Source organism: Vreelandella stevensii S18214 (assembly GCF_000275725.1).
Lineage (GTDB): Bacteria > Pseudomonadota > Gammaproteobacteria > Pseudomonadales > Halomonadaceae > Vreelandella > Vreelandella stevensii.
The window spans coordinates 57672-113563 of the sequence record NZ_AJTS01000051.1 but is presented as its reverse complement, the minus strand read 5'-3'; the positions used below and the strand labels follow the sequence as shown (position 1 = coordinate 113563).

The following is a 55892-nucleotide window of genomic DNA, read 5'->3' as shown; positions in this document are numbered from 1 at the left end:
AGCCCGCGTCGCCGTATACCCGCTTGTCATCCTCCCGGACCAGAGCGCCGGTCATGGTGACATCGGCGACGTTGGCCGACGTGGCGGCGACACTGTGGGTCAGTCCGGTGACCGCATCGACACCGATATGGGCCTTCATACCGAAGTAATACTGCTTGCCCTTCCGGGTCTGCTTCATCTCCGGATCGCGCTGCCTGGCCTTGTTCCTGGTGGAGGGGGCCGCCGCCACAATGGTGGCGTCGACGATGGTGCCCTCGCGCATGAACAGGCCCTGCTCGGCCAGGTGGGCGTTGATTTCCTCGAAGATCCGCTGGGTCAGGGCATGCTGCTCCAGCAGGTGACGGAAGCGCAGCAGCGTGGTCGCATCCGGCACACTCTCGATGGCCAGATCGATACCGATGAAGTCACGCATGGCCTGGCTGTCGTAGATGGCATCCTCCAGCGCTTCATCGGCCAGGGCATACCACTGCTGCAGAAAGTAAATGCGCAGCATGCGCTCCAGGCCAATGGGTGGTCGGCCTCGCTTGCCCGCTGAATTCGGGAAGTAGGACGGCGACAGTGCTGCGATCAGCCGTTGCCACGGCACCAGCTTCTCCATCCTGGCAAGAAACCGCTCGCGGCGGGTGACCTTCTTCTTGTTCTGGTGCTCAGCCTGGGCGAATGAGATCTGTTTCATCGGAGTGGCTCTGTCAGCGGGTGTTGGACGACAGGTCAGATTTTACCTCGTCGGTGGCTATGAGGCAGCTCCGACGGGATTTATGCAGCGTTTCCCTAAGCAAGTCAGGGTCTGTCCAGTCTAATAAAACACTTGCTTCTTTTCCTCTATCAGCTGTTTCTTGTACAAGCAGTTCATAGACGTCATTTCTCAGAAAAACTGCCGTTTTAATATCGAGATCTTTTTTTCCAAATACTCGTTCAATTTTTCTTGTCGCCTCAATCAAAGCGCGTATTATTAGTAGATCATTATGTTCCAAACCAGACGTAGGCCAGCCATTATCAATATTATCAAATAAAAGCCAAAGAGTTCCTTTGTGCTCCATATAGCGAAGTAACTCTTGACGCAGAGCCTTTACATCATGCTTATATATTAACTGCGTAAGATCTGATGAAGACAGGCTAACTTTTTCTCTCCCTGAATGCATCGACTCATACTCTGAATATATTTTCTCCATTAACTGCGACATACGTTCAGAAAAATCGCCATCTGAATCATAGTCCTCAACATTGTATATATTTGCTAAGGCTCTATACCCGTCGTAAAGAAGGTGATCATGAATATGCCTTTTTTTATCCTTTTCTAGTATTTTATAACAAATCTCAAGGAGCAACACATATTCCCAAAACGCGGTAATCGTATGCAAATAAGTCCCTTCCTCTAAAAACTTAAGAATCCTCTCTTTAAATTTTATCAGTTTGTAACCATCCGGCTTTAAATCTAAAACTATATTTTTGCTTCTATTTCTATCTCTCTCAATATCTCTTATTTGCAAAAAAATAGCTGATTTTCCAGACCCCTTTCTACCAATGACAAGATGAGCTTCACCACGTAAAGCTTTAAGGTATTGGTCAGTTTCCAAATAATATGCGTTCAAATCACGCATTTCATTTTCCGCTGATGAAGAGCCTAAATTTAAATTTTTCAAAAAAGACCTTTCAGGTAATTTTTGTTCCTCTGTTTTTTCTTGAAACGCTCTAGCAACGTCACTAGCAAAGTCAGCAATGTGCAAATTAACATCATCAGGATGATAAGTTACACTCACAAAATCCCTATAATCCAATGGTACAGGGTCATCACCACTTTGCAGTATGCGAAATGCTTTATTCATTCCTTCTGACAACCCTGCTATAAATGCTGCTCGCATGTTATGAATAACATTGCCAGCTGAGCTTTTGGATAAAAGAGGGACTATTATTCCGTAGGAAGAAGCGACTTGATTTATTGCATCATAAGCAGACAAGCGTGGCTGTTCGTTTGGATCAAAATTCCGGAAAATATAGCCAGATTTTTTAATCCGAGAAATTATACGACCAGACCAATCTGTTTTATGAGGTGTTTCTAACAAATAAACTGGTGCTTGACGATTGATTAACGATGAAATTTCTAAAGGCGATATTTTGGGAGCTTCCAAAATAAATCTTTTAAGGAAACGCTGCATAAATCCCGTCGGAGCTGCCTCATAGCCACCGACGAGGTAAAATCTGACCTGTCGTCCAACACCCGCTGACAGAGCCACTCCGATGAAACAGATCTCATTCGCCCAGGCTGAGCACCAGAACAAGAAGAAGGTCACCCGCCGCGAGCGGTTTCTTGCCAGGATGGAGAAGCTGGTGCCGTGGCAACGGCTGATCGCAGCACTGTCGCCGTCCTACTTCCCGAATTCAGCGGGCAAGCGAGGCCGACCACCCATTGGCCTGGAGCGCATGCTGCGCATTTACTTTCTGCAGCAGTGGTATGCCCTGGCCGATGAAGCGCTGGAGGATGCCATCTACGACAGCCAGGCCATGCGTGACTTCATCGGTATCGATCTGGCCATCGAGAGTGTGCCGGATGCGACCACGCTGCTGCGCTTCCGTCACCTGCTGGAGCAGCATGCCCTGACCCAGCGGATCTTCGAGGAAATCAACGCCCACCTGGCCGAGCAGGGCCTGTTCATGCGCGAGGGCACCATCGTCGACGCCACCATTGTGGCGGCGGCCCCCTCCACCAGGAACAAGGCCAGGCAGCGCGATCCGGAGATGAAGCAGACCCGGAAGGGCAAGCAGTATTACTTCGGTATGAAGGCCCATATCGGTGTCGATGCGGTCACCGGACTGACCCACAGTGTCGCCGCCACGTCGGCCAACGTCGCCGATGTCACCATGACCGGCGCTCTGGTCCGGGAGGATGACAAGCGGGTATACGGCGACGCGGGCTACACCGGCATGTGGAAGTACCTGGACGAAGAGAAGGATGCCCCGGACTCCCGCTGCTGTGTTGCCGCCAAGCGCGGCCCCATCAAGAAGATGGAAGACAGTCCCATGAAAGCGCTGCTGCTGGAATTCGAGAAGGCCAAGGCCAGCATCCGCGCCAAGGTCGAGCACCCGTTTCATGTCATCAAGAACCTCTTCGGCTACCGGAAGGTGCGCTACAAGGGGCTGGCCAGGAACCAGGCGCAGCTGTTCACCCTGTTCGCCCTCGGCAATTTGGTGCTGGCTGGACGATGCCAGGGCCATGCTGACGGGGCCAGTGTGTCTTGAATCTGGCCTGGCAGCTGGATAACCAGGCTGCCAGGGTAAAAAGGCTACCTTCCGTGGCCAGAAAGTGACCGTTGACGCGGTGAATATGCCGCCCTGAGTGCTTTAGCCGCTCAGAGACGAATTGATCAGCGGTTCCTTAAGCTCTTGAGAGTTTTGATACTCCCTAAAACCTAGAGTATCGAATATGCCCACTTTATCTGCCAACAACTCATCACTCTCTACGCTTTTATTTTTAGTTAACAACACTCTTTTTGACTTTCCAACTGCATAGCCTATTTCATAAGTAACATTAAAATTCAAATTAGTTATATCTGCAATAAGAAAATCGGCATCATCTATTGCTTTCAAAACTTTTGTGGAAATAAACTGCCCAATTACATCAAGTTGAGTCCACGTATTTACATGAACTTTCGACTGTGATCGATTATATTCATCAGCTGCCTTTTCTATGCATTGCCCTAACTCGGCTGGCTGCGATGGATACGCATAAAATCCATTCAACTCACTCATCTTGACACCCCTTTAGATTTACCAAGTTCTAAACATATGAATCTTATAACAGACATTAGCCGAACAACTTTATAGATTATAAGCTGCATCAACATTAGCACAAGATCTAAACTAGAAAACTATCCCACGCATATGATATATAAAATAAATGCATTCAGCTAGTAGTGTTGAAAATACTAGCCTGCAGCACAGTACTCCAATGGACGGAATCACCTATACTATACTTTAGCAACCCCGCTTCAGGCTCTAAGTGTTTTTTATAACTACACCTCAACTTTAGCAATCCACTGAGTATGCTCGCGAGAAAAAGCGTTTTCAGCATCTCTCACAAAATCAGAGAAAAGCTCATCTGTCTCAGGTTCGGCAATCTTTGTTCTAATAATCCCTATTTCATGGGCAGTTAATGCATATGCAGTGCCGATCTCTTGAAATCTCTTTAGTTGCATCCATGCAGTTACAGAGCCAGCAGCAACAACAAAAACTTCCGTTGGCCAAACCTCCCAATCAGGAAAAGCGATTCTACTTAAAACCAACGCCACAGCAACTGACTGAAGAACTACAAGGAGTACAAAATACTGGGTGCTCTTTGATTTATTGCATTTTGATTTGGTGGCATACCACTTGCGTTGTTCATCAATACGGCTAGAAAGATAAAGCTGCCGCCTTTCTTCAATGGTTTTTGCTCTTGTATCTCTCATGAAATCGGTTATTTGATCTCGGGCACAATCGTCTCCGCCCAGAAGGTCACCAATCTGGTTATTAGACGAGAGTATTCCTTCTAGCATCTTTCGCAGAACGTTATTTACCTCATTGACGGAACTTGCGTCCAAGAAGGGGTCAGCACGCATCATATAGCGCCATGTAGCCGTTTTAACAGACTCTGCAACAGCGCGGGCACTGTACCAAGATTTTTCATAGCGTTTTGAGGCAATTAAAACCGAGATTCCAAGAGCGGCCAGAAAAACGGCTGCATTGACAAGTGAGTACACTGCATGGGGAGCTGGGTTAACTGCAAGAGCAGCACCCGTTATCAAAGTAACCATGTGCCACTTAAAAGAGCGAAGGTATGCGGACTGTGCTTCTACAGAGGCCCTGTCTGCAGCTCGATAGAGCCCGGGGTAATCTTTATGCTCCACGGGGAAGCCTCCTATTTCGTAGCCAGTTCCTGCAGTTTAGCTTCACTCCATGCATGAACTGTTATGCCGTTGTCTGTAAGACAACGAGGAATGGCACCCTGAATACCATTAAGCCTAATCGCGTAAACTGGTTTGTCTCGGTCTAATGTCATCTGCACCTCATGTGGGACCCAGTAACTTTTCCACGTGTCAGAACCTACAAAGACGATAGTCCTAGATGTACCAGTTATACTTTTTGAAATGGCTTGCTTAATTACGCTTTCATTTTCTGTTTTCCAGCGCTTCAGTAGATCACGTACTCGAAAACTCAATGCACTATAATTTGGATTTACAGCACGGCCTTTGATCGTCAAAACCACCCCACGATCTTCTTCTTTAAAACTAAAAAAAACTACATTTGGCATTTACGATATCTCCGTTACTATGGTGAATTGTTGGTATAAAAGGGATAAAACTTCCTACTTTATGATTTGATAAACGTGCCAGCACGTTTATCCAGCAGATCTAGCCTACGAAATGCGATTATTGCAGGCAAAAAAATTAATTTTAACTAGACAGCATGTCCAACATTCGCGCTCACTGCATTTACCGGTAACCGCTTTGGATCGAAAGGCGTCATTCGCTTACTTCCTCATAAAACGCAACCCTACCCGCTATAGCCTCCCCCCCCTCAATCGGCTCCTCATAACTCCAAGCAATATCCCGCCGCTCACCCAGCGAAAAATACACCGCATGCCCTTTAAACGGGCAGTAAGTGGTCGTTTCCGAAGTGGTAAGTAAGTCCATACGCACGTCGTCACGTGGGAAGTAGTAGCGCGGCGGATAGCCGTGTTCGCGAAGTTCAAGCGTATTGCTAGAGTCGGCTAGCAGAATGCCGTCCACCTGCACTTGCATGCGCTTGTTGGTAGGGTGAAGCGTTATGCGGGCATTCTGCATCGTGTTGTCCCTGCGGCGTTATTCGCTCTAATACTTTGAGCCTAGCAGCAAACATGGGTTAAGCCTACCTCGAAAGCTTAGTTTTTAGTCGATAATGGATGCTTTGGAAGGATGGTGAGTCATCACTTCCACGCTAGCGCTTATGGCACCCTGGTGAATACGACACAGCACCAGGCAGGGCTGAGTGCCATTGGCGCTTACCGCTAGCTCACCTGCAGCGTTCCAGCCGCCGCTATTGCCGCAGGTTTGCCAGCCGCCTGTGGTGGAAATGTGGTTGGCGAGCAGTACCGGAAGTTGGTGGCGTTTTGCGATGGCGGCGAGCAGCTCGGCATCGTAGGCATAGCCGCCTGGGGAGATCAGCGCGCTGGCGAGGTAAACGTCCGCCTGCTGCGCGGCGGCGGTGGCGGCGTGGCTTGGGTGGGTGAAGTCGGCGCACACGGCCAGGGCGATGCGGGTGCCGCTGATGTCGATCAGGCCACTACCACAACCGGGGGTACAGTAAACCTCTTCCCCTTCGTGCAGGTGCTGTTTCAGGTAGAAAGTGTGTTCACCGTTGGGGAAGTAGATCACCGCTGCGATGTAGGGTTTGCCGTTGGGGTTGTGCAGTGGGCAGCCTGCGATCACCACTATGCTGGCGGCTACGGCAGCGGCAGTGAGGGCGGCAAAGATTGTATCGTCGCGGGGCATGGCCAGTTGGCTGAGTAGCGCCAGCTCGTAGCCGGTCAGCGAGAGTTCGGGAAAGGCCACCACGTTGGCCCCTAGCGCTGCGGCGCGTTCCACGTAGCCCAGGTGCGTTTGCAGGTTGTCGTCTACCGCTGCTTTGCTGATGGGCAGTTGGGCGAGTGCAATGGTGATGGCTTTGTTGTTCACTTTTTTCCCTTGGCTGGCTGGGTGCTGGAATGGTCGCGGGCTAAAGCCACCTCCCACAGGGCGGGTTCAACCCTGGGGGAGGTGGTCGCGGGCTGAAGCCGCCTCCCACGGGGCGGGTTCAACCCTGGGGGGGTTGGTCGCGGGCTGAAGCCACCTCCCACGGGGATGGCTCACCTCTGGGGGAGGTGGTCGCGGGCTGAAGCCGCCTCCCACGGGGCGGGTTCACCTTTTGGGGGAGTTGGTCGCGGGCTGAAGCCACCTCCCACAGGGCTGGTTCACCTATGGGGGAGGTGGTCGCGGGCTGAAGCGGCCTCCCACGGGGGGCTAGGTGAAGGTGGTTTGCTGGAAGCTTGCCCGCGCTGTTAGGGCCGCATGCCACGCGGCAAGCTGGGGGTGCGCTTCTTTCCAGCGTATTTCTGGCAGCCGGAAGGCGAGGTATTCCAGCGCGACGGCGATGGCGATGTCGCCCAGGTGGATCGATGCGGCCGTGGGGTTGCCGCTCAGCTCGCTATTCAGTTGCTCCAACAGCCGCTGCATGGCCCTTGCCCGGCGTTGGCCCAGCTCGCTTTGGTCGATCTCTTGGCCATAGTGCTTGCGGGCAATCACGGTGGTGAATGCGGCATCCATGAGGTTTTGGCCCAGGCCTGCCAGGTGCAGTACGTCACTCAACGGGGTGGGCAGCATGGGCGGGTTGGGCTTTCCATTGTCCAGGCTGTCCAGGTACATGGCAATCAGCATGGATTCGCTGAGCGTGGTGCCCTCCTCCGTTACCAGTGCGGGGATGCGCCCGGCGGGGTTGGCCTTCAGAAGGTCGGCATCGTCGGCCCAGGGGTCGCACCACTTGAGCGTCACGGCGTCCATCAGGCCTTTTTCCAGTAACACGATGCGCACCAGCCGCGCATAGGGGGATGTTGCGTTCAGGTAGAGTTCCATGGTGGCCTCCCTTTGTCTGAATAGTGCTTGTTAGGTTATTGGGCAGAAGGATGTGTGCGGCGGTGCTGAACGCCTCGGCTCATCAGTACCAGCAACAAGCCAAGGGCAAGCGCCATGCCGCTGATGATGAAGAGCGGCGTGTAGCTGCCCCACATGCCAAACAGCGCCGACATGGCATAGCCTGCCCCTGCCTGGGCGGCGGCGAAAGCGGCCGTGGCTCGCCCCCAGAGCTGCTTGTGGGCGGTGGGCCCGACCAGCTCGGCCAGGCGGCCAGAGGTAAGGGCCACGATGCCGGGAATCATCGCCCCCACCATGAACGAGGAAACCGACTGGCTGAGCAGGGCAAGCGAGAACACCGGGAGCATGACGGCAGCGGCCTTGGCCGTAAAGGCGATCATCAAGCCCCCTTGCCACCCCACGCGCTGGGCCAGCGCCCCCACCATGAACGGCCCGCACAGGGCACCCAGCCCGAAGATTCCCCATTGCAGGGAAGCGGCTTGATGGCCCAGGGCATGCTCCCTGGCGAGGTAGTCCACCCAGAACACGGTGTGGGGCACGAACCCCACCGCATCCAGCGCGTAAGCGCCGATGACCAGCACCACCACCCACTTTACCCCCGCATACCCAACGGGGCTATTACCCACCGGGTTTGCTACAGGGCTTGTCACAGGGCGTGAGGGCAAGCGCGCAACGCCCCAGTCGCACGACAGGCCAGCCGCCAAACAGAGCAGCCCCAGCGCACCCCAGGTGAGCGAGAGGCTTACCCCGAGCAGTGACGGCACCACGAGGGCGGAAAGCAGCGCTCCAAACCCGATACCGGTAAACACCAGGGCACCGACACGGGTTCGCCTTTCCGGGGGCGTGGCCGCCAGCGCCAGCGAGGGGCCCACGACCATCAAGATCCCCCCGCCTACCCCCGAGACCAGCCGCCAGAAGAAGAACCAGTGAAAACCACCCGCCCCGGCGCAAAGCAGGAAGCTGAGCCCGATACCCGCAAAGCTTGCCGCCAACACCCAGCGCGGCGCAAAACGCTCGCTCAGTGAGTGGGCGGCAAGCGCGCCGATAAAATACCCCAACAGGTTGGCCGCCCCCAGGTAAGCACCCTGGCTTGCGGTAAACCACCCTTGCTGAATGATCGCAGGCAATAGCGGCGTATAGGCGAAGCGAGCAATACCTATCGCCGCCAGGGTCGCCATGATGCCGGTCATTAACGCGGGCAGATCGTCGGTAGTGAGTGTTCGCTTCATCACGCCAGTTCCTGGTGGTGTCGCCTGGATGGGCAGTTGGGCAAGCGCCATGGTACTGAAGGCGGCCTGGCGGCTAGCATGGTCGCGGGCTAAAGCCACCTCCCGCAAGGCGGACTGACTCCCAGAGGCAAGGTCAGTTTCAGGCTAATAGTGATAGCGGCATGAAATGACCGTGATGGCATGTTGATCGACTGCGTAAACAAGCCGATTGGTGTCATCGATGCGTCGAGACCAAAAGCCCGCCAGATTTTCTTTTAAGGGCTCTGGCTTACCGATTCCCTCAAAGGGAGAGCGCTTTACATCGTTGATCAGCTTGTTGATGCGCTTGAGGGTTTTCTTATCCTGACCTTGCCAATAGACGTAGTCGTTCCAGGCCTCATCTGTCCAGCACAATAGCCGTTGGCTACTCATCCATTAACGCTCGTGCGCTTGTCTGGCCAGCACGGTATTGCGCTATTGAGCGGTAAAGATGCTCAGCATTACCAGGTGAACGAAGCAGGTGCACTGTTTCCATGAGGCTATTGTAATAATCCAGTGACATCACAACGGCATCTTCAGCATCCCTGCGCGTGATCACGGTGGTGTCTGCATCATTCACAACGCCATCCAGCACGGCTTTCAAGCCATTCCTCGCTTCTGTAAAAGACACGATTTTCATACACACCTCACTTGTACCATTCACGGTACAAGTTTAGCGACCGCACGCCAACCTGTACAGCTTAGAGCACATAATGCTTCATCAAGCCTTCTTCACAAACTGCGCGGTCACTATCATGTCGCCTGCGCCGTCTACCTTGCAGTCCAGCTGGTGGTCTTTGCCCTCTTTTAGCCGCTTGATGACGGCCTTGGTGCCGATCTTGAGCACCAGAGAGCTACCTTTCACCTTGAGATCCTTGATCAGCGTGACCTTGTCGCCTTCGGCCAGCGGCGTGCCGTGGGCATCGGCAACGTTCACGGCCTCTTCGGCGGCGGCTTCTTCAGGGTTCCATTCGTGGGCGCATTCGGGGCAGATGAACAGGCGTTGGTCCTGGTAGACGAATTCGGATTGGCAGCGGGGGCACGGTGGGCAAGACATGAGCAGTGGCTTCTTTGAGTTGGTGTAGGCCGCTTATGATACTGAGCCTGCGAACCTTTGGCGAATGCCAGGCGCGCTCAGCCTGGCAAAGCGGAGAGCGTGGAGAAACCGGTGCAAGCATAAGCAGTCAAAGTTGCTCAGGCTCCAGGCACCAGCCTTGTCGGGTTGCCTTGAGGCGGTCAGTCAGTGCCAATTCCTCCAGAAACGCATCGTCATGAGAGACCACCACCAAAGCGCCTTGATAGCTCCGTAACAGGGTTTCCAGCGCCTGGGCGGAGGGAAGGTCGAGGTGGTTGCTGGGCTCGTCGAGCAGCAGTAGTGATGGCGGCGAGTCGGCGTAGAGGATACAGGCCAGCGCGCCTTTCAGGCGCTCGCCGCCACTGAGATGCCCGCTGGGCTGGGTGATTTTCTGCGCATCCAGGCCCAACTGGGCCAGTCGCATGCGCAGTGTGCCTTCTGTTGTCGAGCGGTTCGTCTCCTGCAGCTGTTCAAGCAAGGTTTTATGCGGCTCAAGATTTGCCAGACGCTGGTCGAGGTAGGCACTTTCAGCTGTTACCTTGCAGGTTCCAGACACGGCTTCGATCTGACCTGCCAGCATGCGCAGCAGTGTCGATTTACCACAGCCGTTGGAGCCCACGATACCCAAACGCTGCCGCCCTTGCAGCAGCAGGCTGATATAACGCGTCGCGCCTGTAACGAAAGGTAGCTCGGCGTTTTCCAGAGTGACCAAGCGGCGCTGTGCGACTTGGGGGATGGGTAGCTCATGCAGGGTGATATGCGCCGCGCTTTCAACGTGCCTGGCGGCTTCTCTCACCTGCTGGTTGAGCTGTTCACGGCTGGCCGTGTATTGCTGGCGCAGCGCGCCCAGTGCGTTTTGGCTGCGCTCTTGCTGGCCATCCAGAATCACCCTGGCCTGATTGGCTTCCTTGCCCTGCCGATTTCCTCGGGCCTGGCGTTTTTCCTGGCGTTCACGCTGCTTGCGCATCGCCCTTTCTTGGCGTTGGCGCTCCAGCTTGTGCCTATTGAGTTGGTCAATGGCGCTTTGCTGCTCGTGTGCTTTCGCCTCGGCATAGAAGGTGTAGTTACCGCCATAACTACGCAGCCCTGTGGGGGCCAGTTCTACGATACGTTCCAGGGTATACAGCAGTTGCCGATCATGACTGACCACGATCAGCCCACGCGACCAGCGCTGCAGTTGTTCGATAAGCGCCTGGCGGCTGGGTCGGTCGAGATGATTGCTTGGCTCATCGAGTATCAAAAAGTCGGCATTGGAGAGCATGGCGCCCATTAAGGCAACCCGCATGGCCTCGCCACCGCTTAGTACGCTGGCCGGTGTGGTCGCTTCGAGATGATCCAGGCCGTTGCGCTCGAGTGCATGGCGAAATCGCTGGGGCATGTCCCACCGCTCTTCCACGGCCACGAAATCCTCCATGGCCGTACTACCCGCCTCGATGCGTGCCAGCGCCTCCAGGGTGGGCTGAATACCGGCCAGCGCAGCAACGGATGCCGTTTTCGGCACGGCCACTTGCTGGGCAAGATAGTGTACCCGACTGGGACGCTGGCAGACGCCAGTGGTCGGTTCTAACAGCCCTGCGAGGATGCGGGCCAATACCGTTTTACCCGCACCGTTGCGCCCCACCAGCCCAGTGGGTTGCGTATCGAACTGCTGGTGAAGGTCAGTGAAAAGCGGTCTGCCATCCGGCAAAACGTAGGAAACACCCTGCAGGGTGAGATGGGTAGTGGTCATGATGAATTCCAGCGATGCCAAGTACTCCCCCTATGTCAGGGGCTCACGGAGACTGGCCGTCATTGCAACGGCGGGCATCAATGGTTCATTGGACAACTACCTCTGTTTGGCGTGAAGAGAAACACCATCATACAAACAGTCACGGCGACACATCAATGGCCACATGACCAAAAGCGCCCCCGGCGGGGGGCGCTTTTGGTTCATGGGCTTAGAAAGATGCCCACTCTTCTTTGTTGTGGGGATTCCCGAGCACGTGCGTGGTCAACCGCTGGGTGGCCTTGGGCTGGCTGTCATGGCGTCGAGCGGTAGCAGGCAGCGCAGCCTGATGCTGCCCAGTGGTTGCTCCCTTGAAGAACGAGACCTCTTTCAATAATGCTTCGGCTTGCATTTGGAGAGAATGGCCTGCCGCACTGGACTCTTCCACCAGGCTTGCGTTCAGCTGGGTAACACTGTCCATTTGAGCGATGGCCGTGTTGACCTGATCGATCCCTTGAGACTGCTCGTGGCTGGCTGTCGCGATTTCACCCATCAACAAGGAGACACGCTGAACACCGCTGACAATGTCTTCCAGCGCTTTGCCCGCCTGATTGACGAGAGTAGACCCGTTGCCGACTAGATCGATGCTTTCTTCCACCAGTTGCTTGATCTCCTTCGCCGCGTTGGCACTGCGCCCCGCCAGGTTACGTACCTCGCCCGCTACCACCGCAAAGCCACGGCCCTGCTCGCCTGCACGAGCGGCTTCCACCGAGGCATTGAGCGCCAATAAGTTGGTCTGGAAAGCGATTTCATCGATCAAGCCAACGATACCGGCAATCTTGCGGCTCGATGCATTGATGCCTTCCATTGCATTCACCGCGTTACTGGCGATTTCACCCCCTGCATTGGCTTGTTGCGTCACTTCGTAAACGAGCTTTTCGGCTTCAGAGGCGTTGTCCGCGTTCTGCCGAACGGTAGAAGTGATTTCATCCATCGAGGCGGCGGTCTCTTCGATGCTGGCGGCCTGTTGCTGCGTTCGGCTGCTCAGATCTTCGGTGCCATGGGCAATCTCTTCAGCCGCCCCATTGACCGACTCGGCATTGTGCCGAACGGACATCACCACCTGGGAGACCTTCATCTCCATGGCCTTCAATGCCTTGAGCATGTCGCCAAATTCATCTTTACAGGTGATATTGATGTCGTTGTCCAGCTTGCCCTCCGCCATGGCGTTGGCCAGCGCTTGCGCCTTGCCCAGCGGTGTCATGATGCCTTTGATCAACCATATTGCCAGCAGAACGCTCACGAACACTGCCCCGGCAATCACGCCAATGACGATGTTGCGTGTCCATACGTATTCATGGGACGTTTGCTGGTGAGAGGCCGATGCTTGGGCACTATTGATATCGATTAGCGAATGAAGCGCATCGAGCACTTGCGGGTAGGCTGCCCGTAACGTCGTGGTGGCGATGCGGCGTGCCGCATCAAAATCATTGCCGACCATCGCTGCGTTGATTTCGTCGATCCCTGCACGCAGCACCGCCAGAGACGTGATGAATTCTTCGGCGATACCACGCTCTACGTCATCAGACACCCGCTGGGGGAAATAATCGTTCCAAGCGGCATCGATAATCGCATCGTTTTCGGCCACTTCTTGCTGTGTCGTCACGGCGGAGGCCGGGTTGCGGTCGCGTTGTTCTGCGGTGATTTTCACTCTCGTACTGAGCAGCGCTTCGTTCACCTTTCCCAAATCGACCAGCGTCAGCACGTTGGCTTCGAACGTGCGCGTAATGGCATCGTTCATCTTACTTAAATGATATAGCCCGAACACCCCCACGGCGATCAGCATTAGAACACAGGCCCCCAAACTCACAGCCAGCCGTCTTTTGACACTTTTTTTTAGGTATAGCATGGCGATTATTTCTCATCAGTTCCGCAGCGGTGCGCTTTGGCAAGTGAAAAGCAATGGCATCTATAAACGTGCAAAAAGCACGTTAGCAAGACGCCATTTCAGTTATCCATTGGTGGGGGCATCGGACGCTTACCGGAGTAGGCAATGTCTTACGAAGCTACGGGGCGATGTCTTACGCAACAGATAGCAAATATCTTACAAAACCCATGGCAAATCTCTTACAAAAATCATCGCTAAAAACGTAAAAAATCATCAACTCCATAAACGACAGACACTTGCAAAATATCTTAGATGAGAACCAATATCTTTACGTATCTTTACCCCCTTACTTTAAAACACTAAGCAATAAGCGCGCCTCACTGCTAGAACACTTTTTTAATTAGCTCGCTAGTGAGAAATGGAGTTGGCCATAAACGCTTGCGAGCCGAGAGCCCACTAAAAACGACGCTTCGACACTTCAGGGAACACTAACAGCATTTCTAATGAGCCATTTTACGCTCACAGAGACACGTGTCCGGTTTGTCACCTGCCATGCCAACCGCTTGGTGCGGTTTAACCAAGCCCCAGCGCCTCGATCACCGCCTTCACCTGCTGGCGTGCCTGCCCTTGCAGGGTATTCAGCGGCTGGGGCAGGCAGGGGGCGCTCACGCGGCCAGTGAGTTCGGCCATGGTCGCGGCCACCCGCAGGCTGCCGCCATGTTCATGGTAAAGCGCCCATAGCGCTGCCAGCGCGTTGGAGTGGGCCAGGGTCTGTTCGGTGTCTCCCTCCTGGGCGGCGCGGGTCAGCGCCAGCGCGTGTTCCGGGTAGAGCCCACCGAACACCGAGTACCATGCCTCGCAGCCGGCCAGCAGGCCCGTGGCGGCGGCGGGGTCGCCGCTGATGCCGATGGTCACGTCCTCGGGAATCAGCGCCCGCAGCCGCGCCACCCGGGCACTGGCTTCGTGCAGATCGTTGGGCACCGGTGGAATCTTGATGGAGCGCACCAGGGGCAACTCGGCAATGCGCCCGTGCAGCTCATCGCTGAAGGTGAAGTGGGTGGTGCCGGGGTTGTCGTACACGCACAGCGGCACGCTGATGGCGCGGCTGACGGTACTGAACAGGTTGTACACGTCGTCATCGGTGAGCTTCTGGTAAGACACCGGCGCCAGCAACAGGCCGCTTGCCCCGGCCTGCTGGGCATGTTCGGCGTTGGCCAGTACATCCCGGGTGCGCAGCGCGCCAATGCCCACCACCACCGGCACCTCAGCAGCGTTTTCCACGCTCAGCCTGGCCACGCGGGCCCGCTCCTCCACGCTCAAATAAGCGTAGCTGCCGGTAGAGCCCAGCACGCCGATGGAATCCACCTTCGCGTGGGCCAGCCGGGCCACTAGCTGGATGAACTCCTGCTCGTTGATGCCCTGCTCGTTCATGGGGGTCAGCGGAAACGCACTCAGGCCGGTAAACATGGGGTGTCCTTTTTTTGAGCGCTGCCTGGGCAGCCAAGGGGGGCTGGTCAGGGCGTTACAGGCCGCCCGCCAGATCCAATAAAGTGCCGGTGGCAAAGGATGACTTGTCACTGGCCAGCCAGACAATGGCTTCTGCCACTTCGGAGGGCTGGCCACCCCGTTGCAGGGGGATGCGAGACTTCAAGCGGTCTACGCGGGCAGGCTCACCGCCGAGTGCGTGCATCTCGGTGTAGATGAGGCCGGGACGCACTGCATTCACGCGGATGCCTTCGGCCGCGACTTCCAGCGCCAACCCCCGAGTCAAGGTATCCACGGCTCCTTTCGAGGCGGCGTAATCCACGTACTCGTTGGGCGAGCCGCTTTTGGCGGCCATGGAGGAAACATTGACGATACTGCCGCCCGCGCCGCCCTGGCGGGTAGACATGCGCTGCACGGCCTCCTTGCAGCAGAGAAAGCAGCTCATGACGTTCTTTTGCAGCACGTTGCCAAAACGCTCCGGCGAGATATCCACCAGCCGCGCCTGGGTGTTGAGAATGGCGGCGTTGTTGACCAGCACCGTCAACGTGCCGAGTTCCTGATCGACCTGGCGAAACAGGTTCGCCACCTCATCGGCTTTCGACACATCCGCCTTCACGGCCAGGCAGCGCACTCCCAGGGCGAGGATGTCACTGCGCACACGCTCGGCGGCCGCGTCGTTTTCGACATAGTTGAGGCAGACATCGTAGCCATGCCGGGCGAACAACCGAGCCGTCTCGGCACCAATGCCTCGACTCCCGCCGGTAATCACCACCACGTTGGGGTTTGCCATGCGCCCTCCTCGTTTGCCAGCGTTTTGCGAATGCCGCCCACTGTGTACCGTCTAGTGAATATACACCGACACCGCCGTTGAGCAATTATGTACAAGCCACGCTGGCGCCCGCGTCATATCCTGAAACGGGTCAGGGTAAGCTCGCCATGGGCCGAATGTGATCAAGGAGGTTGGCATGGGCAGCAGCCAGTTCGAGTTTTTCAAAAATCATCATGTGCCGTCACTGACCGTCTTGAAAGCGGCCATCGAGGATTTTAGCTATGACCGTCATGCCCACGAGGAGTACGCCTTTGGGGTGACGCTGGCGGGGCGACAGGATTTCTTCAGCGGCGGGCAGTTTCATCGTAGCCCACCGGGCAACGTGATTCTGTTCAACCCAGAAGAGGTTCATGACGGCCACGCTGGCGGTGAGCAGGCTTTGGGCTACGTGATGGTATACGTGCATCCCAACCAAGTGTTGCCGCTGTTCGAGGAGCTGCTTGGCCGCCCACAAACGTCACCGTTTCGTTCCCGGAGTACGCTCATTCACGACCCGCTGCTGCGCCAGGCGATACAGGAAGTCGCACGCCTGACCACGCATCAAGCGGGCAGCTGCATCGACCAGGAAAACGCGCTGTATCGCGTGATCGAGCGCATGGTTCAGCTTGGCGGGCACATGGTGACTGGCCAACGCACCAACCGCCCAGACACGCTGTTGGGCCACGCCAAAACGTATATTCATGAGCATCTTGAGGCAGATATCTCGCTGGACGACATCAGCCAAGCCGCGCATTTGTCGAAGTACCACTTTTTGAGGCTATTTCGCCAACAGTTCGGCATGACCCCTCATCAATACGTGATCAATTGCCGCGTGAACGCCGCCCGCTCCGCGCTCGACCAGGGCGCGCCACTCACCGAGATAGCGCTGCGTTTCGGCTTTGCGGATTTGAGCCACTTCAACCGCCGTTTCAAACGCATCTATGGCATGACCCCTTTCCAGTACCAACGCGACATCACGCGTTAAGCATCACGTCCACCTAGAGGTTTTCTCATGTTAGCAATCGTCGCCTATGCCCTGGGCGTCATGTACACGCCTGGGCCTGTGAATCTGTTGGGGTTGAATGTCGGTATCAACGGGCAGGGTAAAACCTCGCTGGGGTTTTGCCTGGGCGTGGGGCTGGCCATGCTGCTGTACTTGCTGGTGTTGGGGTGGGCGGGAGCCGCCTGGATATCTCAAGACTCCCTGGTGCTGCTCAGCGCGCTCGGCTGCGCTTATATCCTGTATCTGGCCTACAAGGTGGCCCGCGCCAATGCCACCCTGGATACCCACGCCCCGGCACCACGCATGCTCAGTTTTCGTGATGGCCTGATGATGCAGTTACTCAACCCTAAAGCCATGGTCGCGACACTGCCCATCGCGACGCTGCAGTTTCCTGCCGAGGGTATTCAGGGCATGAGCCTGTTTATCTGGGCACTGGGGCTGGCCGCACTGGCGGCAGGTGCCCCCGGCAGCTATGTGGTGATAGGCAGCCTGCTTGGCCAGCGTGTCAGGCAGCCCAGGCTGATCAAAGGGTTCAACTGGGTCATGGCGGGGCTACTGGTAGCCGTAGCGGTATCGATTGGCCATGAACACGTTTGGCTCGTGGTTACTGCCCGAAGCTGATCCCCAAACGCAGGGCTTGCAGGCCATCCAGCTGTACCGTCACCTCATCGGACCACAGCGGGTGGCCTTGCACGCGCACGTTGACCGCCGCCTGGGAGCCACGATACCCCACGGTGACGGCGATATTGGCGCTGTTGCTGACCGGCGCCAGCAGGCCATACTCGACGTTATCCACGCTGACCGAGGTCAGGCCACGGGATGCCAGCTGCTGCTCGACCTCCCGCTCGATCACCACGCCGTAATAGAAATAGATACCTGCATAGCCCAACCCCAGCAGCACCAGCAACGAAAAGAACTTGCCCATGGTTTTCCTCTGTTTGAATACACGTGACGTTATCCCGCCACCCTCAAACGTGGATGATGCCTGTTTTCTAAAGACACCGACAAGTGAAGAATGGAGCTTCCGTACCCACCGTTTCGTACCCTATTTTTTAGATGAGCCCCTTGAAAATAGGCCATTGCCTATATAGATTAAAAGCTATACTAGGGAGGGGCTATGTGGGCGATAGAACAAACGGCAATTTTTGAAGAGTGGTTTTTCTCACTCGACGATGCTGACCGTGAGAATGTACTGGCCTCGGTTCTACTACTTCAGGAACGAGGCCCCATGCTATCTCGCCCTCATGCGGATACGGTCAAAGGCTCGCAATTTACCAACATGAAAGAGTTACGGATTCAGAGCCGTGGTCGCCCCCTCAGAGCTTTTTTTGCTTTTGACCCTACTCGCGCAGGCATCATTTTATGTGCTGGTGACAAAGGCGGGAATGACAAGCGGTTTTACGACGAAATGATACCAGTAGCGGACCGTGAATATGCGGCGCATCTGGAAACGCTGAAGTGAGGTGAGCATCATGGCAAGAAAATTAGAAGACTTGCTGGCGCAGGAAAAACCGGAAGTAGTAGCAGCGGCCAAGGCGAAAGCAGGTGATATGTTGCTGGACATTAGGCTTGCCGAAATTCGCCAGCTGGCAGAAAAAACCCAGGCAGACCTCGCCGGTGCCATGGGGGTTACACAACCCACGATTGCAGGCCTTGAGAAAGTAGGCCAGGACATGCGCCTTAGCTCTCTAAAACGCTACGTCGAGGCGCTGGGAGGCCGTGTCCGAGTGGATATTGAGCTACCCGACGGCAGCCATCACGGATTCCCCGTCTGACTTTCTCTCCTCAAGCCTTCATAACGCTATAAAAACAGAGCGGGCCATGGCCCGCTCTGTGGTGTGATGGTGCATCCCATCAGGCTGGCAAACCCGCGCGCTCCTGCTGGGGTTCTCGACACCCTCTCACACTGGCCGACAGCGCTTTCACCAGCCCGTGTACCTGGGCGATGGCTTCTTCGCCGCTGCTGGCGTGTTCGATGCAATCTACCAGGGCAGAGCCTACTACCACGGCGTCGCTGAAGCGGCCAATGGTGGCGGCCTGTTCGGCGGTGCGAATGCCGAAGCCCACGGCAATGGGTAGCGGCGTGTGTTCGCGCAGCTGGTTCACGGCACCTTCCAGCCGCTCGGGTGTGGGGGCACTGCCGCCGGTCACGCCCGCCACGGAAACGTAGTAGATGAACCCGGAAGCGTTGGCCAGCACCTTGGGTAGCCGCTTGGCATCGGTGGTGGGCGTGGCCAGACGAATGAAATCGATGCCGTGCTGGGCGGCGGGCTGGCACAGCTCTTCGTCGTGCTCGGGGGGCAGGTCCACCACGATCAGTCCGTCTACCCCTGCCTGGGCTGCGTCACTGAGAAAACGCTCGACGCCGTAGCAGTAAATCGGGTTGTAGTAGCCCATCAGCACGATGGGCGTGGTGCTGTTCTGCTCCCGGAACTGGCGCACCATTGCCAGCGTTTTGGCCTGGGTCTGGCCTTTTTCCAGGGCGCGCAGGGCAGCCTTTTGAATGGCGGGGCCATCGGCCATGGGGTCACTGAACGGCATGCCGAGTTCGATGATATCCACACCGGCATCCGGCAGCCCGTGCAGCAGGCGGCGGGAGGTCTCGGGGTCCGGGTCGCCCGCAGTGAGGTAGCTGACCAGCGCTGGGCGGTTTTGCTGTTTGAGCGCGGCAAAGCAGCTGTCGAGCCGAGAAGTACGTTGCAAGGTAGGTTGCATGGGAGTCTCCTGTATCGCGCTCATGAGTGTTTCATGCCGAAGCGGTCGCCCAGATGCTGGGCCACGCTGTTCATGTCCTTGTCACCACGTCCGCTGAGGTTGACCACCATCAGGTGCTCGCGGGGCAGTGTTGGCGCACGTTTGGCAACTTCTGCCAGGGCGTGGGCGGTTTCCAGGGCGGGGATGATGCCCTCCTGGCGGCAGCAGATCTGGAACGCTTCCAGCGCTTCGTCATCAGTGGCAGAGACGTACTCGACCCGCCCCTGCTCGTGCAGCCAGGCGTGTTCGGGGCCAATGCCGGGGTAATCGAGCCCTGCGGAAATGGAGTGGGCGTCGGTAATCTGGCCATCTTCGTTTTGCAGCAGGTAGGTAAGGTTACCGTGCAATACGCCGGGGGTGCCGCCGTTGAGGCTGGCAGCGTGCAGGCCGCTCTTGACGCCTTTACCGCCCGCTTCCACACCGACCATGTGCACGCTGTCATCGTTGATGAACGGATAGAACAAGCCCATGGCGTTGGAGCCGCCGCCGACACAGGCAATCAGTGAATCCGGCAGGCGGCCCTGCTTTTCGAGCATCTGGGCGCGGGTTTCATGGCCAATCACCGCCTGAAAATCGCGCACCATGGCCGGGTACGGGTGCGGGCCTGCCACGGTGCCGATGATGTAGAAAGTGTCGTCTACGTTGGTGACCCAGTCGCGCAGCGCTTCGTTCATGGCATCCTTGAGCGTGCCGGTGCCGGAAGTGACTGGCACGATCTCCGCGCCCAGCAGCTTCATGCGGAACACGTTGGGCTGCTGGCGCTCGATGTCGGTGGCGCCCATGTAAATCACGCAGGGCAACCCAAAGCGGGCCGCTACGGTGGCGGTGGCCACGCCGTGCATGCCTGCGCCGGTTTCCGCGATGATGCGCTTTTTGCCCATCTGCTTGGCCAGCAGTACCTGGCCAATGCAGTTGTTGATCTTGTGCGCGCCGGTGTGATTCAGCTCTTCACGCTTGAGGTAAATGCTGGCACCGCCGAAGTGCTCGGTGAGGCGCTCGGCAAAGTAGAGCGGATTGGGGCGCCCCACGTAGTCGCCTTGAAAATAGGCGAGCTGGCGCTGGAATTCGGGGTCGTTTTTGGCCGTGGTGTACTCATCCTGAAGCTCGAGAATCAGCGGCATCAGGGTTTCGGCCACAAAGCGGCCACCAAAGCTGCCAAACATGCCGTTGGCATCGGGTAGGCTTAACGGTTGGTTCATCTCGACCTCTGCGATTTGGGGCGTTTTTGCAATATGTCGACGTTAGCGCAGGCAGGTCGGAAGAAAAATCGATAAGATGGCAAGCACCTGTGAGTTTTTCACAACTGTTCCAGGAGACCCCATGCAACACAGCCTGCCCCCGCTGAGCGCTTTGCGCGCCTTTGAAGCCACTGCTCGGCTGGGCAGCGTCACCGCGGCCGCTGACGAGCTGAGCGTGACCCACGGCGCGGTAAGCCGCCAGCTCAAGAGTCTGGATGAGCATTTTGGCGTGGCGCTGTTCACGAAAGCCGGGCGCGGGCTGGTGCTGACCCACCACGGTGAGCAGTTGCAAAGCGGGGTTGGAGAGGCCTTCGCCAAACTCAGGGATAGTTGCACTTTGCTCAAGCATGAGGTGGAAGAGGCGCCCTTTACGCTGGCCTGCCCCGGCAGCCTGCTGGCCCGCTGGCTGATCCCCCGCCTGGACCGCTTGAACCAGGCGCTGCCCGAACTGAAGCTGCAAGTGGTGGTGAGCGATGCCGAACAACCGGGCAAGCCCGAGACCAGCGCCACGCTGGCCTTCTTCGAACCACCCTGGCCCGAGGAAGGCGAACGCATTCCTCTGATAGCCGAGGAAATTTGCGCCGTGGCCAGCCCCCGGCTGGCCGAGGCCTGCAACGTGGAAGCCCCCTCATCGTTGTTTGGCAGCAAGCTGCTCTATACCGCATCCCGCCCCCAGGCGTGGCCGCAGTGGGCTGCCGCCCAAGGCCTGGAACCCGCCGCATTGAAAGCAGCCCTGCAGCAGGGCCAAGGGTTTGCACACCTCTACTACCTGATGGAAGCCGCCGTGGCAGGGCTCGGGGTCGCCATTGCCCCCAGGCTACTGGTGGAAGACGACCTGAGAAGCGGTCGGCTGGTCGCCCCCTGGGGCTATATCGAAACCCCGGCCAGGCTCTGCCTGTGGCTACCCAAACACACCAACGCCCGCCGCAGCGAAGCCCTGGCGAGCTGGTTGCGCAGAGAATTGGGAGCTTAAAGCCCAACCCGGTGTGGATACACCACGAAGGCAAGCTTGTTGCCGTCGGGGTCGCGGACGTAAGCCGCGTAGAAGCCGTCGCCATACTGAGGGCGAAAACCTGGTTCGCCCTCGTCGCTGCCGCCGCTCTGCAGGGCCAGCTGATGCAGCGTATCCACTTCCTTGATGTCGCTGAACTGGAAGGCGGTCATGGTGCCATTGCCTACCGTGGCAGGATGACCATCAAACGGCAGGCCCACGAAAAACTGGGGCACTTCGACATCATCCGGGTCGCCGAAGGAAACACAGCTGTCATCCTGCCAGCAGATATCCAGCCCCATGGCATTGAACAGCGGCGTGTAGAACTGCAGGGCACGCTCCAGATCCTGGGTTCCCACCATTGTGTAAGCCAGCATGCGCTATCTCCTCATCGCGCGGCGCAGCGCCGCGGAGTTGCCTTTCTCGTGCTTATTGTCTCGTACTTATTGTGGCTCGCTTGGCGTCACTCTGACCAGTTTGCCCTGGGGGCTGTCGGTCAGCAGGTAGACCGCGCCCTCGGGGCCTACTCGCACGTCACGAATGCGCGCGTCCAGCTCACCAAACAGCCCCTCTACGTCTTCGGCGCTGCCGTCTTCCTGCCAGCGTACCCGACGCACTTCACGATTGACCAATGCCCCCACCAGCAGGTCGCCCTGCCACTCGGGAAACAGCTCGCCCCGATAGACGGCCATGCCCGAAGGGGCGATAGAAGGCGTCCACTCCAGCGCCGGGGGCTGCATGCCGGGGTATTCAGTAAACGGCGAGACCCTGGCCCAGGTGTAATCCAGCCCGCCGGTGGCAATCGGCCAGCCGTAGTTGTTGCCGGGTTGGATGAGGTTGAGCTCATCTCCGCCTCGCGGGCCATGCTCGTGGGCAATCAGCTGCTGGCGCTGAGCGTCGTAGACCAGCCCCTGCACGTTGCGATGGCCAATGCTGTAGAGCTCGGGCAGTGCATCGGCCCGGGCCAGGAAGGGGTTGTCGTCGGGCACGCTGCCATCGGCGTTCAGGCGCACGATGCTGCCGATATGGCTGCTCACCCGTTGGGCATCTTCACGGTTATCGAAACCATCGCCCAGAGTGAGGATCAGCGTGTCATCCGGCAGCCATGCCAGGCGGCCCCCATAGTGGGCATCGCCACGCTTGGCGGGGTGAACCCGAAAAATCTCTTCCACCTGTTCCAAACGCCCATCGCCCAGGGTGGCTCGAGCCAGGCAGGTATGGTTGGCACTGGCCGTACCACAGACGTAGCTGAGGTAGAGCTGTTGATTGGTCTCGAACCGGGGAGAAAGCAGCACATCGAACAGCCCCGACTGCCCAGAGGCAAACACCTCCGGCACGCCCTCCAAGTCGGCCAGCGTCTGGCCGCTGTCATCCAGCAGCAATAGGCGTCCTGGGCGCTCGGTCACTAAAAAGCGGCCATCGGGCAAGAATGCCAGCGACCAAGGGTGCTCCAGCGCATCGGCCAGGGTGTCGATCTGATAAGCCGTTTGGGCTTCGGCAGCGGGCTGAATCACAGGCAGCATAAAAGTAGACAGCACGATGGCCAAAGGTGCGTTGCTACGCCGTCTGTTCGACGCGGAGCATGTCAACACGGCCAGCAGCCAGCCTGCCACGGCGGCCGTTGCCAGCATGGCGGCCAGCCCACCGGCACTACGAGTGGCAGCCACCAGTGTGGGCATGGGCGCAAACGTGTTGGTCAACCGGAAGGTTAGCCATAGCCCAGCCACGGCCGCCAGCGCAAAAGCCAGGCGGCGAAGGCTGGCAGGCCACCGCCGAGCCAGCCAGCCCGCCACGGCCTGGGAGATGAGAAACCCCACCAGAAAGAGCCCTGCGTATACAGGCGCAAAGTGAAGCAAGTCCTGAGCCGTGGTCGATAGACGCGTACCCAGCGGAATGGCCACGCCCAGCGCCTGCAGCTCAGCCAGGTTCAGTTGGGTTTGTACGACACTGCCCAGCGCCACGCCCACGATCGTCGCCAGCAGCACGCGTAGCGCCAGCGCTCCCCGGCCCTTTTTGCCCCAGCCCTGCTTAGACCCCATGATGCCCCCTTCACGTTTTGAATGGCTTTTCAAATCAGCATACATCAGTTGCCGTAGGCTTCGCTGAGTGTGTTGCATCACCGGGCGTTACGATAGGCAAGCCTCTGTCAGCGAGTGCGTGCGTTTTCGATAGAGAGACGTTATGGTTTTGATAAATGTTGCCTATAGATGGAGTTACCATGTCGCGCTATTTGGGTACGGCTACCGCACTGACGGCACTCATGGCCGTTGCTTCTGTGGGAATCGCCAGCGAGTCTCCACTCGCTCAGCAGTTGAACGCGCTGGAAAACTTTCAGGTCATCGCACATCGCGGGGCCAGTGGCCATGCCCCCGAAAGCACGCTGCCCGCCTACGAGCTGGCCCACGAGTGGGGGGTGGACTATCTGGAGCTGGACGCTCAGCTCACCGCCGATGGCGAAGTGGTCATTTTTCATGACAACACCCTGGAACGTACCAGTAACGGTGAAGGGCATATCCATGAGCACACGCTGGCCGAACTGAAGGCGCTGGATACCGGCAGCTGGTTCAACGAAGCAAACCCCGAGCAAGCGTCGGAAGACTTTGTCGGTTTACCCATGCTGACGCTGGAGGAGCTGTTCGATCACTTCGGGTATACCACCCGCTATTACATCGAAACCAAGTCGCCCCACTTGAACCCGGGCCTGGAAGCCGCACTGGTGGAGCGCCTGGAAGCCTACGATATGGTCGAGGAAGGGCGTGTTCTGGTGCAGTCGTTTGCTCAGGAAAGCCTGCTGAAAATAGAGGCGCTCAACCCTGAGATCCCGCTGGTGCAACTGTTGTGGTACTCCCCCAGCGAGGGCGAAGGCACTCCCCTGGTCGAGTGGAACGACACCACACCAGCCCCCGCCCAGATGCGTGCCAGCGACTTTCAGCGCATCGCCGAATACGCGGTCGGTATCGGCACCAACGCACGCCATGATGGGCAGGATGTCATCGATGCTGACTTTATCGAGCTGGCCCAGCAGAACGGCCTGCCGGTGCACGTTTACACCGTTAACGAGCCTTCGGAGATGGAGCGCCTGATGGGGCTGGGCGTCGATGGGCTGTTTTCGGATTACCCGGATCGTGTACAGGCACTCATCGTTGAATAGGCATGCTTTTCCAGCGTTCATCACGATTACCCGGCCACACTTTAGCGTGCTATCTTGCTGATATAAAAAAGCGTTGTCAGGTCATCGTTTTTACATGGTAGGGAGGGGTCCCTCATTCTTACACACATGGCGCCTACTCTTGGTGCATTGGCTTAGCGTGAGGCCGCGTAACCACTGGCGCGCCTATGGGCTGCTGGCGCTATGCTGGCTGCTGCTCATGCCTGCCACGGCCAAGGCCGAGCCCGCAGAGTCGCTCGCGGTCATCGTACTGGTGGCCCATCCCGACATCGAGCACTCGGCCCTGCCCCGCGACGCTCTGCGTGCCATGTTTGCCATGCGCCAACGCACCTGGCCCAACGGCCAGGCCATGCAGGTCTTTGTGTTACCCAATCGCGATACTGTCCATGCGCGCTTTGCCAAGGAGATGCTGGCCGTCTACCCGCATCAATTGCAGCTGGCCTGGGACAGGATGGTGTTTTCTGGCATGGGGCAAGCTCCCCACCGTGTACGCGACCAGGTGGATATGCGCGAGCAAGTTGCCCGCACTCCCGGCGCGCTGGGCTACCTTGAACGGGAGTACCTGGATGAAAGCGTCCGTGTCATCTCCATGGAGTAAGCGCCTGGCGCAACGCTGCGCCCTGGCGGGCTTGCTGACCTGGCTGCCCGTGGCAGGCATGGCCCATGACCCCCCCGCCGATACCCTTCAGGTGCACGGGTTTCTCAGCCAGGCACTGGTCATTACCGACCATAACGACTTCTTTGGCAACAGTAGCGACAAGGGCAGCCTGGAGTATACCGAGCTGGGGTTGAACGCCTCGTTTCGCCCGCACCGCCGGGTACTGGTGGCAGGCCAACTGCTCAGCCGCCGCGCAGGAGGCGATACCAGCGATGCGGCCCCCACTCTCGACTATGGCGTGGTGGACTACCAGATGCTGGCCAACCCCGCGCGCACGTTGGGGGTGCAAGTAGGCCGTTTCAAGAACCCGTTTGGACTCTACAACCAGACGCGCGATGTCGCCTTTACGCGCCCGAGCATTCTGCTGCCTCAATCCATCTACTTCGATCGCACCCGCGCGCTGGGGCTGGCGGCGGACGGCATTAGCCTGTATGCCGAGGAGCATACCTCTGCGGGTACATGGCGCTTGAGAGGCGGTTTGGGTCGCCCACAAACGGGGTCAGCATTGTCCGACCAGCTGTTTGGCGGTACTGCTCAGCGGGTCTCAGCATCAGCGCCCTCGGCTATTGCGCAACTGCTGTTCGAAGATCACAGCGGCCAGTGGGTAGCGGCGCTGAGCGCGGCCTCGGTCAATCTGGAAGCGACGCTGATGGGCCAGGAAGCCGACTTCAAGTTTCAGCCCTGGATAGCCTCTGTGCAGTACAACCAGGAGCACTGGAGCCTGACCGCCGAATACGCACTGCGCCAGCAGTCCCTAAGCGGTGATCACCTGCCACGCACCTTCGATATCACGGGTGAAAGCTGGTACGTACAGTATCAGCGGCGCTTCTCTCCCGACTGGAGCGGCCTGATTCGCTTCGACCGGCTGGTCAATAATACCGACGACCGCTCGGGGCATGCCTATGAACGGGCCAGGTTTGGGCCTGCGCACTCGCAGTTTGCCGATGACATGACCCTCGGCGTGCAGTGGACGCCTACCTCCCAGCTCATGCTGTCCGGGGAGTATCACTATGTGGATGGCACCGGCTGGCTCCCTCGACAGGACAACCCCGATGCCAGCCTGACTCGCAAGCATTGGAACATGCTGCTGTTTCAACTTTCACTGCGCTTCTAAACCCTGCCACCGGGATCTGTCTCGATGCACCAGTCCAGCCACTCCGTCAAGCGTCGTTCGAGCCTTGCCTGGCGCGTCATTGCGCCCAGCAGCTTGCTGCTACTGGTGCTGGTGGCGCTGTTTGTCTGGCTGGGCCATCACCATCTGACCCAGCAGCTCGAACAGAGCCGCCAGGGGCACCACGAGCGTCAACAGCGAGAAATCCGCCTGGCCATGCAGCGCTCTGCCGATAACCTGCGCCAGTTGGCAGGCTTGACAGCAAACGCCCCCGACCTGGGCAATGCCTTGGCTCAGAACGATGATGAAGGCCTACGCACGGTGCTGGCAGCCCAGTGGCCTTCGCTGCAGTTGGAAGCCGGGGTAGATGGCGTGTTCGTCTTCGATCGTCAGGGGCAGCAGCGCGGGCAGTCCGGGATGGGCGCTCCCGATATGGAGCTGCCCATTCGCGGCTGGGTGGACGATCTGCTGACGCGGGAAGTGCCCATCAAAACGCTGCGCTGTACCACCAGCTGCCAGCAATATGCAGCGGTCCCCATTCTGGTGGAGGGTGACAGCATTGGCATGGTCATGCTGTCTCGCTCACTCGCCGACGTGACCCGTGAAGCCAAGGAGGTCTCGGGTAGCGAAGTCGCGCTGATGGTCACGGGGCAGGTCGAAAGCGACGCCAACGATCCATCGCGATACCTGCCAGGCTGGAACGGCCACTTGGTCGCCATCACCAACCGGGAGCCGACCTTGTCACTGTTGGAGCAGGCCTCACTGGCCACGCCTATCTATCAGTTGGCAGACACACCCTTCAGTATGGAGTATGCCGGGCGACACCTGGAGCTGAGCGCGGTTTACATGGAAGACGACGCCGATTGGCGTAGCACCAGCTATTTTCTGCTGGTGTCCGACATCACGACGCAAACCGCTGCCATCCAACGGGCCACCAACACGCTATTGGCACTGGGCGTTGCGGGCTGGCTGGCGGCGGAGCTGCTGCTGTTGGCGATTCTGCTCGGCCCCATGGCGCGGCTGCGCCGGGTGGCAGCCCTGTTACCGGCGCTGTCGGACGGGCAGTTTCAGCGTGTGCGCGCTCATTTGCCCCAGACCACGCCCAGGCGTTCCAACGAGATCGACATTCTGGAAAGTGCCACACGCACCTTGACCGATCAGCTGGAGCGCCTGGAGTCGTCGGTACATGATCACAGCGACCAGCTGGCCGAGCGTATCGAGGAGCTGGCCAGCGAGCGCGATTTCGTCAATAGTCTGCTGGATACGGCCCAGGTGTTCATCGTCGTGCAAACGGCTGCCGGGCGCATTCAGCGGGTCAATGAGTATACCCGCAGCCGTTTAGGGCTGTGTGACCGGGATCTGGAAGGCCGCCATTTTTATGACATCTTCGACAGCACGGCGCACACGCCACAAGGGGATCACACTCATCGGGAAGCGCCCACGGGACAGTTGACCAGCCATCAGCAGGAAGAGAAAACGCTGCATACCCAGGACAAGCGCTACGCCACCGTGGCCTGGTACCATGCGCCGCTCACCAGTAGCCACCAGAAGCAGGTGGCGCGTATCTCGGTAGGTCTGGACATCACCGAGCGCAAAGCCGCCGAGGAGCGTTTGACCTGGTTGGCCGAGCACGACCCACTCACCGAGCTGTACAACCGCCGCTACTTCCAGGATGCGGTTCAGCACGCCCTGCTGTGCCAGAGCGAAGGCGCCATCGTGCTGCTCGACCTCAACCAGTTCAAGGAAGTCAACGAGCTGAGCGGGCACCCCGTAGGCGACCAGCTATTGCGCGAAGTCGCCGACACTCTGTTCCTCAATCTCGGGCAGCGAGGCACGATTGCCAGGCTGGGCGGCGATGAATTCGCCCTGTTACTGGAGGGAGTGAACAGCGAGCAGGCCATCAGCGTTGCCGACTATATCAACCAGTTGCTGAGCCGCATTGGCTTTCAGGCTGCCGGCCGGAAGCATCATATTTCCGCCAGCATGGGCATCGCGCTGTTCCCGGCCCACGGGCAAACCTCCGCCGACCTGCTGGCCAGTGCCGACATGGCCATGTACAAGGCCAAGGAGAGCAGCCACCAGGACTGGTATCTGCTGTCCCAAGCCGAAAATGCCAAGGATGAGCTACAGGATCGCGTGTATTGGGTGGAACAGCTGCACAACGCGCTGGAGCACGAGCAGTTCGAACTAATGGCTCAGCCCATCGTGCGTCTCAAGGATCACGACATCAAACATTACGAAGTGCTGATCCGCATGCGTCAACCCGATGGCAGCCTGATAGCGCCTCAGCACTTCATACCGGTTGCCGAGCAGAGCGGCCTGGTCGTCGCTTTGGATCGCTGGGTCATCAAGCACAGCCTACAGGCGCTGGGCAAGCTGCAGGAGCGCGGCGTTTCACTGGCCGTGAACCTGTCGGGCCAGTCGCTTCACGACCTGGGGTTGAAGCAGTACCTCACCGACGAGCTGCGCAGCAGCGGTGCCGACCCGCATCACCTGATTCTCGAAGTCACGGAAACGGCAGCGATCACCGACTTTTCCACCGCCCGTAACGTCCTGCAAACGTTCAGAGATCTGGGCTGCCGCACCGCACTGGACGATTTTGGCATCGGCTTCAGCAGTTTCCATTATCTTGGCCAACTGCCGGTGGATTACATCAAGATCGATGGCTCCTTCATCCGTAGCCTGTTGATCAATCCCGACAGCCACACCATCGTCAAGGCGATTGCTGACATTGCCAAGGGGTTCGGCAAACAGACCATCGCCGAGTTTGTCGATCAGGCAGCGTTGTCGCCTATTCTGGAAGAGTACGGCATTACCTATGGTCAAGGGTTCTATTTGGGTAAACCCATTCCCTTAACACAGCTCCTGAAAGGATAAACGACGGTGATCATACCCATCGCCCCCTCCGTCACCACCCCTGATACACTCGTCGAAAATATCTTTACACCGGCCTTTTTTGATACTCACTTTTCTCTGCTGATTGCCCAGACGCCCACCGAAAAGCGGCGCGCCTTTACCTTGCGCCACGCGGTCTTCATCGAAGAGCTGCGTTACGATCTTGGCAATAGCAGCGCGCTCAATATCGAACACGATGACCATGACCAACAGTCGCTGCTGTGCCTGCTCCACCATAAGGCGACAGGGCTGGATGTAGGATGTCTGAGGGTCGTGCTGTTCGACGAGCAAAACGCTCATGGGCTGCATAGCCTGCCACTGGAAGCCTACTACGGAGCGCACCTGTTCTTGCCGAACACGCACCCGCGCCATTTTGCTTCCCATCAGGTATGCGAAGTATCGCGCCTGGCCGTTCACCCCACCGTGCGTCGCAAGCAAAGCGAAGTACAAAGCCCCTACGAGAGCATCAAGGAGAGCCCCGCTCTGCTTAGCCTGAGCCTGTTTCTTGCCGCCACGGCACTGGTGGGTCTTAGTCAGCGCCATCATGTGTTCGCCATGCTGGAGCCACGCTTCAGTCGCTTGCTGAAGGCTTCCGGTCTCCAGTTTCACCAGGTGGGCGGCGTCATCGACTACTGTGGCAGTCGCGCGGCCTACTACATCGATCAGCGCGTGGCCGAGGAGCGGCTACCCAAGCGCCTCACGCCTCTCTATCAGTTCATCAAGGGCCAACTGGCCAGCCAGTTGGCGAAGAGCCCGTTGCTGCAAGATGGCGGGACATCACGCCAGCTGTGAGCCTCGCTCCTCCTGGCCGGTAAACGCCTGCGGCGCGACGCTCGCGAACTTTTCGGCAAAAAACAGCAGGGTTTCAGGATGGCGAAAGCGCTGCTCGAACGTCTCCTGCCCCTTAGGGGTGCGGCGGGTAACGCTGGCATGATAGGCATTGCCCACTTTGGAGACGCAGACACTGTTCTCATGGCCGGGCTCACGGTGATACGCCGTGACGTTGGATTGCTGCTCCAGCAGCTGGGCCAGCTTCATCGCAGCGGCTCGCTCTTCTTCACTGGCCCACAGCGGCTGGTCTCGATTGCCGTAGTGATAGAGCATCACGGCCAGGATGAGGGCAAAAATGCTGCTGATGAGCATCCAGGTCAACGCTACCCCCGCCACCGGCACACTCAGTACGATCCCCATCTGCACCAGGCTTCCTACGGCAAACACCAGCGCCAGCGGCCGCCACATGCGCTGATTCATGACGCCCCGGTTGAGCATGTACCCCCACAGCCCCACGACGCCCAACACCCCAAAGGAGAGGTGCACCAGCGCCAGCGGTGTCCCACCCCCGAAGAAAATGGCCACGATGCCCATGACAGGCAGCAGGCTGTAAAGGCCGGCGAACAGAAGGTAGGCACGCTGTAGGGACATGAGGGGCTCCTTATTTCATGGTAAAGCCACGCTTCACTAGAAAGTCACGCATATGGGGGCGCAGCTTGTTGTCGAACAGAGGGGTGAGGTTGTGCGACCAGTCGCTATTTTTATTGCCGCTACTGCGTGATTGGTAGTAGGCCCGCATGGTGTCATCGAAGGCCACGACCTGATCACTGTCTTCAGTGTAGTAGTCCTCTTTCAGAATCGCCTCAACGGGCAGCCTGGGTTTGACCTCCGGCTGATGGTCCGGGTAACCCAGGCACATGCCAAATACCGGGTAGACATGGGGCGGCAGTTTGAGCAGCTCGCTGACGGCCTCGGGGTTGTTGCGAATCCCGCCGATGTAGCAGATACCCAGCCCTTCGGACTCGGCCGCCACGGCCACGTTTTGGGCCATCAGGGCCGTGTCCACGGTGGCCACCAGCAGTTGCTCGGTCATGCCGCGCTCTACGTTGGCGCCGGTGCGCGCCGAGGCTTCGGTAGGACGCTTCATGTCGGCGCAGAACACCAGAAACACCGCACTGCTGGCCACATAGCCCTGGCCACCGGACAGTTCGGCCAGCTGCTCCCGGTTGGCCGCATCTTTCACGTGAATCACGCTGTAAGCCTGCACATGGCTGGAGGTCGCCGCCGCCTGCCCGGCCTTGATCAGCTCCAGGAGCAGCCCACGAGGGATCTCCTGATCGGTGAATTTACGAATGGAACGGTGGGACTGCAAGAGCTTGATAACGTCGTTCATGGTGCCTCACTGATCACGAAATGGTAGGGGGCGTGCTTCATTGGAAGACTTGAATCGTAACGCATTCTTGCCTGCTTGCGGCAACCCGCGAGGCTCGCTGGCAGGCAAATGCAGCTTCACCAGGCCACATGGGTTAAACAACCCTCTGTCACTCGCCAAGCCCTGCTCACTCTTCTAAGGTTAATTCAGTATCGTCGCCACACAGGCAATACCCGACACATCACCACAGGAAAAGAAATGGACGCTACCTATCGAAAAGGACCGACCGTCTGGGCCATGCTCGCCCTGGCAGGCGTACTCCTGCTACTGAGCCTGCCCATGATCGTGGGAGGGGGATATCTGGTTCTGCTCGGGGGCTCGTGGTATTTCCTGCTGGCGGGCCTTGCCATCCTGAGCGCCGCCGTACTGATATGGCGCCGCTCCCCCACGGGCGTTTGGCTCTACGCCGCGACGGTGCTGGCGACCCTGGCCTGGTCGCTATGGGAAATCGACCAGAAAGGCTGGCTGCCGATTTGGCAGGTGGACTTACTGGCGCGCATGGGGGTGCTGTGGGGTTTGCTGGTGGTAGCACTGCTGCTGTTGCCCGCGCTGTACCGACACCGCGGCCACCGGCCTGGCTGGGGGGCACGCCTGCCGGGAGTGATCGCCCTGGCGCTGCCGGGCCTGGCACTTCTGTGGCTGTTGCAGGATCGTCATGTGGATATCGACTCCCCGGCGCAGGCACGCCTGGCTGAAGGCGCCTCCCCGCCTGCCATGACCGAACAGACCTCCATGGACTGGCCGGCCTATGGCGGCGATGCTTCGGCTCGGCGGTTTTCCGAGGCAAGCCAGATCACGCCAGACAACGCGGCACGGCTCAGCGAGGCCTGGACCTTCAATACCGGCGATACTCCCCATAGTGACGCGACACCTTATGCCTTTCAGAATACACCGCTGAAAGTGGGCAACAGCGTCTATGTTTGTACCCAGAGCAACCAGGTGTTTGCACTGGACCCCGGTAACGGCGAACAACAGTGGCATTTCGACCCACAGGTCGACCGCGATGCGCTGGAGCATGTCTTTTCTGCCGCCTGCCGCTCGCTGGCATACCATGAAACCGACGACCCCACGACCCAGTGCCCGCGCCGTCTGCTGATGGGCACCATGGATGGACGCCTGATGGCCCTGAATGCCGATGATGGCTCTCAGTGCACCGATTTCGGCCAGCAGGGAACCGTGGACCTGTATGAGTTCATGGACCCGCAGGCACCGGGCTATCTCTCCAATACGTCGGGCCCTACCGTGGTCAACGACAGTGTGATCGTAGGGCATCAGGTGACCGACAATCAGCGCCGGGACGGCCCTTCCGGCGCCGTTAGGTCCTACCATGCCCTGACGGGCGAGTGGCAGTGGACCTGGGACGCGGTCTGGACGACTCCCGATCAACAGCCCGAACCCGGTGAAGTGTACCCGCGCGGCACCCCCAACGTGTGGGCGGCCATCACCGCGGATGAAGCCCTGGGGCTGGTCTACCTGCCCACCGGCAACCCTACCAATGACCAATATGGCGGCGACCGCTCGCCCGAGGAGGATGCCTTCACTGCATCGCTGGTCGCCGTGGAAGCCGACTCCGGCGACGTCGCCTGGAAATTCACCACCGTGATACATGATTTATGGGATTACGACCTGGGGGCGCAACCAGCGCTGATCGACTTCCCCACCGAGGAAGGCCCCAGAGCCGCCGTGGTACAAGCCACCAAATATGGGCAGGTGTTCGTCTTCGACCGTGAAACCGGTGAACCCCTGCGTAGCATCGAGGAGCGCGCCGTGCCCCAGGGAGCCATCGAAGGAGATTGGACCTCGCCGGTACAGCCTTTTTCACCAGACATGCCCAACTTTGGCTCACTGCCAGGGCAGGAAGTCGAACGCTTGACCGGGGCGCATACCTGGGGCACGACGCCCCTGGACCACCTCTACTGCCGCATCGAGTTTCAGCGCATGCGCTACGAGGGCATGTTTACCCCTCCCACCCTGGAGGAGGGCGGCATGCTGCAGTTTCCTGGCATCCTGGGCGGCATCAACTGGGGCAGCGCCTCATTCGACCCCACGCGCCAACTAATGATCGTGAACAACAACCGCATGCCCTCGCAGGTGGTGCTCTACCCCCGTGAAGAAGCCGATACCATGGATAACATTGCCCCCATTGGTGCTCAGGATGCCAGCTACATCGACCAGCAGGCCCAGCCCATGCTGGGCGCACCGGTGGCGGCGGAGCGCGGTGCCTGGCTCTCTCCACTGGACATGCCGTGTACGGCGCCACCCTGGGGCTTTCTGAGCGCCACCGACCTGAACAGCGGCGAGATCGTCTGGTCACGCCCGCTGGGCACCAGCATGGACCAGGGGCCGCTGGGCATTCCCTCGCGCCTCAAGATGACGGTGGGTGCCCCCACTAGCGGGGGCCCGTTGGCCACCCAAGGGGGCATGACCTTCATTGGGGCCGCCATGGACGATTACCTGCGCGGCTTCGACAGCGCGACCGGCGAGCTGATATGGGAACAGCGCCTGCCTGCAGGCGGGCAGGCCAACCCCATGACCTACGTGCACCAGGGACGCCAGTATGTGGTGATCGCCGCAGGCGGCTCTTTCCAATCGGAAACCACGCTGGGCGATAGCGTCATGGCCTTCGCCCTGCCCGAATGATGGGCAGGGTTAGCGTGAAAAATGTACGCACTGCCTGGGGCTTATCCAGCGGATGGCTATACTGCAAGAAGCGTTATTCTAATAGAGTGTTTCACTCTGAATAATCGTACCACTGAATAACGAAGACAGGATGCCGCCATGACAAACGCCTCACATACACCGCCTGGGCAAGCATGGAATGCTAGCCAGTACGCGGAAAACGCACCTTTCGTACCCAAGCTGGGCCACGAGGTGCTCAAACTGCTCTCTCCTCAGCCGGGTGAGCGCATTCTGGACCTGGGCTGCGGTGATGGCGTATTGAGCGAGCGCATCATGCAGCTGGGCGCGACCGTGCTGGGCGTCGATGCGTCGGCGGAAATGGTCGAAGCAGCGCAGCAGCGCGGCGTAACGGCCAGGGTAGTCGATGGTCACCAGCTGCCTTTCGACCACGAGTTCGATGCGGTTTTCAGCAATGCCGCCCTGCACTGGATGCTCGACCCTCAGGCCGTGCTGGCCGGCGTCAAGCGGGCCCTCAAGCCCGGGGGGCGCTTTGTGGCCGAGTTTGGTGGACACGGTAACGTGGCGGCTATTTGCACCGCGCTGATTGCCTCGCTGCAGTTCCGTGGGATCAGCTCCAAAGGGCGTCACCCCTGGTATTTCCCGACGGCAGAGGATTACGCCAACCTGCTGCAAACCGTGGGGTTTCGAATCGACAACATCGAACTCATCCCGCGCCCTACGCCACTGCCCAAAGGCATGGCCAACTGGCTGGACACCTTTGCCAGTCCGTTCTTCCACGGCCTGGATGATGATCTGAAAGATGCCGTGTTCGATCATACCGTCAACCTGCTGGCGCATAGCCTGAGCGATGGTCGCGGCAACTGGACCGCCGACTACGTGCGCCTACGCGTGGTGGCCCACGCCTGAAAGAAAACGCCCCCTGAGCACGTCGTGCGCTCAGGGGGCGTCCTGTAACCTTCCTTGGACCTTCCTTTTTAGAACTCGTCCCACTCGTCCTGCTGTGTCTGGGTAGACTTGGCTTTGGGCATCGGGGCGGGTACTTGTCGCCCAAGAGCGGGCGCTATCTCCTGCGGCGCAGGCGACAATTGCTCGCCAGCAGCCAGCCGGAAGGTGGAGATCAGTTCTGCCAGACCGCTGGCCTGGCCCTCCAGGGCCGTGGCCGCCGCGCTGGTTTCCTGCACAAGCGCCGCGTTCTGCTGGGTCACCGAATCCATTTCGGTCAACGCCGCATTGATCTGCTCGATCCCTCCTCTCTGTTCACGGGTTGCCGTGGAAATTTCACCCACCAGCGTGGTGACCTGACGAATGGCGTCCACCGTCTGATGGATGGTTTGCCCGCTGCGCTCGGCCTGACTGGCACCGCTGGTGATTTGCGTCGTGGTTTGCTCGATGAGGCCGCGAATCTCCTTGGCCGACTCGGCACTGCGGGTAGCGAGAGAACGCACCTCGCTGGCCACCACGGCAAAGCCGCGCCCCTGCTCACCGGCTCGGGCCGCTTCCACGGAGGCATTGAGCGCCAGGATATTGGTCTGGAAGGCAATCGAGTCGATCACGCCAATGATGTCGTTCACCCTGTCGGCACTGGCGGCAATCTCGCGCATCAGCTGCACGGTCCGCTCGACCTCCTCACCGCTGCGTTCGGCCGATTGCGAGGCTGCCACGGAGAGCTGGTCGGCCTGCTGGGCGATATCCGCATTGGCGCCCACCGTGGTCGCCATCTGCTCCATGCTGGAAGCCGTTTGCTGAAGCGCGGCGGCCTGCTGCTCGGTACGCGAGGAGAGGTCCTGACTGCCGGAGGAAATCTCGCTGGCCCCGCTATAGACGTGCTCACTGCTGCTGCGCAACGAGAGGACCAGCGTCCTGAGCTTTTCCTGCATGGCGGCCAGCCCCATGAACAGCTGGCCAATCTCATTACGGCCGCGGTCTTCGATACGCTCGGTCAGGTCGCCGTCGGCAATGCGCGCAAAGTGGTCCAGCGCCTGGCGCAGCGGCGTCACCACCCCGCGCACCATGGCAATACGAATGACCAGCGCCGCCAATAGTGAAAACAGCAGTAGACCAATGGCGATGGCACCGACCCAGGTCGCGACTCGCTCAACCTGTTGCATCACCTGCTGACCACGAGATTCGGTATAGGCCACAAAACCGCTCATCGCCGTATCCAGACGCGCGCTATGCTCGCCCAGCTCCGCCTGGCGGCGCTGGATCTGGAAAGGCGGCGCATTCAACAAGGGCTCCAAGCCCTCCACCACAAAGGCTTGATAAGCCTCGGCCACCGCATCTCGGTAGCGGGAAAGCTCACTTTCCGGGGCCACCCCCACAGAGGAGAACTCCTCGAAGTACTGTTGCGCGATCTGCGTGGCCTCCACTGCCTGCCCCTGGCTTTCCTGACCTCTTTCAGGATTGCCCATGGTACTGAAGCTGGCAGCGCGGTCGAGAAAGGTCTGCGCCCGTAACGCGTTGACCTGCATTCGGTTGGCCAGATTGACCAGCCTGACATTGGTATTGTTGATTTCGGCAAGTGCCTGGCCGCTGTTGGTATTGGCGTAAAAACCCAGCCCACTGATCAGGCCAATCATCACCACCAGCACCGCGAGGGCAGCCGTCAGGCTCCATTTTATCGAGAGATGCTTCATGAGTGAGTTCCCTTGTGCTTATTTGTTATGGCGCTGCTCAAGCGCAGAGTAAAACAATCCACGTGAAAAAACGGCACCTCTACGACTTATGTAATCAACCATTTTCATCTATGCGATAAACAAAAAAGCCCACTCCAACAGGAGCGGGCTGTATCCAGAGAAGGCCACTTAAGCGGGTGTGTTTTTCAACGTGGCCATATCGATCACGAAGCGGTAACGCACGTCACCTTTTTCCATGCGCTCGAAACCTTCGTTGATGTCGTTAATATCCAGCATTTCGATATCACAGGTGATGTTCTGGTCGGCACACAGCTGCAAAAGCTCTTCCGTTTCGGCAATCCCGCCGATCAGTGAACCAGCCACCACGCGGCGTTTGAAGACCAGATTGAACGCTTCGATGGTCGGCTCGATGGGCTCCAGCAGCCCGACGATGATATGCGTCCCGTTGTACTTGAGCGCGGCCAGATAGGGGTTGAGGTCATGCTGTACCGGCACGGTATCCAGCATGAAGTCGTAGGTTTCTGCCACGGCCTCCATTTGCGCCGGGTCGCTGGACACCACCACGTGGTCAGCACCGTTTCGCTTGGCTTCCTCTACCTTGGCGTCGGAACGGGTAAATACCGTGACTTCTGCGCCCAGCGCCTTGGCCAGCTTCACGCCCATATGGCCCAGGCCACCCATGCCAATCACCCCGATCTTGTGCCCTTTACCTACCCCGAAATGCTTCAGCGGTGAGTAGGTAGTGATACCGGCGCACAGGATAGGCGCAGCCGAGGCCAGATCGATACCGTCAGGCATCTTGAGCACGAAATGCTCGCTCACCACGATGGCATCGGAATAGCCGCCTTGGGTCAGGGTGCCGTCCTGACGATCGGGGCTACCGTAGGTCATGGTGAAGCCTTCCAGGCAGTATTGCTCTACGCCCTCCTGGCAGGCCGAACAGGTACGGCAGGAATCGACCATACAGCCCACTCCTACCAGATCGCCTACCTGGAAGCGGCTGACGTCGCTGCCCACGGCGGTCACGCGGCCGACGATCTCGTGGCCGGGCACGACGGGGTATTGGCTCATGCCCCAGTCGTTACGCGCAAAGTGCAGGTCGCTGTGGCATACGCCACAGTAAAGAATCTCGATGGCAACGTCGTCGGCACGCGGCGAACGACGCTCGAAGGTAAACGGCGCGAGGGGTTTGTCGGCGGAAAACGCGGCGTACGATTTTGCCTGGCTCATGGAAACTCCTTGGTAAGGCATCCCGCCCATGCGAGAGAAGTCTCCATTATTGGCCGTACCGCCGCGGTTAGCGATGAACGAAGCTCCGATTTTTTTGCCTATTTCTCCATAAAGGCGTAATAAAATAACAAAAACGCGCGCAAAAAAGTCACAATTGTCCTAAACAAACTGATGACAGTCTCGCCTATGGAGCCCCCATGGCCACCAACACCGCTGCGGGCAACGCCCTCGCTCAGTGCCTTTTTCCCTTGATTCGACGGGAAGGAATGAACGCCTCGGCTCTGCCACGGGTCAGCCTGCTGTACCTGAAACGGCATCAGCCGCGCACCCCGCTCATGTACGAACCGGGGCTGACGATCATTGCCCAAGGGCGAAAGATCGGTTACCTGGGTGACCGCGAGATTCACTACAACCCTGGACACTATCTCGTTCAGACCCTGCCGCTGCCTTTCGAGTGCGAAACACACGGCTCCGAAGAGGCGCCGCTGCTGGGTATTTCGGTCTCTCTGGACCCCGCGCTGCTCAACGAGCTGGTCACCGCCATGGGCGAACAAGGGCCGCTCGTAAAAACCCCCAGACCCATGGCCTCGGTGGCCATGAACGAAGGCATGCAGGCTGCGGTTCTGCGGCTTGCTCACACCCTGCACGACGAAGTGGAGTGCCGCATCATGGGGGCAGCGCGTATACGTGATGTGGTGTTCGAAGCGCTCAAGGGGGAGCAGGGGCAAGCGCTACGCGCGCTGGTCAGCGGCCATGGCCACTATGCGAGAATCGTGCAGGTGCTTTCCCACCTGCATGCTCATTTTGCCGATCCGTTTTCGGTGGAACAGCTGGCCCAGCAGGCCAACATGAGCGTCTCGACCTTTCATCAGCACTTCAAGCAGATCACCCGGGCTTCCCCAGCGCAGTACGTGAAGCGGCTGCGGCTATTGAAGGCTCAGCAGCTATTGCGGCAGGACCGCCATAACGTCAACCAGACCGCCCTGGCCGTCGGCTACCGCAGCGTGCCTCAGTTCAGCCGCGACTATAAGCGTTACTTTGGCGAGCCACCGCTACAGCATCGCCGACAGGAGCAGGCCATGGGCGCCTGACAAGCGCCCTGTCGGCGACCCAAGTGCGCTTATTTGGCAAAAATCGGGCTCTTGTCCTTGAACGCCTTGAACTCCAGCGCATTGCCGCAGGGGTCGAGCAGGAACATGGTGGCCTGTTCACCCACTTCTCCCTTGAAGCGGATATAGGGCTCGATCACGAAATCGGTATCGCGGGCTTTCAGGCGCTCGGCCAGCGTTTCCCACTCATCCCACTCCAGGATGACACCAAAATGCGGTACCGGCACATTGTGGCCATCCACCGGGTTGGTATGCGCGCTTTCCTGCCCAGGCGTCTTGGGATGCTCGTGAATCACCAGCTGGTGGCCAAAGAAGTTGAAATCCACCCAGTGGTCACTGGAGCGCCCCTCTTCCAGACCAAAGACATCGTTGTAGAAAGCGCGTGCCAGCGGCACATCGTAAACGGGGATTGCCAGGTGGAAAGGGGAAAGGCTCATGAGAAGCTCCTGTTATCGGGTATGCCGCGATGTGCTGCGTTTAGGGTTGGTTCAGCCATCCTAAAAGCCGCCATGCAAAAATAAAATCAATTGTTTTTTGATAAACTCACAAAAAATATTGATGAGTTACCGATCATGATTCGTGAGCTTAAAACGCTTGTCGCCGTGGCCCAGCACGGCACTTTTGCCGCTGCCGGACAGCAGACCGGGCTGACCCAGGCGGCCGTCAGCGCCCAGATGAAGCGCCTGGAAGCGGAGCTGGGGGTCACACTGTTCGAGCGCAGCGGTCGCAATGCCGTCCTCACCTCGCAGGGCCAGGCCACCCTGCAGCAAGCCCGCGCCCTGCTGGCGCTGTACCGAACGCTGGGAGCAGCAGGCACCGACCAGGCACCCGGCACGCTCATCACGCTAGGCGCCATTGCCTCGTATCAACGTACGCTGCTGCCGGACGTGCTGGCACATTTTCACCGTCACTTTCCCCACTGCCGCAGCCGGGTGGTCCCTGGGCTGTCACTGGGGCTGATGAGCCAAGTGGACGCAGGAGAGCTCGACATGGCCGTGATCATTCGGCCGCCTTTCTCGCTGCATAGCGACCTGCGCTGGCAGCCACTGGCCCATGAACCCTTTCGCCTGTTGGTACCGCAGGGCTGGTCAGGGAGCGATTGGCGAGCATTGCTGGAGCGTCATCCGTTCGTGCGTTACGACCGGACATCCTTTGGGGGGCGGCAGGTCGAGCGCTTCTTGCGCGATCAGCACTGCCAGGTGCGCGATGTGTGTGAAGTCGATGAGCTGGATGCCATCGTTCGGCTGGTGGCCAACGGCGTGGGCGTGGCGCTGGTGCCAGAGCCTCGTGCCCTCGACCACTGGCCCAGCGGCATCAGGGCAGTCAGCCTCGATGAGCACACCTTTCACCGGGACATCGGAGTGGTGTATCGCGGCGATAGCCCAGGCCACGAGGCCGCCCGCGCCCTGACCGTGTTACTGATGGAATACGCACCCCAGGGCTGAATAAAACGCACAACGCCAGCCCGAAGGCTGGCGTTGTATCGACCAACGACAGGCGTTGTACTTACGCCTGCGTTACCTCTTCTTCCTGCTCGCTGTCCTGAGCTTCCGCTTCGTCAGCGGGCTCGGCTTCCTGCTCCGCCTCGTCAGCGGCCTCTTCGACGTCACTGGCCTCGACGGCATCACCCGCCTGCAGGTTCATGGGCTCGTCAAGCTGCAGGGTTTGTGCCGTATAGGCACGCACGTCACGCAGCAGCTCCGGATTTTCCGCCAGTTTCTGGCCGTAGGACGGCACGATAGCGGTCAGGGTAGACTGCCACTCCTCGCTAGCTACCTGTTCGGGGAACACACGCCCCAGCAGGTTCAGCATGATCGACGGAGCGGTGGAAGCGCCAGGCGAGGCACCCAGCAGCGCCGACATGCTGCCATCGGCAGAGCTGATGATTTCGGTACCAAACTGCAGCACACCGCCCTGCTCTTCATCGTCACGAATGATCTGCACGCGTTGGCCCGCTGTCCACAGCGACCAGTCATCGGGGTTGGCTTCCGGGTAGAAGTCCTGCAGGGCTTCGAAACGATCTTCTTCCGACATCATCACCTGGCTGACCAGATAGCGCACGAGATCAAAGTTATCGACCCCGACCTGCATCATCGGCCAGGTGTTGTTCAGCGTCATGGAGCCGAACAGGTCGGTCCAGGAGCCCTCTTTCAGGAACTTGCTGGAGAACGTGGCAAACGGGCCAAAGAACAGCGCGGGTTCACCGTCCAGATAGCGGATGTCCAGGTGAGGCACCGACATGGGCGGTGAGCCTTCACCGGCCTTGCCATACACTTTCACCAAGTGCTGAGACACAACGTCCGGGTTGGTGGTGTAGAGGAACTGGCCGCCCACCGGGAAGCCGCCGTAGCCCTCTACTTCAGGAATGCCGGTTTCCTGCAGCAGCGGCAGCGCCGCACCGCCCGCACCGATGAAGACGAAACGCGCATCGACGGTGAACTCATCACCGCTGGCCAAATCGGCGATACGAACCTGCCAGGTATCGTCGTCATTGCGCTCGAAGCCGCGCACTTCGCTGTTCAGACCCAGCGTGAAGTTGTCGCCCTGGGCCAGAGACTCGATCATCTGGCGCGTTTGTGCACCGTAGTTCACCTCGGTGCCCATCTGCATGCGCGTTGCTGCCACCGGGGTGCCGTCGTTCTCGCGACCGGCCATGACCAGCGGCATCCACTCGGCCAGCTCCTGCCAATCTTCGGAGTATTCCATCCCGGCGTAGAGTGGGTTCTGTACCATGGTGGCGTGACGCTCGCGCAGGAACGCCACGTCGTCTTCACCCCATACCAGGCTCAAATGGGGAGAGGTGTTGATGAACGAGCCTGGCTCGCCGAGCATGCCACGGTCCACCTGGTGCGCCCAGAACTGGCGAGACACCTCGAACTGTTCGGTCACGTTGACCGCACGCTCGATGGCCACGCTGCCGTCAGGTTGCTCGGGGGTATAGTTCATTTCGCAGAAAGCCGAGTGCCCGGTACCGGCGTTGTTCCAGCCGTTGGAGCTTTCAGCGGCGACTTCGTCCAGCCGTTCGTAGAGGTGTATGCTCCACTCCGGCTCCAGCTCCTGGAGATAGGTGCCCAGCGTGGCGCTCATGATGCCGCCACCAATCAGCAGGACATCGACCGGTTCATCGGCCGACACGGGCATTGCTGCAAGCGCCAGCAGCGGCGAGCAGAGTAAAAGACTTAAACGTTTTTGCATGTCATGTCCCTGACGATACAGAAATGACGTGCCGGAGCAGTGAGCGCCCAGCGTCGAGGGGGGGTATATTGTCGACGAAAGTCTAACAAAAAACCGCGGGCGCGGAAACATAAAAGAACGCTTAAATGAGAATGAAAGGAATTAACGTATGAAACCCGAAGACCTCGAAAAGCTGGTCTCACGCAAAATGCCCTTTGGTAAGTACGAAGGATGGCTGATAGCTGATTTACCGGGCCCCTACCTCAACTGGTTTGCCCGGGAGGGCTTTCCCACCGGGGAGATTGGCCACTTGCTGCACTTGATGCATGAAATCGACCATAACGGCCTGAGTGGCCTGCTCGACCCGCTGCGCAAGGCGTGAGTCAACGGCGATTCATGACCTCCTCGCGCTCAGCCAGGTAGTGCTGTGCATGGGCCGTGGGGTCCTGCGGAAAGCGTCCCAGCGCCACGGCTTTTTCGAAAAATCCACGGGCCGGACGATCCTCGCCACGCCGACTGATGACCAACGCCGCGACCAGAGGCCGCCCTGCCGCCACGTCCTCCTCCATGAGCCATTCAAGCGCATTGGCCACTTGCGCAATGGTGCCCGGCGGGGTGAGCCCCAGGGCAGCCGCCACTTGCTGGTAGGTCATGGGCAGGGCCTGCCGAGGCGCTTGCTCGAGCAGCGCGCGCACTCGGCAGGCGAGCAAAGCCGTTGCCTGCATGGCGGTCACCTCCGATGGAGAGTGTCTGGTTGAGTGCATGTCAGCGTCCCTCATGGCGGCATCCTGGATCAGGCGGGAAAAGTGGCCACGCTACCACATCGCTGGCTATGCATGGGAAACCAGTGCTCCAGTGAAAGCCTCCTGGAGGCCTTGGGCGAACATCTGAGCCATACGTTATAGCAACGCATCGATGGGCCGCTTACCATCCAGCAGGGTGATGTCGCGGTCAATGATCGAGGGAGTCTGCACGACCCTCAGCAGGGCATGGGCCACATTGGCACGCGAGATGCGATTATCACCGGCTTCTTCGACACTACTGGCAAACTTGTGACTGGGAGCATCATCGGTGAGCCGCCCCGGCTTGAGAATCACGTAGGAGATATTGCTACGGCGCAGGTGCGCATCGGCAGCGAACTTGGCCGCCATGTAGGGGCGCATGTTCTGCGGGGCTTCCAGAGGTTTTTCAGCGCGCAGCGCACTGACCATGATATAGCGTGACAGTCCGCGCTGGCTGGCGATATCCGCCGCGCGGATGGCGCCGAACAGGTCGATCAACAGGGTTTTGTCCGGCCCGGTATGCGGCCCGGATCCTGCGGTGAACACGACCTGGTCGCACCCTTCGAAGGCATGCTCCAGCTCACCTTCCAGGTCGGCGATGACGGTGGGAATGCCGCGCTCTTCAAACCATGCCGCCTGCTCCTGATGACGGATCATCGCCTTGATGGGCGTGCCTGCCTGTTTGGCCAGAGCACAAAACTGTTGACCAATTTGGCCATTGGCACCTATCACTAGCGTCGTCATCTTGCCTCCTCGTCTTTGGTCACTCCTTATCAGTGTAGGCAAGCGCGTTAAAGTTCAACCGTTTGACATGCAAACAGCGAACGCCGGGGCGTTCGCTGTCGAGGAAGGGGCCGTGGAGAACCGGCTATTTCAAGCGGGCGGGCTGTGGCTGTGGCTGTAGTTGAGACCGAGACTGCGAGGGCAGCGCTACAGGCGGACGCCCGGCATCGTGGCTCACCTGAAAGCGGCTGACCAGGGAGTGCATGTCACCCGCACGCTCATCCAGCGTGTGGCTTGCCGTGGTGGCCTCCTGAACCAGGCGCGCGTTCTGGTGAGTCACCTGATCCAGCTGCGAAATCGCCTGATTGATCTGATCGATACCCGCCGACTGCTCTTTGGTGGCATCGGCAATTTCAGTGACATAGCGGGTCACCTCCGTCAGGCTGTCGATGATCTCCTGCAGGTGCTGGCTGGAAGCCGTCACCAGCTGCTCACCCTCGCTGACTTTTTGCACGCTGTCGTCAACCAGATGGCGAATCTGGGCGGCCTCTTCGGCGCTGCGCCCTGCCAGCTTGCGAACTTCCTGGGCGACCACCGCAAACCCACGCCCTTGTTCTCCCGCGCGAGCCGCCTCGACCGACGCATTCAGGGCCAGCAGGTTGGTCTGGAAGGCGATATCGTCGATGGCCTTGATGATCGAGGTGATTTTCTCGCTGGCCTGGCGAATGTCGCTCATGGCAGCAGTGGTACGCTGGGCAACATCCCCCGCCGAGCGTGCCCGCCCATCGACGTTGGTGCTGGCATCCTTGGCCTGTTCGGCGTAGTCCGCCGTCTGTTTGACCGTGGCGGTAATCTGTTCGAGGCTGGACGCGGTTTCTGCCAACGAGGACGCCTGCTGGTCGGTACGCTGGGACAGGTTCTCGTTGCCAGCAGCAATCTGGCGGCTACTGGCAGCAATGGCTTCGGCACTTTCACGAATCTGCGCCACCATGGCTTCGAAGGTGTCCATCATCTGATTGAACGCCTGGGCGGTTTGCCCGGCTTCATCATTGTGGGCCAGCGCCAGGCGCATGGAGAGATCGGCATTTTCACCCGCAGCGCCACTGATGTTTTCCATTTGACGGCGCATGGCGACCAACGGACCTAGTACCCGCACCAGCGTGCGCCAACCAAAAATGGCCAGCACGCTGATGACGGCCAACGTGACCATCACTAGCAGCGTACGGCCAGCGTTGGCCAACGTTTCCGCTTCGCTGCTGGCACTGGCGGCACGCTCGACGGTGTAGGATTCGATATCGTTCAGCACGTCGCGCATCTCGCTGGACGCCTGCGCAACGCTCGTGAGAGCCGTCTGTACCTGCTCCCGTTGGGCAAGCTGCTGTTGACGCAATGCGTAAACGGAGTTGGCATCTTCCACCATCAGCGCGTTCAGGTCAGCAATCACCGAGTCCAGCTCACCGATCAGCGCACGCTGTTCGACGGTAGTACTCGGCGCCTCCGCGATGGCGGCCAGCGACTGGCGCGCCAGCGTCACCTGCTGGGCGATTTCATTGGTACGCAAATTGACCAGCGCATCCACACTCTCCACCTGCCTCATCTGGCGCCCCAGATCTGACAAGGTGGCCAGCGCCATACGCGCATTACCGCTCAAGCGACCAATGTCCACCCTAGAGGCGAACATGGTATCCAGCAGCTGCGTGGGTAGCGTGGTCGTGCCCTCTTCACGCCAGGCTTCCATCAGCTCACGCTGACGACGCTCTTCACGAACCTGCGCCAGCGCCGTGCGGCCGGCAATGTCTTCAGCGCTGTGCATCACCGTGGTGATGGCGGTCTGCATCCTCTGCAGCTGCTCCGCCATTTGTGCAGACAGGCTCAAGACGTCACGCCGTACCCCTTCCAGTGTTTCATCACCCGCCAGCAAACTCTGATAGTGGGTATCCAGCGCACTCAGCTGGCTCGATAGCGCCGATTGGCTACTGCGCTCCAATCCATCTCGTGCGCTGGCAAAGCGTTCGTTCAACGCACTACGCGACGTCACGCTGTCCAGCTCTTCCACGCTGTCGGCCGCCAGCAGGTCGGCATGGCGCTGACCAAACGCGCCCATGGTCAGCACCATGCTGCGGCTGGCATCCTGCAAAGGAAGTACATCGCTGGTGATCAGGTGCTGGACGTTGATCAACCGCTGATTGGTCATCCAGCCAGTGCCTGCCAGTACCACCGCGCCCAAAACGGCGGCCGCGAATAGGCTAATGAGCATGGCTCGTATGCTTATCGTCTTTTTCATCAGGGGTATTCGCTGTGTCAGAGGTTATGCTATTCAAAGGATGCTGCGACGTTCGCCCAATCGACCGGCTCGAACTGGCCGTTACGAATGACGGTTGCCCACACGGCATCGCTGGCCTGATGGTCTCCTTCCCCCAGGGTCAGCGGCTCACCCACGCCAATATCGATGGTACCCAAGCCCAGCAAGCCTTCCACGATGGCTTGCCTATCCGGGTTTTCACCGGCGGCTTTCACCCCTTCCACGAACAGCTTGGCGGCCAGATATCCCTCCAGCGAGATGAAATCCGGCTCGCTGCCGGGCACATGCGCTGCCAACGCCTGGCGGTACTCTTCCACGGCTGGCAGATCAGCATCCAGTGGCGGCACGACCTGAGTCACGATCACGCCTTCGGCCAGTGGCCCCAGCGCCTCCAGCAGGGCCTGGCTACCCACGAAAGAGACGTTCAGAAACACGCTATCCGGCAGGTCCTGACGCGCTTCGCGGATAAAATCGGCAGCGGGGCCAAAGGTGCCGACAATGATCACCGCACGAGGCACGACAGGTGCCTGAAGAATGGTTGCCAGCCCTTGGTGAACATTGCGGGTACCGCGTGTAAAACGGCCGTGGGCCAGCTGTGAGGTGTCGGTGAAGCCCTCTTCGTGCAAGGCGCGCAGCGCGCCATTGTAACCTGCATCACCAAAGCTGTCGTTCTGCGTGAAAAAGGCGATCTCTTCGGGCTGGATACCCGCTTCCAATAGCCCCGCCACCATGGCGGCGGTTTCCTGCACATAGCTTGCTCGGTAGTTGATCACATAGCGGTCGGGGGGTGAACGACGCAAGATACCCGCGCCGGTAAAGGCGCCGTACAGCAGCGTGCTGTGCTGGTTATGGATGGGGATGGTCACGGCAGCAGTGGGCGTGCCGACGTTACCGATGGCCGCCAGCAGGGAGCTATCACTGATCAGCTGCCGGGTATGCGCGGCGGCGGGTAGCGGCGAGTATTGATCGTCGAAGGCTTGCAGTACCAGCGACTGCCCGTTGACGCCACCTTCGGCATTTACTTTGGCAAAATAAGCCTCGATACCCTGCTGCATGCCGACCCCCAAGGGAGCGGCTGCACCACTCAGCGGCGCGACGATACCTACTTTCAACTCCGCTGCCGCCACGGGCGACACCAGCACCCAGGCCAGCAATACCAATACTCGTGATATTTTCATTTTTTTATCCTCAGGGTTTAGCCTTTCATCGGCCAAAACGCCTAAGACTTTAGTCACAGCCTAAAGATACTGATGTTTCTAATCAGGACGGCTCAGGGCAAACCGGTCGCTGACTCTGACATAGTCACTGCCTGCCAGGCGGCCTACCGGCTGCAGCACATCCAAGTGAACGTGGCGGCCATCCCAGACGGACTCATCGGCGTGGATCGATACCACTTTGACCAGGATCAGGCTGCCTGCCAGCGGCTGATCCCCGAAGCGGATCACCTGTACTCGCTGGCAGCCAAAGGCGATGGGCGCCGCCGCAATACGCGGCACGCGCACACCGGGCATGGCCATCTTTTCCAGTCCTGCCAAGGCAAACTCGTCTTCCTGGGGCGGCAGGCTGGCGCTGGTGGTATTGAGCGCTTCGATCAAGCCTTCGGTGCCCACATGCACCACGCACTCGCCGACGTCTTCCAGGTTGCGCAGGGTGTCCTTGGGCTGGGCGCTGCCATCCAGCAGCGGCGCAAAAGCCAGAATGGGAGGGTCGATACTGGCCACGTTGAAAAACGAAAACGGCGCCAGGTTGGCGTTGCCCTGGCCATCCTGGGTGGCCACCCAGGCAATGGGCCTTGGGCAAATGCTGCCCGACAGCAGGCGATACAGTGTTCCGGCACTCAGTGGCGAGGTGTCCAGCAGGGTATCCATGCAAACTCCTTATCAGGCCATGGGACCAGCGTTGCTGCCCATAAAGCCACTCACTCATCAGAAAAAATCACCTCTCTTTGCATAAGAGGTATTCATTGTCGTAGGGAACGCCTGTTACCAGGCCGTGGAGCCTTGCGGCTGTCAAGTGTGCTAGCCTTGTAAGTTCATAAGTTACCAGAGAATTGAATGCTCACTATTTCCAATAGCGTCACGCTGGCCGATTGGGAAATCGATATCAGCCAGATTCGAGCCCAGGGAGCGGGCGGCCAGAACGTCAATAAAGTCGCCTCTGCCGTGCATCTGCGCTTCGACATTGCGCGCTCGACGCTGCCCCCTACCTACAAGGAGCGGCTGATGGCGCTGTCCGACCAGCGGATCAGCAAGGAGGGCGTGGTCATCATCAAGGCGCAGAGCTTTCGCACGCTGGAGCTGAACAAGGAAGACGCCTTGAACCGCTTGCAGGCGTTGATTCAAAGCGTGGCCCGCACGCCGAAAACGCGCCGCCCCACCAAGCCCACCAAAGGCTCCCAGCGGCGGCGGGTGGACCACAAGACCCGCAAGGGCAAGATCAAGTCGCTGCGTGGTAAAGTGCCGCTGTGACGCCCGCCGCGAACCCTCCCCCATTTCGAACTGGATACCACGACGCCCATGCCCAACCAGCCTCGCCCTGTGTCACCCTGCCGCCATATTTGCCAGATGAACCCCGAGACGGCCCTGTGCAGCGGCTGTGGGCGCACTCTGGATGAGATTGCCTGCTGGGGAAGCATGAGCGACGCCGAGAAAGCGCCCGTTTGGGCGCGTATCGAACAGGCCGGCTACCTGGACATCGGCGATGACGCTACTCCTTGACCGGCGCAGGCTGGGCGTGCCGATCACTCAAGATATGGTGCAGCTCACCACAGGCGACCATCGGGTCGTCGCAGTTGATCACGATGGTGGAATCGGCCAGCACATAGCTGCGCCCGGTAATGGTATTTTCCACCACCTGATAGGCACCTTCCTGGTGGGTGCCTGTAAAGGTGCCGATAAACCCGGTTTCTCTCAACGAGACGGTTTCCAGCTTGTCGCCCGGCGCCAGCCGCCCTTCATGATGCATCAGCGCCAAGCGTGCCGAGGTGCCGGTGCCGGTGGTGCTGCGGCAAATCACCCCTGGGTGCACGTAGGTGGCAGAGCGCGAACGCACATAGCCCTGCGCCACCGGCTCTTCAGGCCCCATGAAGTGTAGAAAGGGCAGCGGCCCCACATCGCCCAGGGTGTAGTGGGAAAACCCTCGGTGAGCCTGGATGGCCTCGATGATCTTGTGGGCACAGGCCGCCAGCGCGGCCTCTTCGTCCCGTACCAGCTTGAAGCCCAGCGCCTCGGCATCGACCAGCGCATAGAAGCCGCCGCTGTAGGCAACCGAGTAGGTGACGTCGCCAATGCCCGGCACCAGAAGAGTATCGCGATAGCTGTCGATATAGCTGGGCAAGCCTTCACAGGTCACCGACTCCACGACCCCGTTGCGCACCCGCGCTTCGATCTGCACCAGGCCTGCCGGGGCTTCCAGCTTGAAGCGCTGAAGCCCCTCCTGCTTGGGCACGATACCCATTTCCAGAACGGCCGTGGCCGTGCACAAGGTGTTGGAGCCTGAGTAGATCGGGTAGCCCATCACTTCCATGATGATGTACCCCGCCACCGCTTCAGGATGGGTGGCAGGCACCAGCAGGTCGACCGACATTTCCGGAATGCCATAGGGCTCGCCCAGCAGTAGCTGCCGGAGGCCATCGGCGTCGTCACGCAGATACTCCATTTGCTGACGCACCGTGCTGCCCGGCAGCGTATCGATCCCGGCGGTGACGATACGGCTCACGTCGCCCCCCGCGTGGGTGTCCAGCAGCTTGATGGTATGCACGGTATTCACTGGCGAGCCTCCCGTTCCGATTGAAGAGCGGCAGATTGAAGATCAGCCGACTGAAGCGCGAACGGCTCCCCATGGGCCTCCCACTGGGCATCGGGCACGATCACGATCTTGCCCAGATAGTCGCTGCCGCGATTGACGAAGTAGCGCTCCGCCGCGTGCAGCTGCGACAGCTTGAACGTCCCGTGCAGCACCGGCTTCAGCTCGCCGCTGCGAATCCAGGCGACCAGCTGTTCGGCTTCTTCACGGGTGCCATGGGAGACCCCGACGATTTGCACCTGATACAGGTAGATGCGTGTCCACATGACTTCGCTGAGATTGCCACCGCTGGCACCAGCGATGGCCAGCCGCGGGTACGTGGCGCGCTGCGACATATCACTGATCATGGTGTCGATGAACAAGTCGGTCATGTCGCCCCCCACCAGGTCCATGACCGCATCGATGGGCCGCCCTTCGGTGGCCTGCAGCACGCGCTCGACGAACGTAGGCAAATCGCCTCGGTCGATCACCGCCTGCGCGCCCAGCCCGCATAGGGCATCGGCTTTGCTGGGCTGGCTGACGGCATAAGGAATGGCGCCGATGATCCGGCACAGCTGAATCAGCGCCGTTCCTACCCCGCCGCTGGCTCCACTGACCAGCACCCGCTCGCCAGCCCGCACGTTGGCCGCCGTCATCATGTGGTAGGCGGTCTGATAGGAGCACATTCCCATGGCCGCCAGAGGGGCATCTGGTAATTCAGGGTTGGCGATGTGATGAAACTGGTCGGCAGGCACCACGATATATTCCGCGAAGCCCCCATCGGCACCATGTCCGTAGTAATCCGGCACCAGATTGATGTCGCGACGATCATCCGGGTAGAGATTGAAATCCAATAGCCCCCGCTCACCCACTCGCTGCGCATCGACACCCTCGCCCACCGCCACGATGTGCCCCACCACATCGGCCCCCTGGATACGCGGAAAGCTCAAGGTGGGGGCACCGCCCATGGCGAACGAGGTGACCTCCTCCTTGCCCCTGGTGGGGTAAAGCCCTTCGCGGGCCTTGCGGTCAGTGTTGTTCTTCGCGGTCGCCGTGACGCGCACCAGCACCTGACCGGCCCCAGGCTGCGGCGTGGGCACGTCCTGCCGGTAGTGCAACATGTCCACATCGCCATGACCGGTCAGCAGCATGGCCGACATGCTGGAGGGGATAGAAAAGGAAGTGGTGGAATCATTGGCAGCGTTGGTGACACGTGAGGTTCTGCGGTCCGTATTGGCCATGGGCTGGCTCCTGATCGGTGCATATACCACGACAATAACAAACGCCGGGCCAGGTTCAAGATATCCTGTTGCGACGGGATTCAACAGTGCGGAGGGATCGCTTACATACCACTCCAATCTCTTGCTTTGCCTCGCAGCGTCAACTTTTCGCCAATGGTGATCAGCCCCCAAAAGGTTCAAGCTCATCCCTCATGGGCACCTCCCAGCCCCCGCCAAGGAACGGTATGCTTCATTTCAGCTCTGCCTATCATCGCCGCCTGACCTGGACCTATTTTGGACTGTTCATCGCTATCGGTATGACTGGCGGGCTGCTGGGGCCTGCCCTGCCCCACCTGGCCAGCGCCAGCGGCTCTTCCATGAGCCAGATTGCCGTGCTGTTCACGGCGCGTGCTGTAGGTAACATGAGCGGCGCTTTGGTCACCGGAGCGCTGATGGACCGCTTCAACGGGCATCGCGTGCTGCTCATCATGGGCGTACTCACCGTGGCCGGGTTGGCGCTGGCGCCCTTGAGCCCACTACTCGTGTTGCTGGCGCTGCTGTTCATGCTGCTAGGCTTTTCTGAAGTGTCGCTGAACGCCGGGGGCAATACGCTATTGCTGTGGCTGCACCGAGACGCCGCAGGCCCCAACGTGAGCGCGCTGCACTTCTGCTTCAGCGTTGGCAATATGCTGACCCCGCTGGTGATGGTGGCAGCGCTGTCGCTGACCGGCCAGTTTCACTGGACTTTCTGGGTGGTGGGGCTTTGCGTCGCCGGGATGCTGTGGCCGTTATCACGCTTTGCCAGCCCCACCATGCCAGCTCCCTCCTCGCCGAGCAGCAGCATTGGCGAGCACAAGCATCGTGATCCGTTGCTGCTGGGCATCTTCATGGTGTTGTTCGCCCTCTACGTGGGCATCGAGGTGACCTTTGCTGGCTGGGTGACGGCCTATGGCGCGCTATCAGGAGTGTCCGGCGAGCAGGCCACGCTGTTGGCGACACTGTTCTGGCTGGCGCTCTCGGCAGGACGCTTGCTGGCCATTCCGCTACTGCGCTGGTGCGCGCCCTGGCAAGTACTGGTCGGCTGCCTGGCCATTGGGCTCAGCGCCGCTGGCGGCTGGCATGCAGGGGTGCTTTCATTGGCCCCAGGCGCGCTGCTGTTTGGCCTCTCCGCCTCGGCTTTTTTCCCCACCCTGTTTGCGCTGTGCAACCACACCATGGTGATGCGGGGCCGCACCACCGGCGCCATCTTTACGGCCGCGGGCTGCGGGGCACTGATCATTCCTTCGCTGACGGGCCCACTACTGGACACCGCCGGGCCCGGCGCGTTTCCCGTGCTGCTAGCCTCGCTATGGCTGTTGATTGGCCTTGGGCTTTGTCTGTTGACGCTACGCCTGCGTATCCTGGCTCAGTCTACTGCCGATCCTTAACGCCGTAGGCCGAACGCAGCCCATTTTCGGACAACGTCTAGAACCAGGCTTTACGTTTGAACCACCAGATCAGCACAACGCCAATGCCCAGCATGAACCCAGTACGAAGAAATAACCATACGGGTAGGCAAGCTCGGGCATGTATTCGAAGTTCATGCCATAAATACCGGCAATAAAGGTCAGCGGCACGAAAATGGCGGTAATGACGGTCAACACACGCATGGTGATATTCAGCTGATGCGATGAAATCGAGATGTAACCATTTATCAAGTCGCCACAAATGTCGTAATACATCTGGGTCAGCGAATGCAGGCGCTCGAAACGCTCTTCCACATCGGTGATGGCATGCAGCGTTTCACTCTCCCAGCGAGGGAGATGTGCGTAGTCATACGCCGTCAGCTCTTGAGTGATGCCCTTGTGATAGTTGAATACCCGACGCATCTTGACCAACCGCGAGCGATACGCAGTAATCCGGCGCATCAATACGTCATTGCCGTTCTCCAACAACTCGTCTTCCAGGTCGCTCAGCTCGGTCTCGAACTCCAGCAGGCTGTCGATATAAAAGCCCGCCGAGGTATACATGACACGCAAGGCAACCTGCTCGGGAGAGCGCGACAGCAGCCGCGCGCCCTGATCGTTGAGTAACCGTTCGATGCTCAGCGCAAGGCCAGGATGCAGCGTGACCAGAAAGCGTTCGCCCACGAAAAAGCACATCGGTTGAGGCACGAAGTTGAGCTGAGCATCGAAGGAGGAAATGCCTCGGTAGATAATCAGCGTATGGTTTTCGAATTCCTCGATCTTGGGAGGATGACGCACCTTGTGGGCATCCTGAATCGCCATGGGGTGGCACGCAAACCCTTCGAGCACCTCACGCTCGCTGGCTTCGCTTTCACCCTGCATGTCCACCCAGATATGCGCGCCCTCCAGGCGTTTCCAGACATCGATCAGCGAAAGGTCGCCTTCGCGCACTTCTCCCTCGGGGGTGGTCATCAGGCATCGAATCATGTGCATTCCTTGACTTCGCTGGCGTTGGTTGACGGCAGCACAGGGCTTGCTAGCCGCGCCTGCGCCTTGCCTGCCCGCTTGGCTTCATACATCGCCACATCGGCTCGCTTCAACAACTCTTGCGGGGTTTCTTCTCCGCCAGGCACATACTCGGCCACGCCGATACTGGTGCTGACCTCGAGCACTATGTCGCCCATGGTCAGCGGATCTTCAATGGTGCGGATCAGCTTCTGCGCCAGCGGTTCGATAGCGTCGCTGTCCATGTTCTCCAGTATCAGCACAAACTCATCCCCCGCCCAACGGGCCACGAAGTCCGTTTCACGCAGCGCAGCTTGCAAGCGTCTGGCGATGTCGCGCAGCAGCTCATCGCCCATGGCATGTCCATACAGGTCATTGATTCGTTTGAACCCATCCAGGTCGAGAAACATGACCGCCAGCGGTACGAGACTCCGCCGAGTACGCGCCATGGCCTCAGGCAAGCGTTCGTCGAGGGCTCGGCGGTTGGGCAACTCGGTCAAGGCATCCTGCCTGGCCTCCTGGTCACGCAGGCGTGCCAGCTGCTGCCGCTCGGTGATGTCGTGTATGAACAGGCTGCGCCGCCAACGCCCATTGAGCTCGTAGCGCTGGTGGCGAATCTCTACCGGCAAGCGCCCACCATCTCGACGCCGGGCTTCCCATTCGATGGGTGAAGGATCGTCCTGCCCGGGCACGCCTACGGGAAACATCAGGTCGGTAATGGGGCGGGCCAACGCCTCCTTGCGCGACCAGCCGAACATGGCTTGTGCGGCGCGATTCCAGTCCAGCACCCGACCACGATCATCGATACTCAGGTAGGCATCGTAAGCCGACTCGATGACCAGGTTGAGCTCGCGGGTACGTCGCTCGATCTGCTGCTCCAGACTACGATGCAGCGCCGCAAGGTCGCGTTTGAAGCTGGCATTGCGCTTCTCTTGCTGAATCAAGCGCTCGCGCAAATGAATTTCACCGGACACCACATCGGCCAGGTCCTGTAGCGCGGTGAACTCCTGGGGGGTTAGTTCGCGGGGCCGGGTATCCATGGCACACAGTGACCCCAACACCAGCCCCTGGGTGGTTTTCAGAGGGATGCCGACGTAGAAGCGGATGCCGTCGGGCTTATCGACGTAAGGATTATTGGCAAAGCGGGGGTCCAGGCGTGCATCGTTGACGACCAACGGCGCTTCCGCCAGCACGGTATAGGCACAAAACGCCACGTCGCGAGGAGTTTCCGAAAGCTCCAGCCCCACCTGAGACTTGAACCACTGTCGGTCGGTATCCACGAGCGTCACCGTGGAAAGTGGTACCCCCAACAGCACGGTGACCAACCGAGTCACTCGGTCGAATACCGGCTCATTGGGGGTGTCCAGTAACGCCAGCTCTTGCAAAGCAGCAATGCGCGACGCTTCATTGGATGGCAACAGGTGGCTCATGGTGGTTACACCCGATATATAGTTAACACTCCTTTGTGTATTTCAAACCCTTTCGACATCATAGCGCGAAACTACACAGTCTGCCTAACGCGTTGATTTTTTTAACACCTTGCCCGAAGGGAGCCACCACGCCACGAGGATACTCACCAGGCTCGAGAGCATCAGCGCCCCCACGAAGGGACCAAGAGTAGGAATACTGCCAGGAAACGTGGCGGCCATGATGCCCGCCATCAAGGAGCCTTGCCCCAGCCAGCCCGGCAATACCGCCCCCACCAGCCCCGCCACGCCACCGCTGATGGCCGCCAGCGGCGACATGCGTTGCCACAGGCCCAGCAGCACTGGCACCACGATGGCCGCACACAGCAAGTCGGCTATCAAAAACAGCCTCAGTACCGATAGCCCTTGCAAGGCGATGAGGATCACCGGCACCATCAGCAGCACCGTGATCCAGCGCGCTGCATGCAACGCTTTTGGTTGATCTCCCGTTGCCCACAGCGAGGCAATGCCGTTTTGCAACGTATCCACGCTGGAAGTCACCAGCGT

General features: G+C 59.2%; 55 protein-coding genes and 1 pseudogene (2 of these 56 cut by a window edge). 19 read left to right on the top strand and 37 right to left on the bottom strand.

The window, feature by feature from the left end:
- Both HSS18214_RS0117165 and HSS18214_RS18420 read right to left on the bottom strand, forming a co-directional pair.
- Positions 1-676, bottom strand: partial view of an IS5 family transposase gene (locus tag HSS18214_RS0117165; protein ID WP_016914710.1) — the 5' portion only. It extends 323 nt beyond the left edge of the window; the window shows 676 of its 999 coding nt (coding positions 1-676); it begins with the start codon at positions 674-676; its stop codon lies off the left edge, out of view.
- A gap of 13 nt (positions 677-689) precedes the next feature.
- A complete protein-coding gene (locus tag HSS18214_RS18420) occupies positions 690-2156 on the bottom strand; it encodes a P-loop ATPase, Sll1717 family (protein ID WP_202801291.1) in 1467 nt (488 codons plus the stop codon).
- Between the two features lie 82 nt (positions 2157-2238).
- Between HSS18214_RS18420 and HSS18214_RS0117155 the strand changes: the two genes are divergently transcribed.
- Positions 2239-3237 (top strand): IS5 family transposase, encoded by a 999-nt coding sequence (locus HSS18214_RS0117155; RefSeq protein WP_016914710.1) that lies wholly within the window; start codon positions 2239-2241, stop codon positions 3235-3237.
- Between the two features lie 102 nt (positions 3238-3339).
- Here HSS18214_RS0117155 and HSS18214_RS0117150 read toward each other — a convergent pair whose 3' ends face one another.
- The 14 genes from HSS18214_RS0117150 to HSS18214_RS0117090 all read right to left on the bottom strand — a co-directional run bounded on the left by HSS18214_RS0117150 (position 3340) and on the right by HSS18214_RS0117090 (position 15830).
- Positions 3340-3747: a hypothetical protein gene (locus tag HSS18214_RS0117150; RefSeq protein WP_016916507.1), complete on the bottom strand. Its 408-nt coding sequence runs from the start codon at positions 3745-3747 to the stop codon at positions 3340-3342.
- A gap of 263 nt (positions 3748-4010) precedes the next feature.
- Complete coding sequence (locus HSS18214_RS0117145) at positions 4011-4883, bottom strand: DUF4231 domain-containing protein (protein WP_026002016.1); 873 nt, start codon at positions 4881-4883, stop codon at positions 4011-4013.
- Between the two features lie 11 nt (positions 4884-4894).
- Entirely contained in the window at positions 4895-5287 is a 393-nt protein-coding gene (locus HSS18214_RS18945) for a TIR domain-containing protein (RefSeq protein ID WP_083844223.1), read from the bottom strand.
- 211 nt (positions 5288-5498) lie between these two features.
- Entirely contained in the window at positions 5499-5819 is a 321-nt protein-coding gene (locus tag HSS18214_RS0117140; RefSeq protein WP_016916505.1) for a DUF427 domain-containing protein, read from the bottom strand.
- 84 nt (positions 5820-5903) lie between these two features.
- Complete coding sequence (locus HSS18214_RS0117135) at positions 5904-6689, bottom strand: carbon-nitrogen hydrolase family protein (protein WP_016916504.1); 786 nt, start codon at positions 6687-6689, stop codon at positions 5904-5906.
- Between the two features lie 324 nt (positions 6690-7013).
- Positions 7014-7622 (bottom strand): glutathione S-transferase N-terminal domain-containing protein, encoded by a 609-nt coding sequence (locus tag HSS18214_RS0117130; protein WP_016916503.1) that lies wholly within the window; start codon positions 7620-7622, stop codon positions 7014-7016.
- A gap of 35 nt (positions 7623-7657) precedes the next feature.
- Positions 7658-8869, bottom strand: coding sequence for a YbfB/YjiJ family MFS transporter (locus HSS18214_RS18415; RefSeq protein ID WP_016916502.1), 1212 nt, complete (start codon positions 8867-8869; stop codon positions 7658-7660).
- Positions 8870-9013: 144 nt separating this feature from the next.
- Entirely contained in the window at positions 9014-9280 is a 267-nt protein-coding gene (locus tag HSS18214_RS0117120) for a Txe/YoeB family addiction module toxin (RefSeq protein ID WP_016916501.1), read from the bottom strand.
- The gene (locus HSS18214_RS0117115; protein WP_016916500.1) at positions 9273-9527 is read right to left on the bottom strand and encodes a type II toxin-antitoxin system Phd/YefM family antitoxin; all 255 of its coding nucleotides are present in this window, start codon (positions 9525-9527) and stop codon (positions 9273-9275) included. The genes HSS18214_RS0117120 and HSS18214_RS0117115 overlap by 8 nt, the downstream gene beginning before the upstream one ends.
- 81 nt (positions 9528-9608) lie before the next feature.
- Complete coding sequence (locus HSS18214_RS0117110) at positions 9609-9944, bottom strand: zinc ribbon domain-containing protein YjdM (protein WP_016916499.1); 336 nt, start codon at positions 9942-9944, stop codon at positions 9609-9611.
- 127 nt (positions 9945-10071) lie between these two features.
- The gene (locus HSS18214_RS0117105) at positions 10072-11691 is read right to left on the bottom strand and encodes an ABC-F family ATP-binding cassette domain-containing protein (RefSeq protein WP_016916498.1); all 1620 of its coding nucleotides are present in this window, start codon (positions 11689-11691) and stop codon (positions 10072-10074) included.
- Positions 11692-11899: 208 nt separating this feature from the next.
- The gene (locus tag HSS18214_RS18410; protein ID WP_040461355.1) at positions 11900-13576 is read right to left on the bottom strand and encodes a methyl-accepting chemotaxis protein; all 1677 of its coding nucleotides are present in this window, start codon (positions 13574-13576) and stop codon (positions 11900-11902) included.
- Between the two features lie 552 nt (positions 13577-14128).
- Entirely contained in the window at positions 14129-15022 is an 894-nt protein-coding gene (locus tag HSS18214_RS0117095; protein WP_016916496.1) for a dihydrodipicolinate synthase family protein, read from the bottom strand.
- Positions 15023-15077: 55 nt separating this feature from the next.
- A complete protein-coding gene (locus HSS18214_RS0117090; RefSeq protein WP_016916495.1) occupies positions 15078-15830 on the bottom strand; it encodes an SDR family oxidoreductase in 753 nt (250 codons plus the stop codon).
- A gap of 175 nt (positions 15831-16005) precedes the next feature.
- On the opposite strand from HSS18214_RS0117090, the gene HSS18214_RS0117085 reads away from it, so the two are divergent.
- Together HSS18214_RS0117085 and HSS18214_RS0117080 are read left to right on the top strand one after the other, a co-directional pair.
- Positions 16006-16833, top strand: coding sequence for an AraC family transcriptional regulator (locus HSS18214_RS0117085; RefSeq protein ID WP_016916494.1), 828 nt, complete (start codon positions 16006-16008; stop codon positions 16831-16833).
- A gap of 27 nt (positions 16834-16860) precedes the next feature.
- On the top strand, positions 16861-17472 hold the full coding sequence (locus tag HSS18214_RS0117080) for a LysE family translocator (protein ID WP_016916493.1): 612 nt from the start codon (positions 16861-16863) through the stop codon (positions 17470-17472).
- Here the strand turns inward: HSS18214_RS0117080 and HSS18214_RS0117075 are convergent.
- A complete protein-coding gene (locus tag HSS18214_RS0117075; RefSeq protein WP_016916492.1) occupies positions 17456-17776 on the bottom strand; it encodes a hypothetical protein in 321 nt (106 codons plus the stop codon). The two genes, HSS18214_RS0117080 and HSS18214_RS0117075, sit on opposite strands and share 17 nt — an antisense overlap.
- 192 nt (positions 17777-17968) lie before the next feature.
- On the opposite strand from HSS18214_RS0117075, the gene HSS18214_RS0117070 reads away from it, so the two are divergent.
- The gene (locus HSS18214_RS0117070) at positions 17969-18313 is read left to right on the top strand and encodes a type II toxin-antitoxin system RelE/ParE family toxin (protein ID WP_016916491.1); all 345 of its coding nucleotides are present in this window, start codon (positions 17969-17971) and stop codon (positions 18311-18313) included.
- Between the two features lie 10 nt (positions 18314-18323).
- The gene (locus HSS18214_RS0117065) at positions 18324-18626 is read left to right on the top strand and encodes a helix-turn-helix domain-containing protein (protein ID WP_016916490.1); all 303 of its coding nucleotides are present in this window, start codon (positions 18324-18326) and stop codon (positions 18624-18626) included.
- 79 nt (positions 18627-18705) lie between these two features.
- Here the strand turns inward: HSS18214_RS0117065 and trpA are convergent, their stop codons facing one another.
- Positions 18706-19554: a tryptophan synthase subunit alpha gene (gene trpA / locus HSS18214_RS0117060; protein ID WP_139788427.1), complete on the bottom strand. Its 849-nt coding sequence runs from the start codon at positions 19552-19554 to the stop codon at positions 18706-18708.
- 32 nt (positions 19555-19586) lie between these two features.
- Entirely contained in the window at positions 19587-20804 is a 1218-nt protein-coding gene (trpB, locus tag HSS18214_RS0117055) for a tryptophan synthase subunit beta (protein WP_016916488.1), read from the bottom strand.
- A gap of 121 nt (positions 20805-20925) precedes the next feature.
- On the opposite strand from trpB, the gene HSS18214_RS0117050 reads away from it, so the two are divergent.
- Complete coding sequence (locus tag HSS18214_RS0117050; protein ID WP_016916487.1) at positions 20926-21816, top strand: LysR family transcriptional regulator; 891 nt, start codon at positions 20926-20928, stop codon at positions 21814-21816.
- Here HSS18214_RS0117050 and HSS18214_RS0117045 read toward each other — a convergent pair.
- Both HSS18214_RS0117045 and HSS18214_RS18405 read right to left on the bottom strand, forming a co-directional pair.
- Positions 21813-22211: a VOC family protein gene (locus tag HSS18214_RS0117045; protein ID WP_016916486.1), complete on the bottom strand. Its 399-nt coding sequence runs from the start codon at positions 22209-22211 to the stop codon at positions 21813-21815. The genes HSS18214_RS0117050 and HSS18214_RS0117045 overlap by 4 nt on opposite strands.
- Positions 22212-22277: 66 nt before the next feature.
- Positions 22278-23873: a PQQ-dependent sugar dehydrogenase gene (locus HSS18214_RS18405; RefSeq protein ID WP_016916485.1), complete on the bottom strand. Its 1596-nt coding sequence runs from the start codon at positions 23871-23873 to the stop codon at positions 22278-22280.
- Positions 23874-24052: 179 nt separating this feature from the next.
- Here HSS18214_RS18405 and HSS18214_RS0117035 point away from each other — a divergent pair, with 179 nt between their 5' ends.
- The 5 genes from HSS18214_RS0117035 (at position 24053) to HSS18214_RS0117015 (ending at position 30459) form a co-directional block, all read left to right on the top strand.
- Positions 24053-24985 (top strand): glycerophosphodiester phosphodiesterase family protein, encoded by a 933-nt coding sequence (locus HSS18214_RS0117035; protein ID WP_016916484.1) that lies wholly within the window; start codon positions 24053-24055, stop codon positions 24983-24985.
- Between the two features lie 217 nt (positions 24986-25202).
- Positions 25203-25601 carry a hypothetical protein gene (locus tag HSS18214_RS0117030; RefSeq protein WP_040461370.1) on the top strand — a complete coding sequence of 133 codons (399 nt, stop codon included), beginning with the start codon at positions 25203-25205 and terminating at the stop codon, positions 25599-25601.
- Entirely contained in the window at positions 25570-26775 is a 1206-nt protein-coding gene (locus HSS18214_RS0117025) for a porin family protein (protein ID WP_156808549.1), read from the top strand. The genes HSS18214_RS0117030 and HSS18214_RS0117025 overlap by 32 nt, the downstream gene beginning before the upstream one ends.
- 24 nt (positions 26776-26799) lie before the next feature.
- Complete coding sequence (locus tag HSS18214_RS0117020) at positions 26800-29649, top strand: bifunctional diguanylate cyclase/phosphodiesterase (protein WP_016916481.1); 2850 nt, start codon at positions 26800-26802, stop codon at positions 29647-29649.
- A 6-nt stretch (positions 29650-29655) separates the two neighbouring features.
- Complete coding sequence (locus HSS18214_RS0117015; RefSeq protein WP_016916480.1) at positions 29656-30459, top strand: PEP-CTERM/exosortase system-associated acyltransferase; 804 nt, start codon at positions 29656-29658, stop codon at positions 30457-30459.
- On the opposite strand, the gene HSS18214_RS0117010 is transcribed toward HSS18214_RS0117015, so the two are convergent.
- Entirely contained in the window at positions 30445-31089 is a 645-nt protein-coding gene (locus tag HSS18214_RS0117010; RefSeq protein WP_016916479.1) for a hypothetical protein, read from the bottom strand. The genes HSS18214_RS0117015 and HSS18214_RS0117010 overlap by 15 nt on opposite strands.
- A gap of 10 nt (positions 31090-31099) precedes the next feature.
- Positions 31100-31831 (bottom strand): oxygen-insensitive NADPH nitroreductase, encoded by a 732-nt coding sequence (gene nfsA, locus HSS18214_RS0117005; RefSeq protein WP_016916478.1) that lies wholly within the window; start codon positions 31829-31831, stop codon positions 31100-31102.
- A gap of 237 nt (positions 31832-32068) precedes the next feature.
- On the opposite strand from nfsA, the gene HSS18214_RS0117000 reads away from it, so the two are divergent.
- Entirely contained in the window at positions 32069-34510 is a 2442-nt protein-coding gene (locus HSS18214_RS0117000; protein WP_016916477.1) for a membrane-bound PQQ-dependent dehydrogenase, glucose/quinate/shikimate family, read from the top strand.
- Between the two features lie 138 nt (positions 34511-34648).
- On the top strand, positions 34649-35416 hold the full coding sequence (locus tag HSS18214_RS0116995) for a class I SAM-dependent methyltransferase (protein WP_016916476.1): 768 nt from the start codon (positions 34649-34651) through the stop codon (positions 35414-35416).
- A gap of 68 nt (positions 35417-35484) precedes the next feature.
- Here the strand turns inward: HSS18214_RS0116995 and HSS18214_RS0116990 are convergent, their stop codons facing one another.
- Both HSS18214_RS0116990 and HSS18214_RS0116985 read right to left on the bottom strand, forming a co-directional pair.
- Positions 35485-37146, bottom strand: coding sequence for a methyl-accepting chemotaxis protein (locus tag HSS18214_RS0116990; protein WP_016916475.1), 1662 nt, complete (start codon positions 37144-37146; stop codon positions 35485-35487).
- 168 nt (positions 37147-37314) lie between these two features.
- Positions 37315-38376, bottom strand: a complete 1062-nt coding sequence (locus HSS18214_RS0116985) for an NAD(P)-dependent alcohol dehydrogenase (RefSeq protein ID WP_016916474.1) — start codon at positions 38374-38376, stop codon at positions 37315-37317.
- Positions 38377-38573: 197 nt separating this feature from the next.
- Between HSS18214_RS0116985 and HSS18214_RS0116980 the strand changes: the two genes are divergently transcribed.
- Positions 38574-39467 carry an AraC family transcriptional regulator gene (locus tag HSS18214_RS0116980; protein WP_016916473.1) on the top strand — a complete coding sequence of 298 codons (894 nt, stop codon included), beginning with the start codon at positions 38574-38576 and terminating at the stop codon, positions 39465-39467.
- 29 nt (positions 39468-39496) lie between these two features.
- Here HSS18214_RS0116980 and HSS18214_RS0116975 read toward each other — a convergent pair whose 3' ends face one another.
- Positions 39497-39922 (bottom strand): VOC family protein, encoded by a 426-nt coding sequence (locus tag HSS18214_RS0116975; RefSeq protein WP_016916472.1) that lies wholly within the window; start codon positions 39920-39922, stop codon positions 39497-39499.
- 135 nt (positions 39923-40057) lie between these two features.
- On the opposite strand from HSS18214_RS0116975, the gene HSS18214_RS0116970 reads away from it, so the two are divergent.
- Positions 40058-40930 carry a LysR family transcriptional regulator gene (locus HSS18214_RS0116970; RefSeq protein WP_016916471.1) on the top strand — a complete coding sequence of 291 codons (873 nt, stop codon included), beginning with the start codon at positions 40058-40060 and terminating at the stop codon, positions 40928-40930.
- A gap of 61 nt (positions 40931-40991) precedes the next feature.
- Here HSS18214_RS0116970 and mqo read toward each other — a convergent pair whose 3' ends face one another.
- A complete protein-coding gene (gene mqo, locus HSS18214_RS0116965) occupies positions 40992-42680 on the bottom strand; it encodes a malate dehydrogenase (quinone) (RefSeq protein ID WP_026002011.1) in 1689 nt (562 codons plus the stop codon).
- A 148-nt stretch (positions 42681-42828) separates the two neighbouring features.
- Here mqo and HSS18214_RS0116960 point away from each other — a divergent pair, with 148 nt between their 5' ends.
- Positions 42829-43041, top strand: a complete 213-nt coding sequence (locus HSS18214_RS0116960; RefSeq protein WP_016916469.1) for a DUF3820 family protein — start codon at positions 42829-42831, stop codon at positions 43039-43041.
- Position 43042: 1 nt separating this feature from the next.
- On the opposite strand, the gene HSS18214_RS0116955 is transcribed toward HSS18214_RS0116960, so the two are convergent.
- From HSS18214_RS0116955 to HSS18214_RS0116935, 5 genes are all read right to left on the bottom strand, one after another.
- A complete protein-coding gene (locus tag HSS18214_RS0116955) occupies positions 43043-43423 on the bottom strand; it encodes a hypothetical protein (protein WP_237718642.1) in 381 nt (126 codons plus the stop codon).
- Positions 43424-43558: 135 nt separating this feature from the next.
- Positions 43559-44185, bottom strand: coding sequence for an SDR family oxidoreductase (locus HSS18214_RS0116950; protein WP_016916467.1), 627 nt, complete (start codon positions 44183-44185; stop codon positions 43559-43561).
- Between the two features lie 124 nt (positions 44186-44309).
- Positions 44310-46421: a methyl-accepting chemotaxis protein gene (locus tag HSS18214_RS18400; RefSeq protein ID WP_016916466.1), complete on the bottom strand. Its 2112-nt coding sequence runs from the start codon at positions 46419-46421 to the stop codon at positions 44310-44312.
- A 56-nt stretch (positions 46422-46477) separates the two neighbouring features.
- Positions 46478-47644 carry an ABC transporter substrate-binding protein gene (locus tag HSS18214_RS0116940; protein WP_016916465.1) on the bottom strand — a complete coding sequence of 389 codons (1167 nt, stop codon included), beginning with the start codon at positions 47642-47644 and terminating at the stop codon, positions 46478-46480.
- A gap of 78 nt (positions 47645-47722) precedes the next feature.
- On the bottom strand, positions 47723-48334 hold the full coding sequence (locus HSS18214_RS0116935) for a flavin reductase family protein (protein WP_016916464.1): 612 nt from the start codon (positions 48332-48334) through the stop codon (positions 47723-47725).
- Between the two features lie 186 nt (positions 48335-48520).
- Between HSS18214_RS0116935 and arfB the strand changes: the two genes are divergently transcribed.
- Positions 48521-48934 (top strand): alternative ribosome rescue aminoacyl-tRNA hydrolase ArfB, encoded by a 414-nt coding sequence (gene arfB / locus HSS18214_RS0116930; RefSeq protein ID WP_016916463.1) that lies wholly within the window; start codon positions 48521-48523, stop codon positions 48932-48934.
- Between the two features lie 48 nt (positions 48935-48982).
- Complete coding sequence (locus tag HSS18214_RS0116925; RefSeq protein WP_016916462.1) at positions 48983-49183, top strand: DUF1289 domain-containing protein; 201 nt, start codon at positions 48983-48985, stop codon at positions 49181-49183.
- On the opposite strand, the gene HSS18214_RS0116920 is transcribed toward HSS18214_RS0116925, so the two are convergent.
- Together HSS18214_RS0116920 and HSS18214_RS0116915 are read right to left on the bottom strand one after the other, a co-directional pair.
- Entirely contained in the window at positions 49173-50234 is a 1062-nt protein-coding gene (locus HSS18214_RS0116920; protein WP_016916461.1) for a proline racemase family protein, read from the bottom strand. The two genes, HSS18214_RS0116925 and HSS18214_RS0116920, sit on opposite strands and share 11 nt — an antisense overlap.
- Entirely contained in the window at positions 50231-51409 is a 1179-nt protein-coding gene (locus tag HSS18214_RS0116915; protein ID WP_040461366.1) for an alcohol dehydrogenase catalytic domain-containing protein, read from the bottom strand. The genes HSS18214_RS0116920 and HSS18214_RS0116915 overlap by 4 nt, the downstream gene beginning before the upstream one ends.
- A gap of 305 nt (positions 51410-51714) precedes the next feature.
- On the opposite strand from HSS18214_RS0116915, the gene HSS18214_RS0116910 reads away from it, so the two are divergent.
- The gene (locus HSS18214_RS0116910) at positions 51715-52896 is read left to right on the top strand and encodes an MFS transporter (RefSeq protein ID WP_016916459.1); all 1182 of its coding nucleotides are present in this window, start codon (positions 51715-51717) and stop codon (positions 52894-52896) included.
- Between the two features lie 37 nt (positions 52897-52933).
- Here the strand turns inward: HSS18214_RS0116910 and HSS18214_RS0116905 are convergent.
- The 3 genes and pseudogenes from HSS18214_RS0116905 to HSS18214_RS0116895 all read right to left on the bottom strand — a co-directional run.
- Positions 52934-53901: pseudogene (locus HSS18214_RS0116905) on the bottom strand (magnesium transporter CorA family protein).
- The gene (locus tag HSS18214_RS18395; protein WP_016916457.1) at positions 53898-55349 is read right to left on the bottom strand and encodes a diguanylate cyclase domain-containing protein; all 1452 of its coding nucleotides are present in this window, start codon (positions 55347-55349) and stop codon (positions 53898-53900) included. Before HSS18214_RS18395 ends, HSS18214_RS0116905 begins: the two are co-directional and overlap by 4 nt.
- Positions 55350-55433: 84 nt before the next feature.
- Positions 55434-55892, bottom strand: the final stretch of a protein-coding gene (locus HSS18214_RS0116895; RefSeq protein WP_016916456.1) for an SLC5/6 family protein. The gene runs 933 nt beyond the window's last position; the window shows 459 of its 1392 coding nt (coding positions 934-1392); the start codon falls outside the window, past its right edge; the stop codon is at positions 55434-55436.

Excerpts from the sequence above, each read along its gene's own strand:
- HSS18214_RS18945 (WP_083844223.1), bottom strand. The coding sequence starts at position 5,287 with ATGCCAAATGTAGTTTTTTTTAGTTTTAAAGAAGAAGATCGTGGGGTG.
- HSS18214_RS0117090 (WP_016916495.1), bottom strand. The coding sequence starts at position 15,830 with ATGGCAAACCCCAACGTGGTGGTGATTACCGGCGGGAGTCGAGGCATT.
- HSS18214_RS0117080 (WP_016916493.1), top strand. The coding sequence starts at position 16,861 with ATGTTAGCAATCGTCGCCTATGCCCTGGGCGTCATGTACACGCCTGGG.
- HSS18214_RS0116995 (WP_016916476.1), top strand. The coding sequence starts at position 34,649 with ATGACAAACGCCTCACATACACCGCCTGGGCAAGCATGGAATGCTAGC.
- trpB (WP_016916488.1), bottom strand. The coding sequence starts at position 20,804 with ATGAACCAACCGTTAAGCCTACCCGATGCCAACGGCATGTTTGGCAGC.
- HSS18214_RS0117020 (WP_016916481.1), top strand. The coding sequence starts at position 26,800 with ATGCACCAGTCCAGCCACTCCGTCAAGCGTCGTTCGAGCCTTGCCTGG.
- HSS18214_RS0116970 (WP_016916471.1), top strand. The coding sequence starts at position 40,058 with ATGATTCGTGAGCTTAAAACGCTTGTCGCCGTGGCCCAGCACGGCACT.
- HSS18214_RS18420 (WP_202801291.1), bottom strand. The coding sequence starts at position 2,156 with ATGCAGCGTTTCCTTAAAAGATTTATTTTGGAAGCTCCCAAAATATCG.
- HSS18214_RS0116940 (WP_016916465.1), bottom strand. The coding sequence starts at position 47,644 with ATGAAAATATCACGAGTATTGGTATTGCTGGCCTGGGTGCTGGTGTCG.
- HSS18214_RS0117010 (WP_016916479.1), bottom strand. The coding sequence starts at position 31,089 with ATGTCCCTACAGCGTGCCTACCTTCTGTTCGCCGGCCTTTACAGCCTG.
- HSS18214_RS0117070 (WP_016916491.1), top strand. The coding sequence starts at position 17,969 with ATGTGGGCGATAGAACAAACGGCAATTTTTGAAGAGTGGTTTTTCTCA.
- HSS18214_RS0117030 (WP_040461370.1), top strand. The coding sequence starts at position 25,203 with ATGCCTGCCACGGCCAAGGCCGAGCCCGCAGAGTCGCTCGCGGTCATC.
- HSS18214_RS0116915 (WP_040461366.1), bottom strand. The coding sequence starts at position 51,409 with ATGTCGGCCATGCTGCTGACCGGTCATGGCGATGTGGACATGTTGCAC.
- HSS18214_RS0117155 (WP_016914710.1), top strand. The coding sequence starts at position 2,239 with ATGAAACAGATCTCATTCGCCCAGGCTGAGCACCAGAACAAGAAGAAG.
- HSS18214_RS18410 (WP_040461355.1), bottom strand. The coding sequence starts at position 13,576 with ATGCTATACCTAAAAAAAAGTGTCAAAAGACGGCTGGCTGTGAGTTTG.
- HSS18214_RS0116910 (WP_016916459.1), top strand. The coding sequence starts at position 51,715 with ATGCTTCATTTCAGCTCTGCCTATCATCGCCGCCTGACCTGGACCTAT.
- HSS18214_RS0117150 (WP_016916507.1), bottom strand. The coding sequence starts at position 3,747 with ATGAGTGAGTTGAATGGATTTTATGCGTATCCATCGCAGCCAGCCGAG.
- HSS18214_RS0117105 (WP_016916498.1), bottom strand. The coding sequence starts at position 11,691 with ATGACCACTACCCATCTCACCCTGCAGGGTGTTTCCTACGTTTTGCCG.
- HSS18214_RS0117075 (WP_016916492.1), bottom strand. The coding sequence starts at position 17,776 with ATGGGCAAGTTCTTTTCGTTGCTGGTGCTGCTGGGGTTGGGCTATGCA.
- HSS18214_RS0117140 (WP_016916505.1), bottom strand. The coding sequence starts at position 5,819 with ATGCAGAATGCCCGCATAACGCTTCACCCTACCAACAAGCGCATGCAA.
- HSS18214_RS0117085 (WP_016916494.1), top strand. The coding sequence starts at position 16,006 with ATGGGCAGCAGCCAGTTCGAGTTTTTCAAAAATCATCATGTGCCGTCA.
- HSS18214_RS0117050 (WP_016916487.1), top strand. The coding sequence starts at position 20,926 with ATGCAACACAGCCTGCCCCCGCTGAGCGCTTTGCGCGCCTTTGAAGCC.
- HSS18214_RS0117025 (WP_156808549.1), top strand. The coding sequence starts at position 25,570 with ATGAAAGCGTCCGTGTCATCTCCATGGAGTAAGCGCCTGGCGCAACGC.
- nfsA (WP_016916478.1), bottom strand. The coding sequence starts at position 31,831 with ATGAACGACGTTATCAAGCTCTTGCAGTCCCACCGTTCCATTCGTAAA.
- HSS18214_RS0117065 (WP_016916490.1), top strand. The coding sequence starts at position 18,324 with ATGGCAAGAAAATTAGAAGACTTGCTGGCGCAGGAAAAACCGGAAGTA.
- HSS18214_RS0116960 (WP_016916469.1), top strand. The coding sequence starts at position 42,829 with ATGAAACCCGAAGACCTCGAAAAGCTGGTCTCACGCAAAATGCCCTTT.
- HSS18214_RS0117115 (WP_016916500.1), bottom strand. The coding sequence starts at position 9,527 with ATGAAAATCGTGTCTTTTACAGAAGCGAGGAATGGCTTGAAAGCCGTG.
- HSS18214_RS0116935 (WP_016916464.1), bottom strand. The coding sequence starts at position 48,334 with ATGGATACCCTGCTGGACACCTCGCCACTGAGTGCCGGAACACTGTAT.
- HSS18214_RS0117045 (WP_016916486.1), bottom strand. The coding sequence starts at position 22,211 with ATGCTGGCTTACACAATGGTGGGAACCCAGGATCTGGAGCGTGCCCTG.
- HSS18214_RS18400 (WP_016916466.1), bottom strand. The coding sequence starts at position 46,421 with ATGCTCATTAGCCTATTCGCGGCCGCCGTTTTGGGCGCGGTGGTACTG.
- HSS18214_RS0117035 (WP_016916484.1), top strand. The coding sequence starts at position 24,053 with ATGTCGCGCTATTTGGGTACGGCTACCGCACTGACGGCACTCATGGCC.
- HSS18214_RS0116985 (WP_016916474.1), bottom strand. The coding sequence starts at position 38,376 with ATGAGCCAGGCAAAATCGTACGCCGCGTTTTCCGCCGACAAACCCCTC.
- HSS18214_RS0117095 (WP_016916496.1), bottom strand. The coding sequence starts at position 15,022 with ATGTTTACCGGCCTGAGTGCGTTTCCGCTGACCCCCATGAACGAGCAG.
- HSS18214_RS0116925 (WP_016916462.1), top strand. The coding sequence starts at position 48,983 with ATGCCCAACCAGCCTCGCCCTGTGTCACCCTGCCGCCATATTTGCCAG.
- HSS18214_RS0117120 (WP_016916501.1), bottom strand. The coding sequence starts at position 9,280 with ATGAGTAGCCAACGGCTATTGTGCTGGACAGATGAGGCCTGGAACGAC.
- HSS18214_RS0116975 (WP_016916472.1), bottom strand. The coding sequence starts at position 39,922 with ATGAGCCTTTCCCCTTTCCACCTGGCAATCCCCGTTTACGATGTGCCG.
- HSS18214_RS0116950 (WP_016916467.1), bottom strand. The coding sequence starts at position 44,185 with ATGACGACGCTAGTGATAGGTGCCAATGGCCAAATTGGTCAACAGTTT.
- HSS18214_RS0116955 (WP_237718642.1), bottom strand. The coding sequence starts at position 43,423 with ATGCACTCAACCAGACACTCTCCATCGGAGGTGACCGCCATGCAGGCA.
- HSS18214_RS0117110 (WP_016916499.1), bottom strand. The coding sequence starts at position 9,944 with ATGTCTTGCCCACCGTGCCCCCGCTGCCAATCCGAATTCGTCTACCAG.
- HSS18214_RS0117130 (WP_016916503.1), bottom strand. The coding sequence starts at position 7,622 with ATGGAACTCTACCTGAACGCAACATCCCCCTATGCGCGGCTGGTGCGC.
- HSS18214_RS0116990 (WP_016916475.1), bottom strand. The coding sequence starts at position 37,146 with ATGAAGCATCTCTCGATAAAATGGAGCCTGACGGCTGCCCTCGCGGTG.
- HSS18214_RS0117000 (WP_016916477.1), top strand. The coding sequence starts at position 32,069 with ATGGACGCTACCTATCGAAAAGGACCGACCGTCTGGGCCATGCTCGCC.
- HSS18214_RS18415 (WP_016916502.1), bottom strand. The coding sequence starts at position 8,869 with ATGAAGCGAACACTCACTACCGACGATCTGCCCGCGTTAATGACCGGC.
- HSS18214_RS18405 (WP_016916485.1), bottom strand. The coding sequence starts at position 23,873 with ATGGGGTCTAAGCAGGGCTGGGGCAAAAAGGGCCGGGGAGCGCTGGCG.
- HSS18214_RS18395 (WP_016916457.1), bottom strand. The coding sequence starts at position 55,349 with ATGAGCCACCTGTTGCCATCCAATGAAGCGTCGCGCATTGCTGCTTTG.
- mqo (WP_026002011.1), bottom strand. The coding sequence starts at position 42,680 with ATGCAAAAACGTTTAAGTCTTTTACTCTGCTCGCCGCTGCTGGCGCTT.
- arfB (WP_016916463.1), top strand. The coding sequence starts at position 48,521 with ATGCTCACTATTTCCAATAGCGTCACGCTGGCCGATTGGGAAATCGAT.
- HSS18214_RS0116980 (WP_016916473.1), top strand. The coding sequence starts at position 38,574 with ATGGCCACCAACACCGCTGCGGGCAACGCCCTCGCTCAGTGCCTTTTT.